This window comes from uncultured Lactobacillus sp., assembly GCF_945290125.1.
In the GTDB taxonomy this organism is placed as follows: Bacteria; Bacillota; Bacilli; order Lactobacillales; family Lactobacillaceae; genus Lactobacillus; species Lactobacillus rizhaonensis.
On the sequence record NZ_CALYQV010000008.1, the window covers coordinates 1 to 48424 of the forward strand.

Here is a 48424-nt window from a genome sequence, read left to right on the forward strand (position 1 = left end):
CAGGAAACAGTTGGTGCTATTGCCATAGTGGACGGACCAGACCATGTTTATGATCATTTGGATGGCAAATGGTTGTCTGATACTAATAAATATGTGGTTATTCACCGCGTGGCAATTCATTCTCAGCATTCTGGTAAAGGCTATGCTACCGAGCTGTTACAGGCTGTTATCAATGATATCAAAAACAACAGGGACGATATTGACTCAATCAGAATTGATACTCACGAAGACAATAAAGCCATGCAACATTTGATTGCAAAGATGGGTTTTTCTAAAGTAGGTTATTTGCATGGCGCTTACCGTCCTAACGAAACCTCATTCGTTTATGAACTAATTAAGTAAAAGAAAAAATTGTTATCAAATATCACAATAGCAATCTATTCTAAAAATAAAAACCTGATAATGGAGTTTTTTCCATCACCAGGTTTTTATTTGCTTTTATTTAATTAGCGATTCTTCATAATTGGTTGGTAAAAGAGATCAATCACTATGGCAGCCACTAGGGCAACAACAAAAGTGAGTAGTAAATTCATCCAGCTAATTTTCGTCATAGCAATACCCAGTAAAGCTAATATTACGGTTAATAAGACATCAGCTAGTTGGGTTAAGCCAACAGCTTTAGAAGGATAATCCTGCCAGAAAAACTTTTTAGTCCTGGTGATTAGGACGATGAACATTGCACTGAGAACTAAATAAACATAAACCATTGTTGATATTGTACCGTGGCTCCAGCCATGAGTATTGAGATAAGCAATACCTGCTATTCCAATTACGGTCCAGCCGAAAGCTAATGAAAAAGCAATTTTAGCCAATTTAGCCATGTTCCAATTTTCAGGTTTATAGGTGATATGAGTTCTGTCAGTACCGATCATCATCGTCACCATATTATTCATAATAGTATAAATAACCATGGCGTTTAGTGCCATCGGAATATAATTGAAGAATAAATAACCAAAGGTCAAGAGCATGGTTAGTTGTGCAGTTCTGGCCAGTTTGGTTAAGGACCAAGTCGTCATTCTTTGATAAACTCTGTGTCCAGCATCAAGTATTTTTACTATCGAAGATAAGCCATCATTTAAAAGAACCATTTTGCCTGATCTTTTTGCGACATCTGCCGCATTCGAAACGGCAATTCCAACCTCTGCTTGTTTTAAGGCGGGCGAGTCATTAACACCGTCACCCGTCATCCCCACAATATAGCCCTGCTTTTGAAAGAATTTAACCATGCGCAATTTATCTTCTGGTAAAACATCTGCAATTCCAGCCAGTTTACTGGTATCAGTTTGATCAGTAAAATCATGAATAGAAATTACTTCACCTTGCAGGTCAACCTGTTTAGCAACTGCAACAGCCGTTTTTTGGTTATCGCCAGTTAACATAATCGGCTTCACGCCACGTTTTTTGAGTTCACCTAAGGCTTCTTTAGAATCAGATCTCACCATATCTTGCAAGATGAAAACACCGGCTAATCTATCATCAATTAATAAAGCGACTGAACGACCGGCACTAAAATCAACTTCCTTAGCTTTTTCGTTCGCATTTCTATCAATTAATGATAGTTGTTTAAAAGAGCCAAGTTTAATATTATGACCGTTGCAATTTGCCATTGAATAGCCAGTACTAGATGTAAAAGGAGTAAAGTCCGAACCTGATTTGACAGTTAGGCCCTGCTTTTTTATGTATTCAGCAATCGCAGTGTCTATTAACTTTTTATTTCTTTGATCTGTAGCAGCCGAAGCTAATTCTAGAGCCTCATTATCACTAAATGAGCTGAAATTTGTCCATTGACCAACCGCTGTTTTATTTTCGGTAATGGTTCCCGTTTTATCCAGCAAAATTAGATTAAGATTTGCGGCATCTTGAATTCCAGTTAAATCTGAAGTTAATACTCCTTCTTTACTAAGACGAGTAGCTTCAAATGAATTAGAAAGTGCAAACGTAGAGGGCATGGCAACAGGAATTGAAGCTATAAACATCATTGCCAAAAACGGCAACATATTAATCAGGTTATTGATATCCCCTCCCTTGAAGAAGGAAGCAACAATAATTATTAAAGTTAAAATCCCATCAAGAATACACAAATAATAAATAATTTTAGTAAGTAATTGTTGCAGATGTCCCGGAGCAGCGGAATTATTAATTAAATTAATTGTTTTACCGGACCGAGAATTGGCTCCGGTAGCTGTAACAACAGCAAGGCCATTGCCTTCCGTAACGGTGGTACCGGCATAGGCTGTATCTTGCGGATCTTTCCGAACGGTTCTGGCTTCACCCGTGATTGAGCTTTCATCGGTAGAAACTTGACCATCCATCAGTTTTACATCTGCCGCCAAAACATCTCCAGCTTGCATACTGATTAAATCTCCTGGGACTAAATATTTAGAGTCAGTATTTTGCCATTGACCATCCCTTTGAACAGAAATAGTAGGAGTCAATTTGTGCGAGATATTATTTAAAACGCGTCTTGACTGCTTTTTCTTGGAAGCTCCGTTCCAAGCAGCGAAAAGAAGCATTAAAAGAACGAATAGAGATTGTATCCATTTGCCCAAAACACATTCCAAAAGTAGGGCAGCTTCGAGAATCCAGGCTGATAAATTCCACAACTTGGATAAAAACTCTTTAAAAAAATTGAACTGGGGTTCCGGTACCTCATTTAAGCCATTTTTTTGCAAAAGTTTATCTGCTTGGGCCTGAGTTAAACCAGTGATTTTTTCCGACATAATTTTACTTCCTTAGTTTTAATACTTTAATTAAAGTAGCATAAAAAGACCGCTTTTGCTATAAATTTATACCCAATTTTGTTTTAAAAAATCCCAAAATAGTGTACACTAGGTATAGTAGCGTATTAGTACACTTCTCTTAAACAATTATAATTATTCCAAAGTCTGTCGGATGTATGCAGTTATACCTAATTTAATCAGGTGAGTCCCATGTCCTTTAAAAAGATACTTTTAGTTTCATTGCTAACAATTACAGCTTTCTTTTGTTTTCCTTTTTTATTCATAATGAAATTTTGGATTACTTTAACCCTGCGCTTCCGGAAACCAAAAGTTATGCTCAAAGTTATGCTCAAAGACCGCAAAATGTTCAACAATATTATAACGTGCAAGCATACGATTCAAACTGGAAGTTAAGCATCCCTATAAAATAACCAGGTTAGGAAGATATAATAATTGATTATAGAGGCCAGTATGTTAAGAAAATTCAATACGTTTCTAAAAAAGAATTTTTAAAAGTTGTAAATAAATAGAAATTCTATCGATTTTAGTGCAGCAGTAAATAAACTTGTTTATATTCAAATATTGAACGAAGAGTATGGGTTTAGGCAGGCAGAAAGGAAATACCATGTTTGAAAAAATGTTAGTACCACTATATGTTTGTTTTTTAATCATCACTAACCAAATTCCTTTAAACCATAATTCATGGACTGATAGAGCAGATCCCTCAATTTACGAAGCTATAAGTTATGCGAAAGTTCCGGGTAATACCCAAGAATATCTAAATGTTCAAGCAATAAATCCAGAGACTGGTAAAAAATTACCATATAAAATCAAGAGAGTGGGCGGTTATGAACCAGGTAGGCAATATATAAGGATTGACCACAAAGGTCAGTATGTCAGAAAGATTGATTATATTTCCAAAACCACTTACCTAAAGGCAATTAAACAAGATAATGAGTAATCACTTTGTTATTAGCTAAAAAAGGCACAAAAAAAGTCTGCAATGATTGCAGACTTTTTTAAATTGATAAATTAATCTTTATCAACGCTGTCTGGGAAGGTAGCTAAACGCTCGCCTTCGCCAAGTTCTTCTTCGATTTCAAGTAAACGGTTGTACTTTTCAACACGCTCTGAACGAGCTGGAGCACCAGTCTTCAATTGACCACCGTTAACGGCAACGGCAAAGTCAGCGATAAATGTATCACCAGTTTCACCAGAACGGTGAGAAATCATGGTGTTGTAACCATTCTTACGTGAAAGACGAATAGTTTCCAAAGTTTCAGTAACAGTACCAATTTGGTTTAACTTAATCAATGAAGCGTTACCGGCACCTTCCTTAATAGCTTTAGTCAAAAGCTTAGGGTTAGTACAAATGAAGTCATCCAAAACAATTTGAATTCTGTCTTTGTGGCTTTGAGTAAATTTAATCATGCCGTTAACATCATTTTCATCGTATGGATCTTCAATTGAGATTAACTCTGGGAATTCGTCAAGTAACTTGTCGTAGTATTGAGCTAACTCTTCATCGTTAAATACTTTACCTTCGAAGTGGTACTTGCCGTCTTCTTTGTTGTAGAAGTAAGAAGCAGCACAGTCACAAGCTATGGCAATGTCTTCACCAGGCTTGTAACCAGCCTTAACGATAGCGTCGTGTAAAGCTTGTAAAGCTTCTTCAGAGTTCTTCATGTTAGGAGCGAAACCACCTTCGTCACCGAGGCCAGTTTCGTAACCCATGTCTTCAAGAACTTTCTTCAAAGTGTGGTAAGTGTTAACAATCTTTTCAAAACCATCACGGAATGAAGTCTTCTTAACTGGGGTAATCATGAATTCTTGTACATCAATACCGTTGTCTGCGTGCTCACCACCGTTAATAACGTTGTGGAAAGTTTGTGGCATTTCAAGGTCAGTACCGCCAAGGTATCTGTACAAAGGTTGGTGACTGTCTTTAGCAGCTGCATCAGCAGTAGCCATTGACACACCTAAAATGGCATTAGCACCAAGTTCAGCCTTGTTTGGTGTACCATCTAATTCGATCATAACACGGTCGATATTAGCTTGGTCGTGTGGGTCTAATCCCTTTAAAGCTTCAGCAATCTTAGTATTAACATTGTTAACTGCTTTAGAAACACCTTTACCACCAACACGGTCGCCGCCATCACGTAATTCAACTGCTTCGTTTTCACCAGTTGAAGCACCTGATGGAACTTCAGCCTTACCTACGACACCGTTTGAAAGAGTAACAAAAGCTTCTACAGTTGGGTTACCACGTGAATCATAGATTTCCAGTGCATGAACATTTTCAATGACTGATTTTAACATCTAAAAACCTCCTAAATAATAAATGCTGTACTATTTTGTGTAAGTACATACATTAGTGGAGCACAAGCTCCATATCTACATCACAAATTTTAGCCTAAGTTTGTGATTATGTAAACATTTGTAAACGATTTCTAATGTTAAAAAATATTAAAAATATTTTTGTCGTTTTTTTTGCAGGTTTGATTTATTATTTAGCTATATATTTTTTAAAAAGGATAGTTTATTTCTATAAGGATATAAGATATGGATAAAGTAAAGTTAATAATCGACTCTGGTTCAAACGATAGAATGAATGATGATTTAACTGTCGTACCCCTAACAATGATCATTGCTGGAAAAGATTTTGTTGATGACGAAAATCTTGACATTGATAGTTTTATTGCTAGTATGGAAAAAAATACCGAAGAAGGTAAGACATCATGTCCTAGTATCAATCAATGGCTAAATGCTTTAAAGGGATCAGATTTAGCGATCATTATGACGATTACTAGCGGTTTAAGCGGAAGCTTTTCATCTGCATTTCAGGCAAAACAAATTTATGAAAAAGATCATCCTGGAAGTCATGTGCTTGTAGTTGATTCCAGAACGGCCGGACCAGAAATTTCTGTTATTTTGCGAGAAATTGAAAGGTTAGTTAATAGTAAGACCCGTTTTGTAGACTTAGAGCAAAAAATTTCAGATTACAAGACGCATACACATTTACTTGTTGTATTAAAGTCGCTCCATAATTTGGCCCTAAATGGTCGAATAAACATGGCTGTTGCCAAAGTAGCAAAAGTTTTAAATATTGATGTGGTTGGCACCGCCAGTGATGAGGGTAAATTAGAGCCATTATCAAAAGTTAGAGGGATAAAGCGTGCTTTTAAAGAAATTCTGAAATTAATGGCTGAAATGAAATACCAAGGAGGCCGTTTGATCATAGATCATTGTAAAAATGAAAAAGATGCCCAAACGTTAAAAGAAAAAATTTTAGCAAGTTACCCCCAAGCAGAAATAGTAATTCGTTCAATGAGAGGACTGTGTACCTTTTATGCCGAAGAGGGAAGCTTAATGATAGGCTTTGATGATTTGTGATTTTTCAATAGAAGAAAGTGTGCCATTTTTTTAAAATTAAATTTTGTGTAATATCGAAATAATTTAACGTATCAAAAAATAGCTCTAACTTTTTAGTTCAGGGCTGTTTTTTAAATGATCATTAGTAATAATTGTTGAGAAATGCTAAAACAGAAAACTGCAAGCGATGTTGCTCCGATAATGTCTGAGGGGAAATGGGCTTTAAGGCTAATACGGGAAATGACCACCATTAGCCAAATTATCAGCAAAATCCAAAGCAGCCTGTTTCCTAGTTGTCCCGCAAAAAGATGCCAGATAATTAAAGCCATGACAGTACTTCCTAAAACATGACCACTAGGGAAACTATAGCCATCTTCTAAATCTGAGTGCAGAATTGGACGTTTTCTGCGCATCCACTTTTTCAAAAAAATCCCAATTAAATCGGTAAAGCCTAATGTAAATAAGGCCCAGAACGCAAGTAAATTTTCATTGTTGCTAATTAAAAAACTTGCCAGAAATACATCCAACACAATCAGCAGTTTTGGGTCGTTAATAAATGCAATTATTTGCCAACCAATGCCATCACGTCTTCTAATCAGTTTGTGATGCAGCCAGTGATCGAATAGATTAAAACGCCGTGAATTTCTGACATTAAAGATAAGTAGTATTAGTATTAGAGCAGATAACGTTGCTAGCCAAAAATTAATATTCAAAACACATCCCTACCTATAACTTATATTCGTTTGTATTTTAACAGCAACAAGGCAAAGGATAAAAATTAAAATCTACTCTTGAGTAAAACTTAATATTTGTAATTTAAAGGAAATTCAGAATCTGAGTTTTTATCAAAACCAGTTTTAGTAAGGTAATTATTTTAAAAGAAAGCTTGACTTTAATTAAAACCAACTTAAAATTATTATCAAGTTAGAGCGTAATTTAGGAGGAAAAAATGAATAATAATCACACTTCTAAGCAAGAGACTGTGGGTAAAGCTATACGTGATATTGCTCACCATGAACATAACTTTGCTTTAGCTGATAATTCTACAAATCATATTGGTGATCTCGTTGTTTATGGCAACCTTTATCTTTTTACAATTTTATTTTCTGTTATTTGGTTTGACTGGCTATTTGTATTGTTAGCTATTGTTGCAATCATTAGCGTAATTCGTTACCAAAACTTCTTGCGACACAAGGTTAATTCCCAAAAAATGACATCGTTTTTCGTAAATACTAGTTTGATATCAACCGGAGTGAGGTCTTTTGTAATAGGGAACGCACCATTACTAGCTCTTAGTATGCATACTAAGGGAAGATTTAACCTCTTTATTTCTTTGCTAGTTGGCTTATTTACGGCTTTGATTGGAATAACTTGTCGGTATCATTACCTGACTAATCATCAAGTCATTGACAGGCAAAAGGAATCACTAAGAAAGACCTGCAAAAATGTTATTCACTTTAGTGTTAATAGTTGCAAAAAGGGTTATGTCAGCCACGGCTTTTTCTTTGATATTGCATGTGGTTTTGCACTTTTGGCAAATTATTTTTCATATAAAGAATTCATCTTAGTTATATTTGAAGCCTGGCAATTTGTTTTAATTACTATTTTAATAATATTGGGTACAGTTCAATTTCAAAGATTTTTACACAATAAAGTTGTTACAAATAATATAAGTAAAGAATTTAAGTGGGGTACTTTATTAATGACGGCTGCCCGCGGCTATCTGATAGCCATTGCACCATGGGTTGCAGTGTGTCTGTTCACGGGCAATTCAATCAATTGGTTAGCAGCAAACTTGTTAGGAGCATTGGTTGCAATATTTGGCCTAGGATTGCAATACAAATATTTACATAAAGTCAGAGTCTTTTAATTATAAGACTAAGTTTGGATAATTTTAACAGTTGTGACGCTGATACAAAGAGAAGCCAGTAAAAGTAATTTCTTTCGCTGGCTTTTTTTTTAATACCGAAAGCAGATTTGGTTATAAAGCTTGATTCTATTCATTTGCTCTTTTTCAGAAGGATTTGAAAAAAGACTTTATTTTTTTAAATTAGAACTTGGACACCTTTGGAATACTTCTTCCGCATAAAAGCCTGTAATAGCAGCAATTACAGAGCAAAATAAAAGGAGAGTACAGGATTTGAACCTGCGCGCCAAGGAAAAACTTGGTTCGCCGGATTTCGAGTCCGGTGCATTACCACTCTGCCAACTCTCCGTAACGAATAACATTATACCTTATCTAAAATTTTTTTCAACTTGTTGTTTATTAATAAAACTGGTTAATAGTCAGTATTCTGCAGTTTTTTAGTTATCGTGCAATGAAAAAGATAATGTTGTAAAAAATAATAATAAATGTTAAGCTACAAATTAATTTAAAATTAACTTATTTAACATTTTATTTAGACAGCTTACAGAAAAGGGTGCAACAATGGATGGTTACCTAACTAAAAAATCAGCATTTAAAGAAGCACTTCCTACTATATTTGGCTACATTGGCATCAGTATAGCTTTCGGAATTATTGGTAAAGCAAGTGGCTTTTCTATAATCGAAGTATCTTTAATGTCTCTTATTATTTACGCTGGTTCGGTTCAGCTTACAACTCTCAATATGCTAGTTGCGGGTAGTCCTATAGTATCAATTGTATTAGCGGCTTTTTTAGTTAATTCACGAGTAATCCTAATGAGCACAACCGTCGCAGGCTACTTAAAACAAGAAAATTTAAAAAGAAATATCCTGATAGGAACTTTTCTCACTGATGAGAGTTTTGCTCTCGGTATGAATAAAATAAATTACACAAATGGTAAGTTAAACTTTACCTGGTTTAATACTGTCAATATTATTTCTTATTTAACTTGGCAAGCTGGAACACTTCTCGGTGCAATATTAGGCGGTTTTATAACAGATCCTAAAAAGTTAGGTCTGGATTTTGCCATTGTAGCAATGTTTATCGGTCTACTTTATTTACAAGTGCTGGGTGACAAAAATCTTAATAAGGTATTACAAATAATTGTTGTATTAATATCTTTTGCGTTGACCTACTTATTGACCATTGTTTTGCCCGCTAATTTAGTAGTAATAGTTGTTACTTTGATCGGCTGCAGTTTAGGAATGGTGCTCAAACATGTCTTCTTCTAAATATATTTTAATAACGATTGTTTTATGTGGAGTGACCACTTTACTTTCAAGAGTGATACCATTTGTTTTATTAAAAAAATTCTCATTGCCGCCAAAGTTGGTCGAATTTTTCTCTTTTGTTCCCATAGTAATTATGGCCGCACTCTGGTTCAGTAATTTAATTATAGCTAGGCCAGGTCATTTGCCTGAATTTAATTGGCAGTATGTTCTAGCATCCCTGCCAACCTTTGTAGCCGCAGTCATTAGTAAGTCTCTATTAGTCATTGTGATATTGGGAATGATTTCCCTAGCGGTTCTGCGTTTAATTTAAAAACAGATTATAGGACGATATGATCCCCGAAAATGAAGTGCAACTAAAAAGTTAGACATTTTATTATTAAGCAAGACCTAACGCACGATTCCGATATTTAATCGGAGTCGTGTATTTTAGTTTGTTTGATCTTCTGATATGGTTGAACCAGTAAACGTAATCGCACAGTACTGCCTGCATTTCTCTAATGCTCATGCCTGTCTTTTTTAAGCATGAGATAAAACTGATCCAAGCTACATCTTTTTCGCTATAAACCCGGCGATTGTTCTCATCTCGCTTTGGGAAAAGTAATTTTTGCCTTTCATAATAGCGTAATGTGTCAATTGGAAAACCACTAAGTTCTGAAAATTGACCAATTGAATACTTCATCGAATTTCCTTTCAGAAATAATTTTGATTGCAGTAAATAGTATATCGTCATATTTTATTACTTCACAATTTTTTGAAAAGTAGTTGACATGGACTATACTCCAGCAATTATTCTGAAACTTGTTAAATATTAAAAAAACAGAATGAAAAGGAGAAAACCATGACAAACGATGAACGCTATCAAAAGGGTCTGGAAAATTTAGAGAAAGTGGACAGGGAAGGAGGCCAGTCAGGTATTGACTCACTTGCTGGCTTATCAGAAGATGTGGGGCGCTACATTATTGAATTTGCTTTCGGTGACATCTATGACCGGAAAGTTTTAGATTTGAAGCAAAGAGAAATGATAACCATCACAACTTTGCTGACGCAGGGTGACACTGAACCCCAATTGAATGTTCATATTAATGGCGCCATTAACGTCGGTTTAACACCAGAAGAGATAATTGAAACCTTTATTCAAACAATTCCGTATGTCGGATTTCCTAAAGTCCTGAATGCGATTAATGTTGCAAAACAAGTTTTTAAAGACCGCGGAATTGATTTCACCAAGTCTCATAAAAGTAAATGAGCCATCATGTCAACTATGTGGTTTGGCAATTTATTCATAGCTCAACTAGTACGATTACCCAAGGTAAACTTTTGTTTTTAATTGCTTCATTACCACCAGAGATAGCGGCAATAATTAGTAAGTCTTTGCTAGTGATGGTAATTGTAGGAGTAATTTCTTTAACAGTCCTACACTTAATTTAGAAAATTTAAGTTAAAAATGGTAGAATATTAATATTATAAATATTTTGGTTGGAGTTTAAGGCTTTCAAGAATTGTTCTTTGGTTTGGGTTGCCAAGGCAATATTTGAAGGCCTTTTTTGCTGGAGAAAGCGGGAATGCAAATGAGATTTTTAGGTATGCTGAGCGTTATTTTATTAGCCACGTTAATTGGAGGACAATTTAGTGCCAGATTAAAATTACCGGCAGTTGTTGGTGAATTGCTGGCTGGAATAATAGTTGGTCCTGCAGTTCTTAATCTTGTGCAACCCACAGGAATCATAAAGGTATTTTCCGATATTGGGGTAATTCTTTTAATGTTTTTAGCTGGTCTTGACAGTGATCTGAAAACTTTAAAAAAGTTACTACGTCCCAGTGTCTTGGTAGCAGGATTCGGTATGATCGTACCAATCATCATTGCATACATGACGGGCATTCTTTTCACATTTTCACAAGCGGAAAGTTTATTTTTAGGCTTAACGTTTTCAGCCACCTCCGTTTCGATTTCAGTTGCGGTTCTGCAGGAAATGGGGCGCTTAGAAGGAAAAGAGGGCATGACAATTCTGGGCGCTGCAGTAGCAGATGATCTGCTCTCAATACTACTATTGAGCATTGTTAGTGGACTGACGGGTGTATCTGAACCCGGCTTAAATAAAGGCACTGATTTAATTATAAGCCTGCTGATCCAAGCAGCATTTCTCATCTTCTTAGTTTTCGTTAGTGTTTATATTTTACCCCGGTTGATCATGTTAAGTCAGCGTCTGACACTGCCGGTCCCAGAGACATTAGTGGCAATGATTATTGTAGTATTGGCTTCTTGGGGAGTTGAGAAGGTAGGTCTTAGTAACGTGATTGGAGCCTTTTTTGCCGGACTGGCATTGAATCGTACTTCAGCGCAAAAAACTCTCAAAAAGAATTTTAGGGTAATTGGCTACAGCAGTTTTATTCCCATCTTTTTTGCTAGTATTGGATTGGACATGAGTATTAAAGGCATTCTAAAGGACTTTATTTTATTTTTCGTCTTGGTAATTGGCAGTGTTTTTTCAAAATTGGTGGGTGCGGGGTTAGGAGCAAAACTAGCTGGTTTCAATAATTCTAGTTCTTTATTAGTTGGAACCGGGATGGTTTCGCGTGGTGAAATGGCTCTTGTGGTTGCGCAAATGGGCTTAACCAACTATTTACTTGCGCCTGCGGCTTATTCTACTGTAATCGGAGCAATCATTATGACCACTGTAGTCTCGCCCTTTCTCTTAAAATGGTCAATAGCAAAAATGACGCAGAAGTAACAAAACCCCAAAATACCAATTATTACGGCTATAATCATTTGCCAGGCCTTCTAGTCAAATCTCTTAAAATTGCTTAAAAGTTATGATAAGATGGAAAACATATTTTTTATTGTTAAATTTAAGCAGAAGGTAGGAAGGTCGAATGAAAGTTCAGCCAGGTGCTGAAATCTTTAAATTAAGATGGTATATTAAGCAAATGCGGGGTTGGAGCTTTAAAACCTATTTATTATTAATGTTGGGAATAGGCATTATCATTGGTGCTACTGTGGCATCGCCCATCAGTCAAATTTCTTTGTTAACGATGATTGCTGCTATTCTGGGCTTTACGTGTACACTTGCTATCACTAACGCTAGGCAAATTAACGGCATCTTGGGTTTAGTTTCTGCTGCAATTTATATTATAATTTCAGTCTATGCAAAAAATTATGCTAACGTGATCTTGCAAACTATTTATATTCTGTTATTGGATCTGCCAGTCTTAATGTTGCCGTCATGGTCTAAAGATACGGAAAAACATATTCATGGTTTAACGCTGAAAAAATGGCTTATGACAATTAGCTTTTTTACTATAGTTTTAGCTTTACTTTATCTGCTGGACACCAAAATATTTATTAGTCCACGTCCTGTAATTGATGCAACCGCGGGTGCAATAGGGATTACCGGTTCGCTTCTTTGCATGTTGCATTTTCGCGAACAGTATTACTTTTGGACTGTTCAAGGAATTTTATCAATTATTTTATGGGGAGTTACTGCCTTTCAAGGTGACGCTAATCTTACATTATTTTTAACGTATATTTTGTATTTAACTAATGATTTACTTGCTTTTACTGATAAGCATGTTCACTGGTTTCATTAACAAAAAAGAAGTTTTGTTTGCACAAGACTTCTTTTATTTTTCCAAGTGGTTTTTCACAGTTTTACTTAAGATTTTGGTTGCACCTTTACCGGCTTTATCATCATAATAGGATTGATAGCGTGTATCATTATCATAGGCATTAACAATAGCCAGGTGAATTTTGGTAGAATAATTTGGCATGATAATCTGCAGCCATTTCTGGTGATTTTTAAAAATAGCAGTACTTAAATCTTTTTCTTGCGTGGGATCTTTAACAACTTCTTGCAAATCTCGTACAAGATTTGCTTCTGTTTCTTTCATTTTATGATATTTTTCTTCAGTTAGTTGATTTTTTTCAGCCATATTTTCCTCCAACGAATTATTCAAATACTTAAATTACTATAGCAACAAAATAAGTAAAAATCACATAAAAATAGGTATAATTTAATTCCAAATAATTGGTAAAGTTAAGCAGATGCTAAGAAATCCGCTAACTAGAGCGCTATAATAAAGAGAGAGGCGAATTAATGATCATTTTTGTTTGGGCAGAAGATCAAAAACACCAAATTGGTATAGATGGACATTTACCTTGGAAACTGCCTGCAGATCTACACCACTTTAAAAAAATCACTTATGGTCATCCAATTATCATGAGTCGTAAAACTTTCATGAGCTTGCCTCATCTTTTGCCCGGGCGCAAACACATAGTTTTGACGACCAGTTTGACGTTAAAAAATAAATATCGTAATAATAAACAGGTTTCAATTATTAAATCAGTCAAAGAATTACAAGACTGGATCAACAAGCATAAACAGCAAAATCTCTGTGTGATAGGTGGTAATTCGGTTTTTAACGCTTTAAAAAATCAGGTAGATTGTTTAGAAAAAACTGAAATAATAGCAACCTTTAAAGCTGATGTCACAATGACAAAAATTAATTATGATGACTTCATTTTAGTAAAAAAAGAATTTCATCAGCCTGATAATCTTAATCTGTATTCATATGAATTTCAGACATTTATGAGAAAGGAGAAATAACATGAAACAAGTTATTACTTCAACGATTGTTTTTATAATCTGCATTATGACCTTGATTAGCAGTTTTTTTCTCGCAGAAAATTTTAATCACAATTATTGGTGGCAAGTAATTGGCATGGCCGTTGTCACTTTTGTTGTTGGACAAGATTTTTTCGCAATAATAAAATCCTACCAAACGACCAAAAATAATTTATTTTTTGGTTGACAGAATATTTTTTCAATGTTAAATTAATAAACAATTAAATAATTAATACATCTTGAAAAGCAGAGTAGCTAAAATCTTGCTAATAAAGAGAGCTGACGTTTGGTGAGAGTCAGTTAGCAAAATTTAGTGAACATGGGCTTGAAATGATGACTGCTGGTGATATTTAGCTAGTGGCGGAATTGCATCCGTTATAATTGCAAGCTATTGTTAGATAGCTGTTGAGGTTTATTACGTGAGTAATAGACAAATTAAAGGTGGTAACGCGAAGCACTCGTCCTTATTTGAGGAAGAGTGCTTTTTTATTGAAAAATTGGGAGGTTTTTCTGATGACAAAAAAGAGTCGCAATATAATTATTGGAGTGATTGCAGCAATTATAATTGTTGCTGTCGGCTGGTTTAGTTTTGGTAAAAAAAGTGGTGACCAAAAGAGTAATCACGTAGTTACTGTAGGTATAGTTAGTGAAACAAAACCAAAACAAATTATTTGGAACAAAGCTGCAAAATTAGCTAAAGAAAAATATGGAGTAACAATCAAGATAAAAAACTTTACTGATTATAATCAGCCTAACAAGGCAGTTAAAAGTGGCGATATCGACCTTAATTCATTTCAACACTATGCATTTTTGAAAGCGTGGAACAAAGCAAATCACGGTGGTGTAGTTGCAATTGGTCGAACTGAAATTAACCCTATTAGACTATATTCTAAGAAGTACCACAAATTGAGTGAAATTCCTAATGGAGCAACTATAGCTGTGCCAAATGATGCAAGTAATGAATCTCGTGCACTCTTTGTTCTCAAAAATGCTGGTCTGATTAAGTTACGTAAAGGAAAAATTTTAGTTTCCGCTGCTGACGTAATTAAAACTTCTAAAAATATTAAAGTTAAAGAAGTTAGTGCCGATCAATGTGGTCGAGTAATTAATTCAGTTGATGCCGCTGTTGTTAATAATGACTTTGCAGGTCCTGCTGGTCTAGGTAAGAAACAGACAATTTTTGTTGAACCTGTTAACAAGGATTCTCTGCAATGGGTAAACATCATTTGTGCAAAGAAAGGCCAGGAAAAGAATAAGGATTACCAGGCAGTTGTAAAGGCATATCAAACAGCTGAAACTAAGCGTCTAGACAAAAAGTTTTATGGTGATATGAGTAAACCTGCTTGGGACGTTAAGTTTTAATGATCGGAGAAGATTGTAAATGGGTATTATTGATTTAGATCACGTTAGTGTGGATTTCCCTAGTAAAGAAGGCAAAATTGTTCAGGCTGTTCATAATGTTAGCTTAACAGTTGAAAAGGGTGATATCTATGGCATTGTAGGCTTTTCCGGTGCAGGTAAGTCTACACTGGTTAGAACAGTCAATCTTTTACAAAAACCAACTGCAGGCAATATTAAGGTTAATGGTACTGACTTTGTCAAAGATGGTAAACAAGTAATTGCTAATAAGGATTTACAACTAGCTCGCAGAAAAATCGGCATGATTTTTCAAAATTTCAACCTATTAAATGAAATTAGCGTAGTTGACAACGTGTCTTTTGCCCTGAAGCATTCCGGATTAAAAGAAAAAGAAATTAAAGAAAAGTCATTAAAATTGTTAGACCTGGTAGATTTAAAAGATAAAGCTAACTTTTACCCAGCTCAACTTTCAGGAGGTCAGCAACAAAGAGTTGCGATTGCCAGGGCTTTAGCAAATGAACCAGATATTTTGATTTCTGATGAAGCTACGAGTGCGCTTGACCCTCAAAATACATTGCAAATTTTAACTTTATTAAAGAAGCTACAAAAAGATCTCAACCTAACTATCGTACTGATCACTCATGAAATGGCTGCAGTCAAAAAAATCTGTAATAAAGTTGCGTTGATGCAATCTGGTCAGGTGATCGAAAATGGCAATCTCCGCGAAGTAGTCTTGCATCCGAAAAAAGATTTGACTAAGAGTTTTGTTGGTGGTTCGTTGGAAGTTATTAATACTCTGAGGTCTCTTAAAATCAACAAATTAGATGACGATAATGAAGCTATTTATCAACTTGTTTATAGTATGGCTAACGTTACTAAAACTATCATTATTGATTTATACCGTAAAGTTGGGGTTGAAGCTAGTATGCTATATGGTAACGTAGAACTGCTTGATGATGAGCCAATCGGAACTCTGCTTGTTCAAGTTAAAGGTGATAAGACTAAACAGCAAGAAACAGTAGATTATTTAAAAAAAGAAAAAGTCGCTGTTACTCGTTTGAACGAAAAGGGGGATCTTTATGAGTAGTTGGTTTAGCAGAGTTTTTCCCAATGTTGTGCAACTGGGCTGGCTAGGTGATACTGGTTGGGGAACCAGCATTTTTCAAACATTATATATGACTTTTTGGTCTGGAATATTTGGGGGAATTTTAGGTTTAATATTCGGTGTAATTTTAGTTCTGACCAAAAGTGATGGAATTAGGCCTAATAAATTCTGGTTCAATGTTTGCGATAAAATTGTCTCAATTTTTCGTGCTATTCCGTTTATAATCTTACTAGCATTTATAGCACCCGTTACTCAAAAAATTGTCGGAACTCAGATTGGTATAAAAGCGGCTCTGGTTCCATTAACATTGGGCGTTTTTCCTTTTTATGCCCGTCAAGTTCAAGTGGCTTTAGAAAGCGTTGATCATGGTAAAATTGAAGCAGCACAGAGCTTGGGCGCTACGATTTGGGATATTATTTTTAGTGTTTATTTAAATGAAGCGAGATCAGAACTTGCTCGTGTTTCTACCGTTACAATTATTAGTTTAATTGGTTTGACAGCAATGGCTGGAGCCATTGGTGCAGGTGGCTTGGGTAATACAGCAATTTCATATGGATATAATCGCTTTAACAACGATGTAACACTCGTTGCAACGGTACTAGTTATCATTTTGATATTTATCGTTCAAGTGATCGGTGACTTTTTCGCTAAGCAATTAAATCATCAAAGTCGCTAATAAATAAAAAAATAAAAACAACGAGGCGAACTCGTTGTTTTTTTCGTACTTAACTATAGAACTATTTAACTGCGTCTTTCAAAGCTTTACCAGGTTTAAACGCAGGAACCTTAGTTGCAGGAATGGTTAAAGTTTCGCCAGTTTGTGGGTTTCTACCTTTTCTAGCTGCACGATTACGTACTTCAAAAGAACCAAAACCTATAATTTGTACTTTTTCACCTTTAGCCAAGTTATCCTTGATTGATCCGATTAAAGCATCGATGACTTTTTCAGCCACGTTTTGCTTAAGTTCTGCTTTTGCTGCAACCTCTTTTGTAAGTTCAGATTTGTTAATTGAAGCCATAATTCTTCTCTTTTCTATAAAAATTATACATATTCAATGCTGTTAAATAGTTCGTATTTTTTCTATACTAATCCACCTAAAGCATTGTGTCGCTTGATATCCGGCAACTTTTATTATTTTAGCACAGATAATGCTACCTTCAATAGTAAAAAGCTAAATGTTAACTTAATTTTTGCTGTTCTAACAAGCGGTTGACCATTTGCAGATAGTTCAAATAGAGAGGCTTGAAGCGAGAATGTTTTTCTTTTTGCCAAGGCTTGGGTTTACCACAAAAATGTAGAATTGAAGTATTTTTCATGACCCATTCTGTGTTAATTTCACCAGTACTTCTGGTCAAGTAAACTGAAAAAGCTCTTGCATCATAGTTCCAACGTGTTTCAGGAATTTTGAGTATCTCCTCGCCATATAAGTAGTTTAGAATATCTTGATCAGGCAAAATCAAAGTATCATGATGTTGTTCAATTGCCTGAGTAATATCTTCAATTTTGATCTTTTTTCTCATTTGGTCCAAATCCATTAGCATTATTCCAGAGTTAAAGTATCCAGTTGAGGTCCCAAGTCTGATATTATTGATTGAACTCATAATATCTGTTAGACCCTCGTGAACCGAGGCAGCAAACATTTTACCTTTAAGATCTAATTGCCATAATGGCACTACTGAGTTTATAACTAATATGTCTGGATCGAGGTAAATAATTCTATGTAAGTCTGAAGGTAAAATTCTGCTTGAAAGTAGTCTAAAGTACATTTCCTTGGGGTAATCATGCAAATTTAACAATGAATTCGGGAATTTGATCTTTTTATTCATAGTTAAGGTTGATACTTTAATTCTGATTTTTGTGCCAAACTTTTTAAGTTTATTTAGAGCATGTTGATCAATATTGTCATAAATTAACCATACGTGGAACTCCTCAGTCATATTGTTCAGTCTGAGGGAATACATCATCACTTCAAGTGGCTTGATGTAGTTTTGATCAATAGTAACCAATATTTCGATCGGTTCTTTTAGAGGATTATTCATAAAGTCTTCCTTTACCAGTTTCTTGTTTATTTTCACTATTTATTAGTATAAAGCAAAACATGTTAAGATACCTCATAATATAAGTTGTAAAAATAACTTAGTGTGAAAACCTCATAACAATATTACTTCTCTTAGATTTTGCAAAAGAAATTATTTATTCAAAGTAGTAGAATGTATATAAATAAAGTTTTAACAAAGAGGTGTTAACATGAAGAAAAAATTATTGCTAAGTTTAACTGGAATTACTGCTTTAGTATTAGGACTATCCGTCAGTAAACCAGTCGTAGCTGCAACTTCGTCAATTCAAGGACAAAATCCTTCTACAACTAAAGAAACAAATACTGCAAATCAAAGTGACAGTAATAAGGAGCAAACTAGCTCAAACGATACATCTGCAGCTGGTAGTTCCTTCAAAAATACTAATAATTTAAGTAAAGTTTTAAAGTATTTGCAAAAAAGCGTCATATTAAAAAAGCCAGCATATATTTATGATAATAAAGGCAAAAAGATAAAAAATAAAAAACTGAAAAAAGGAACAATTGTATATGTTTCTGGCCTTAATACTGCTAAAAGACGCAGCTTTTTACAAATAAGTACTAAAGGTAAGAAAAAACAATATATTAAACCAGGAAATGTTAAGATCCTTAAAATTAAAGTTTATAAAGTTAAGACAAACGCCAAAGTTTACGACAAAAAGGGTAGACTAGTGGTCAAAGGAAATAAATATGCGTTTGTTAAAAAAGGAGTAAAGATTCCCGTCTATTACCTGAAGAAAATTAACGGACAAAAATTTGCTGGAATTTCTAAAACTCAATTTCTAAGATGGTCTGATTTAGTTCATTAAACTAAGTAAAAATTGCTTTATAATAGTGGTAGTCAGAGAATTGATAGTAAGAGGTACTAAAAAATGACTGATGCAGTTTTAAAAAGAGTAGCTATTAGGAAATATACGGCTGAAAAAGTCTCTGAAGAAGACATAAAAACATTAATTGCAGCGTTTCAAGCTTCTCCTTGTGGTATGCACCAAGCTGATGTAATGCAGATGACAGTGGTGGAAGATGAGAACTTATTATCTGAAGTAGAACAAGTGACAGACAATGCCTGTTACAATGCACCTTTATTGTTTATTATTAATGTTAAAAAAGGTAATGAATTTGGTGAAAGAGACGCTTCAGTTGCAGCAGAAAATTTGATGGTAGAGGCAGCAGAACTCAATTTGGGTTCGGTTTATCTAATGAACGCAGCTAGTGTGCTTAATTCTGCTGAAGATTTAGAAAAGAAATTGGAAGTTCCTGAGAATTTTGAGACCAGTGTCATTGTAGCCTGTGGCCATGCTGCAGAGCAGCCAAATGATGACAGATCAAATAGATATAAAGTTATTAGAAAATAACTGCTTTGAAGACTTAATATTAAAAGCTGTAGTCCAAATTTTAAATAATGTGGCTGCAGTTTTTTTGACAAAAATTAAATTTATTAAAGCCAGAATGGTTTATGGCTATCTTACTTGATATAATAAATTATGTAAGCGTTACATTTTTTTACTTAAGGAGCAAGTATCATGAAAAAGATTATTAATGATCCAGCAAATGTTGTACCAGAAATGGTTGAAGGAATGGTCAGATCATATCCCCAATATATTGTCAGGGTTAAGGATACTGAAGCTGTTATGAGAGCAGATAAAGATTCTATGGCGGGCAAAGTCGGGATTGTAAGTGGGGGAGGTTCAGGACATGAACCTACTCACGCTGGCTTTGTGGGCAAGGGAATACTAAGTGCAGCTGTTTGCGGACAAGTATTTACTTCCCCAACTCCAGATCAAATATATGAGGCCATTAAAGCTGTTAATCAAGGTCAGGGAGTTTTTTTAGTTATTAAAAATTATTCAGGCGATGTGATGAATTTTGATATGGCAAAAGATATGGCTGATATGGACGACATTAAGGTCAAGTCAATTGTGGTAGATGATGATATTGCCGTTGAAAATAGTACATTTACACAAGGAAGACGGGGAGTAGCAGGAACATTGTTTATGCACAAGATTTTAGGGGCAATGGCTCAAAATGGTGCCAGTCTAGACGAAATTGATGCAACAGCGAAAAAGGTATTGCCTAATATTAAAACAATTGCGGTTGCTTTGTCTGCTGCTACCAACCCTGAAACAGGCAAACCCGGTTTTGTTCTCAAAGATAATGAAATCGAATATGGAGTTGGTATCCACTCAGAGCCTGGATACCGGCGTGAACAGATTAAACCTGCTAAAGATTTAGTAACTGAGTTAGTGGGTAAATTAAATGATGAAATGCATTTAGATCAAGATAAGAAATATGCCGTTCTGGTAAATGGTATGGGCGCCACACCATTAATGGAACAATATATTTTTAGTAATGATTTGCTAAATAAACTAGCTGAGTTCAATGTCAAACCAGCTTTCATGAAAGTAGGTAATTACATGACCTCACTTGATATGGCTGGTATTTCACTCACAATATTTGAATTAGCAGATGATAAGTGGCTTGAGTATCTTAATCAGCCAGTTGAAACAATTGCTTGGTAAAGGAGAAATTAATATGAGCTTAACAGTTAAAAATGTGATTGAATGGATGAATAACTTTTCTTCCAAAATTGAGCAAAATAAGCAATTTTTAAGTGATCTGGATACTGCGATTGGTGATGGTGACCATGGCTTTAATATGAGCCGTGGTATGACTGCGGTTAGTCAAAAATTGAGTACCGAGCCTAAAACGATTACTGATGCTTTTAAGCAAATCGCTATGACTCTCATTTCTACAGTTGGTGGTGCTTCAGGTCCACTTTATGGAACTGCCTTCTTAGAAATGGCAAAGAAGAGCAGCACAAGTTCAGATATAGGAGATTTACTTGATGCTGCGTTAACAGGTATTAAAAAGCGTGGCGGTGCTGAGCCCGGAGATAAAACCATGGTTGATGTATGGACTGTATTAGTGTCAGAGGTTAAAACTAATACATTAACTCAAGAAAAAATTGATTCAGCTGTAGCGGCGACCAAAGATTTAGTTGCTAAGAAAGGTCGTGCCTCTTATTTAGGCGAAAGATCAAAAGGCCATGTGGATCCCGGCTCACAATCTAGTGGATACCTTTTTAAAGCGTTACTTGAAACAGAAGGTATCTTATGAGTTTAGGTATTACTTTAGTCTCTCATGTTCAAGAGATCATTACCGGTTTGTCTGCGCTCTTGGAACAGGTCGCAAAAGACGTGTCGATCACTACTGCTGGTGGAACTAACGACGAAGATATTGGAACCTGTATGGACAAAATTTTGCAGGCTTTTTCTGAAAATAAAGCTGATGAAATATTAGCATTTTATGATTTGGGCAGTGCTAAAATGAATCTTGAATTGGCGACAGAAATGACTTCTAAAAAAATTCATTTATATGATGTTGCCTTTATTGAAGGAGCATATACTGCTGCCACCTTAATTGAGGCAGGGGTTAAGTTAACCGAAATTGAAGGACAGCTTGAGCCATTAACATTAAAGAAGTAGGATAAATATCAGTTTTATATTGGAAAAATAACGCTAGACGTATCTTAACTTGATTTTAAACGAAAAATTCAGAAATTCTTTTAAATCTTAGATTATAAAATAACAACAAAAAAAGATTTTTAGAAAAATATTTTTATTTAAAGAAAGGGTTTACATAAGTAGAACTTTATAATATATTGAATCTGGGAGTAATTTACTACTTAACATTATTTTGGGTTTCAAAAGGAAGCCCAATAATCGAAGTAGGAGATTAAAAATGAATAATAGCTTAACAATGCAAGTAGTGGGAGAGTTCCTTGGAACTATTATCTTGGTGTTGCTTGGGGATGGCGTTTGTGCCGGTGTCAATTTGAATAAGTCGAAGTCAAAAGGCAGTGGCTGGATCGTTATTTCTTTTGGTTGGGGCTTTGCCGTGACATTTGGTGTATTTTGTGTTAGCTGGCTTTGTCCGGGTCACTTTAATCCTGCAGTGTCACTAGGTATGGCAATTGCCAATAAGTTGCCATGGTCTTCTGTTTTGCCATATATGCTGGCCCAAACAGCTGGAGGCTTTATCGGTGGTATCTTAGTATGGCTAACCTATTTTCCTCACTGGCAAGAAACAACTGATCAAGATGGAATTTTAGGATCGTTTGCTACGACACCAGCTATAAGAAATTACGGTTGGAATTTCTTTACTGAGACGATTGCTACATTTGTTTTGGTATTTGGCTTGTTGGGATTGACTAATACAAAATTAGCTCCAGGATTTAATCCATTGTTAGCTGGATTTTTGATTACAGCGATTTGTTTGTCTTTAGGAGGACCGACCGGAATCGCGATTAATCCAGCCCGTGACTTGGGACCAAGACTGGCTCACCAATTTATGCCGATTGCCAACAAAGGTGGTTCAGATTGGGCTTATAGCTGGGTTCCGATCTTTGGCCCACTTTTAGGCGGAGTAATTGCTGCATTATTGTTCAAAGTTATTGTATAAAAAAAGCATAAGCTTTTAATAACACCTTCAAATTTCTAAAATTTGGAGGTGTTTTTTGTATCTAATCCGTTTTTCCTATTTGGTCTGATTTTACTGAAAAATAAATCTTTAAGTTTTTTAAAAATTTAAATTTAATTCTTGGACTAAGGCTATATTAGTCAATTAGAATATTCGAGTTGAGATATTTTAAAGATCCGATTGATAAAAAAGACCCTCCTCATAGTAAAAGTAGGAAAGGGTCACTAATTAAAAATTTATCGGTTGCATTTGCTTTAATTGACGTATTTAAATCACTTTGATATTTGAGTTTTTGATCTATCGGTAGTCATCAGGCTTAAAATGACGCAAAATGTTGATTCCCTTTTGCTGGTATTTATTGGGAATAAAACTTTTTCTCATTGCGATTTGCATGTAGGCCCAAAGCCTTTGACCTGGTTTTAAATGAATAACATGAATACCTGAAACATCTTTGAGACTGCTCTCCATTGCCAGAGCAATCCCCACATTACGTTTTACTAAATCAATTAGGAGCTTCATTGTTGTTGCAGTATAAGCAATTTGGGGTGTGAAATCACCTAAATTTGCCACTTGCTCTAAACATTCCCGGGTCAGATACCCCCTTTTACGAGCAATAAATTTACGGTTGCGTAAATCAGCTGCACTTACTTCATGAACATCATGCCATTTATCAGTTTTACTAGTAATAGCTACTAATTCAGTTCTCTGCAAATTATGAATATAATATTCTGGATCGTTAATTGGAACCATCCAGGAATAAATAGCTACATCAACTCTGCCGTTTGTTAAGTCGGAAAAAGCATTAGCTGAACGTTCAATTTTGGAATCAATTAAATTTGCAATCCCCGCTTCATAAAACTGTTGAATAATATCGGCAATATACAAGCTTCCGGCTTCGCCAGAAAATGCCAAACGGATTTTTTTATCACTGGCGTGCATAACATCATAATTAATACTAGCAATGTCCTGTAACAAAATTTTTGCTTTGCGATATAGTAACTCACCTGCATCAGTTAATGAGATCTTACTCTTACGATTTTTTTGCAAAATTAAAGGATCTTTGAATTTATCCGCTAAACGTTTAATGGCCATTGAGATGGTAGGCTGCGTTACGTCAAAAAAGTTAGCAGTTATAGTATAATTGCCAGTTTCAACTAGTTTACAAAAATATAAGAGATCTTTTTCATTCATTTTAACTTCCTATATAAATATATCTTTTTTAATTATATTAAATTCAACTATAATATACAAGAATGAGTTGCAATATAAAGCATTTTTGAGTCTAAAATATAGTATTAAATTTAAAATCGGTGAAATTTTATTAAAAGACGTTTCTAACTTGCATATAAAAACAAAGTGGCAATAAAAATTAGATTTCAAGTTAACTTTCTAAAATTTTAATGCTCACTTACTAAACATTTTTTTGTTCTGTTGAGCTTAATCTTGTAACGTTATTTAAAGTAATTTGTTATAAAAAAATAGTTTATCACCAACAATTTTCACTAGAACAGGTTATATTCTACTTTAAAATTGTTTTAGGCGCTTGTTTTTTGCTGCTTTAGTTTAGTATTATTAAAACTATATTGAATTAAAAAAGGCGGTTTAAATGAATAATTGGGCTGTAATATCAACTTGGAGTATGTCGTATGACGGATTGGTAAAAGCGGCAGAACTGTTGAAAAACGATGCAAGTGCTGGGGATGCTGTTGAAAATTTGATAAAAAAAGTTGAATCATATCCCCTTTATAAATCCGTAGGATATGGTGGACTTCCTAACGAAGATGGTGTTGTCCAAATGGATGCTGCATTCATGGACGGTGACACCTTGGCACAAGGTTCTGTAGCTGCGATTGAGAATGTAAAACATGCTGTTTCAGTTGCTCGAAGACTAAGCTTAAATAAGACTAACAGCTTTTTAGTCGGAGAAGGAGCGACTAAATACGCAATGCAAAATGGCTTTGAAATGACCAATATGTTGACTGAAAGAGCCAAAACTATCTGGCAGAACAAAGTAAAACAGCAACTTCAATCAGGCCTGCATCCTTATGATGGTCATGATACTGTAGGAGCATTAACTCTTGATCAAAATAGTTCGCTGGCAGCTGCTACATCAACTTCAGGATTATTTATGAAGAAAAATGGTAGAATTGGCGATTCACCATTATCTGGATCTGGATTTTATGCAGATAGTCACATTGGAGCTGTTGCTGCAACTGGACTAGGAGAAGACATCATGAAAGGCTGCCTTTCATATGAAATTGTCCGTAAAATGGCAGAAGGAAAGTCTCCCCAGGAAGCCTGTGATGCTACAGTTTACTCATTTTGCAATGATTTAAAAAAGCGTTATAGTCAGGTAGGGGAAATTTCCCTCATTGCTTTGAATAAAAAAGGCGAGTGGGGCGTAGCGACCAATGTTGAGTTTCCTTTTTGTATTGCTGATAAAAAGCGAAAACCTCAGATATTAATGGCAAATCCCAACCTTCACAATAAAACCAAAATTGAACCAATTTCTCAAACCTGGTTAGATGACTATCAAAAGAAAATTAATGCTCCTGTAAAGTAATCATTGCTAAGAAGAAAGTGAAGTTAAATGTTAAAAGAAGCATGTGTAGAAAATTTTGCTAAAGTTCCTTATGTAATTAATAAAGGTGCTGACAGAATTGAACTAAATAATAATTTAGCATTAGGTGGCACCACGCCTTCTTATGGGGTAATCGAAAAAGCAGTTACTTATGCCTCTAATTTTCAAATACCTGTTATTGTGATGATTAGGCCAAGGGGTGGAAATTTTTGTTACAGTGAAAGTGAAATAGAAATTATGGCCAGTGATTTAGAAATAGCAGCTAAATTAGGTGCTCAAGGAGTTGCCTTTGGCTGTTTAACCGCTCAAAATCATTTGGATAAAGCAAAAATGGAGCGTCTTATTTCACTAGCCAGATCTTTAAATATTGATGTTGTCATGCACATGGCTTATGACGCAATACCTTTAACTGAGCAAGAAGAAGAACTAAACTGGTTAGTGAGTAAAGGTATCAAGAGAATTTTGACACATGGTGGTGATTTATCAACTCCTATTTTAAAAACTGTTTCTCATTTAAAAGAAATTATTAACTGGGCAAACGGCAAGATAGAAATATTACCAGGTGGCGGCATTACCGCCAAAAATAGAAGTCTAATTGCTGAAAGATTGCATGTAGACCAGTTACATGGTACAAAAATTGTGGAATGAAATTAATTTTGTTTTTAACACAGGTAAAAATTTGATTACTGAAAAATAATTGCACATCAAAATATACAGCCATTGAAAGCAATAAAGCATTAGTTTTATTTGTTTACAGAAGCTAAAATAAAAGCATTAGGTATTGACTTAATCATTTCACTAAAAATTTAGTTGACAGGAAATAAGTCATTGATTAAAATATCTTTAATATTGATAAAGCGATGAAAAGATAAGTAAGTTTGCAAGTAACGTTTTAGAGAGTCCTGTTGCTGAAAAGGGACCGTGATGGTAAGCTGAAAGTAACTTTGAGCTATATGGTGAATGTTAGTAGCTATTATTGGGTACACCCATTAACGTGTTAGCGTATCGCAGTATGCCGTACGTGAAGTGACTGTGTATTTTATCGTCTTTTAGTGATAATTATTGCAGTAATTTAGGTGGTACCGTGCTTAAGCACCCTTGATTTTCAAATCAAGGGTGCTTTTTTATTTTCTAAATAAAATTTATCAAGGCCCTTTATCTATATTAAGCGTTTATATTTATCAGGAGGAACTGTAATGGAAGAAATTGAAAGAGATGTTAATACCAAGCCTTTATCTTGGAAACAATATTTAGTAGTTGCATCATTGCTATTCGGTCTATTTTTTGGTGCAGGTAATCTGATTTTCCCAATTCATTTAGGCCAGCTTTCAGGAGCAAATTGGGGAATGGCCACTTTTGGCTTTTTAGTAACGGCTGTGCTTTTGCCACTATTAGCTGTTTTAGCTATTAGTGCCAGTCATGCTAAGGGGGTTTATGATATTGGTAAACCTTTGGGAAATAGTTTTGCTCTTGCGTTTATGGTTTTAATCCACTTGACACTAGGACCATTATTTGCCACACCACGGACCGCGAGTATTTCCTTTTCAGTTGGCTTGCAACCGGTATTGCCGAAATCGGCAACTAAGCCAGCACTTTTAATATTCTCGGCAATATTTTTCATTTTGGCTTTTATTATTTCTTATAAGCAATCTACGATTTTGACTAGTATTGGTAAAATTTTAAATCCTTTGTTTTTATTACTGTTATTTTCAGTTTTTTTATTAGCTGCAATTTCACCAATGGGTGCTGCCAGAAATCAAAATGTTACCGCGGCTTATCAAAGTGCGCCTTTCTTTAATGGCTTTTTAGAAGGATATAACACTATGGATGCACTGGCTGGTTTGGCTTTCGGCTATACAATAGTTTCAGCCGTAAGACAACTTGGTAAAACTTCTGCGAAAAGTAACGCAAAAGTGACTGCCAGAGCTGGTGTGATTGCTACAGGTGCAATTGGCATCATTTACGTTGGTTTAATTTGGGTTGGAGCAACGACATTAAATCAATTTAAAATTTCTGCTGAAGGAGGAACTGTCTTTAACCAAATTGTTACATATTATCTGGGTGACTTTGGTCATGCTTTACTTGCTACGTTAGTTACATTAACCTGTTTAACTACTGCAGTCGGTTTAATTGCCGCATTCGCGCAAGACTTTCACCGCAGTTTTAGTAAAATTAGTTACCATGGTTGGCTGACAATTATGACTATTGTTTCCTTCATTACTGCTAATTTTGGTTTAGACACAATTATTTCCTGGTCAACACCAATGTTAATGTTTTTATATCCAATCGCTATGGTATTGATTATATTGTCAATTTGTGGTTCCTTATTTGACCATGATCCAGTTGTTTACTTTTGGGGTATCGCCTTTACTTTTATTCCGGCCGTTTTCGATATGATTGCGTCTTTTCCTGCGCTAGTTAGCAAACAAGCCTGGGCACTACAATTAAGAGCATTCCAATTACAATTTCTTCCTTTTGCGGACATAGGTATGGATTGGGTTATTCCAGCGGTTATCGGTTTAGCAATCGGTTTAATCATCCATTTTTATCATAAGCAAAAAAGTAATTAATTGTGTAAATATTGTTCGATTTCTCAAGCGCATCTTTTGACAACAACTGTTTATAAAAGTAGATTAAAGAAAAAGCAATCTGTTTAATATAAAAGGTAGGATTGAGTAATTTGAATAATATGAACATGAATCATAGTGAAAATATGAATCATTCAATGAACGCTGATTCTTCAATGAAAATGGGAAATCAGGACATGATGATGCATGGCGGTCATATGATGCATATGGGTAATTTGAAAAGAAAGTTTTGGCTTTCATTAATATTATCTTTGCCAATTATCTTTTTGTCGCCTGCAATGGGAGTTCATTTGCCATTTCAATTTTCATTTCCAGGTTCTGAATGGGTTGTAGCCATTTTTGCCACAATTCTTTACTTCTATGGCGGTGAGCCCTTCTTATCAGGTGCATTTTATGAAATAAAAGCAAAAAAGCCAGAAATGATGACTTTGATTTCTTTAGGGATTACTACTGCTTATATTTATAGTATTTATGCTTTCGTTGAAAACAATTTACTAAACAGCAAAGTTCATGTAATGGATTTCTTTTGGGAATTGGCAACTTTAATTTTAATTATGCTTTTAGGACATTGGATTGAAATGAAGTCCGTAATGAATGCGAATAGCTCAGTTCATGATTTGGCAAAACTTCTGCCAGATAAAGTTCACGTTCAAAATAATGGCCGAACTGAAGACGTAGCAATTAATGCTGTCCAAAAAAATGCTGTTATATTAGTCAAAGCCGGTGAAAGTATCCCACTTGATGGCGTGGTATTAAATGGTTCAAGTCAAGTAAATGAATCGCTCGTCACTGGAGAATCGAGTGCAGTTACGCGCAAAGAAAATGACAAGGTAATTGGTGGCTCAATAAATGGCTCTGGTACTTTAACTGTCAAAGTTACTAGCTCCGCAAATTCAGGCTTCTTGGCCAATGTTAATAAGTTAGTGCAATCTTCTCAAATGAATAAATCGCGGTTGCAAAACTTAGCCGATCGGGTTTCCCGCTGGTTATTTTATGCTGCTCTTATTTTTGGTATTATAGCTTTAATTGTTTGGACTAGCTTACGCGGAATTTCTGGTGGTCTTGAACGGATGGTAACTGTGTTAGTTATTGCTTGTCCTCATGCACTCGGTTTGGCTATTCCTTTAGTAAATGCTAAGAGTACCTCAATCGGTGCTAAAAATGGCTTATTGATCAGAAATCGCAACGTGATCAGCGTCAGCTCTAAAATTAATTATTTGCTTTTAGATAAAACTGGCACTCTGACGGAAGGCAAGTTTCAAGTGCGCAAATGTGACAGCTTGAATAAGTCGTACAGTGCAGATGAAGTAATTAAACTGATCGCTTCACTTGAGCAAGATTCTAATCACCCGATTGCGCAAAGCATTTTACAGTTTGCTAAGGAAAAAAATATTGAGCTCTATCCATTGTCAAATAGTAAGTCTTTGGATGGTAAAGGAGTCTCTGGAACTTTAAATGGAAAGGAATATCAACTTGTAAAAGAAAAAGCTGCTAGAAGTTTGGTGGGTCATTTCCCGGAAATTGATGCTTTAAACTACACTTCCAGCTATTTAGTTGCAGGAAATGAGCTTATAGGTTATGTAGCAGTTGGTGATGAAATAAAGAAAAATGCAGCAGCTTTAATTAAGCAAATTAAAGATCTTAACATTACACCGGTGATACTAACTGGTGATAATGAAAAAGTTGCTCAGAGTATTGCGCAGAAACTTAAAATTTCTGAGGTTCACTCAGGCTTAATGCCAGATGACAAGCAAAAAATTGTCGCACAGCTTCAAGAAAAAGGAAACAAAGTCATGATGGTGGGAGATGGGATAAATGATGCTCCTAGCTTAGCTAAAGCTGACATTGGTGTCGCTATAGGAGCAGGAACTGATGTTGCCGTGGACTCAGCTGATGTTGTTTTAGTGAACAGTGAACCATTTGATATTATCAGTTTCCTCAACCTTGCACAGCATACTCAAAGAAAAACCATTGAAAACTTATGGTGGGGAGCAGGCTACAATATCATAGCTTTACCACTGGCAGCAGGTATACTTGCACCTTGGGAAATTTTGCTATCGCCGGCTGTTGGAGCGATTTTTATGTCATTGTCAACGGTCATCGTAGCTATTAATGCTGAAACACTAAAAATATAAAATTCTAATTAAGGCACTTAATAAGAGTGCTTTTTTGATAAAATAAAATTAATTTTAAAATTTCAAAATGATACCCCTTTTATTTTAAAATATTGAAAATAAGACTAAAAACTTGTATTATGAGTGCATGAGAATATTACTGCTTTTAATGGCTAAAATACTAACATTTGAAAAAGGAGATTTAGTATGAGTAAAGAAGAATACCGTGTTGAAAGTGATACAATTGGCCCCGTTAAAATTCCTAAAGATGCATTGTGGGGTCCTCAAACTGAAAGAAGTCGTAACAATTTTCCCAGTGGTGAATTAATGCCGCTTGCAATTATTCGTGCTTTTTTACATTTAAAAAAAGCTGCAGCTGAATCGAATGTAGAAGTTGGCGCTGAACCAGCAGAAAAAGGGCAGGCTATTGAGGAAGCAATAGATCAACTATTAAAATTAGATGATCATGAATTGCGTCAAGATTTTCCTTTACACGTATTACAAACCGGTTCTGGTACTCAGAGCAATATGAACGTTAACGAAGTAGTAGCAAATCTAGCTAACAAGATGTACCCAAATTTGGATATTTTACCCAATGATGACGTTAACAGAGGGCAATCTTCAAACGATACTTATCCAACAGCAATGAATATTGTGGCAGTTGAAGCTTTAGATAAGCTTGAACCTGCCGTGCAACATTTAATTGACGAACTCAAAATTAAGCAGACCAAATATTGGCAAACCGTCAAAGTTGGCCGTACTCACTTGCAAGATGCTACTCCGATAACTTTTGGGCAGGAGATTTCAGGTTATATTTCAGCTTTAAAACATGATTTATCTTATATCCAAGAGCTTAAGCCTACATTATATGAACTGGCAATCGGTGGTACTGCTGTTGGAACAGGCCTTAATGCTGCACCTGGAATGACTGTCAAAATTGCTGACAAACTATCTCAAGTTTACGGCCATGATTTTAAAGTTAATACCAATAAATTTTGGGGTTTAGCTCATCATTCTGGCATAGATGTTGTCCATGGTGCTTTAAAAACTTTGGCTGCCGACATGTTTAAGATAGCCCAAGATATAAGATTCTTGGCATCAGGTCCAAGGGCAGGCTATCATGAACTTAATATTCCGGCCAATGAACCGGGTTCTTCGATTATGCCTGGCAAAGTTAATCCTACACAAGCTGAGGCCGTGACTATGGCAGCTGCAAAAGTTTTTGGCAATGATACTACTATCACTTTTGCTTGTTCTCAGGGTAATTTTGAAATGAATGTTTATAAAACTGTCATGATCACAGCTTTTCTGGATTCTTGTGACATTTTAACCGGTACCATTAAAGGTTTTGCTGATAAAATGATTGCCGGCTTAACAGTAAATGCTGCAAAAATGGACAATTTACTTGAAAGTTCTTTGATGACAGTGACGGCTTTGTCACCTCATATTGGCTATCATGCAGCTGCTAAGATTGCACAGACTGCGGATAAAGAAGGAACAACGCTTAAAGAAGCAGCCCTTAAAAGTGGCAAATTAACCAAAAAGGAATATGATGAATGGATGGATTATATGGAGATGACCAATATATCTCAGACTAATCCTGAAAAATAAATCTTTTAAATTTCTGTAGAGGAGAAATCAATGGGTAAATTTGTTTTTACGCCTAATAAGGCTTCTGAAATACAAGAAAGTTACGACGCAATTATAATCGGTGCAGGTGGTGCCGGCTTAACTGCAGCGATTCAGGCTCATGAATTAGGACTGAATGTTGCTGTCTTTGAAAAGAATTCTGATTTAGGTGGGAATACAAACAGGGCTTCTTCTGGAATGAATGCTTCTGAAAGTCTTGTTCAAATAAAACAAGGAATCATAGATGATAAAGAAGATTTTTACCGTGAAACTCTCAAAGGCGGAGGAATGATGAATGACCGCGAACTTTTACGCTATTTTGTCGATCATTCTGCTCTTGCCATAGATTGGCTAAAAGATCACGGTATAGAGCTAACTAATTTAACTATTACAGGTGGGATGAGCAAAAAGAGAGCTCACCGTCCTGCTTCAATGGCACCGGTAGGCAATTATTTAGTAACTGGAGCTTTAAAGCAAATACAAAAAGATAAAATACCAGTTTTTAATAATGTAAAAGTAACTAAGCTTTTACAAGATAACAAACAGCAAGTAACTGGTGTTCAGGTTGATACTCTGAATGGACAAGTAAAAGTGAGTGCAAACGCTATTCTTTTAGCTTCTGGTGGCTTTGGTTCATCTAAAGAATTAATTAAAAAATATCGTCCTGACCTTGTAAATTATCAGACTACGAATCAGCCTGGTGCTACTGGCGATGGCTTAAAGCTTGCTAGTCAAATTGACGCTCAGTTAGAGCAAATGGACTTTATTCAAGTGCATCCAACTGCTCAAACTGATACTGACCACGTCTACTTGATAGGAGAAGGCTTAAGAGGAGAAGGAGCTATCCTCGTTAACAAATCTGGTAAAAGATTCGTCAACGAGTTAAGTACACGTAAAATTGTTTCTGACGCAATTAGCAACTTAGACGAAAACGGTGCTTTTTTGGTTTTCGATCAAGGTATTAGGAATAACTTTACTGCCGTTGAATTTTATGACCACGTAGGATTGGTTAGTCATGGGGAATCAATTTCTGATCTAGCTCAAAATATTGGTGTCACAGCTTCGAACTTGAACGAGACTATTACTAATTGGAATGAGTCAGTCAGAAATAAAACAGATAAAGAATTTGGCAGAACAACGGGAATGGAGCATAAAATTGCGCAGGGACCATTCTTTGCAATTCATATTAACCCGGCTATTCACTATACTATGGGTGGTATCCATATAAATCCCCAAACTGAAGTTTATGATACCGATGGCAATATAATTAAAGGCCTCTATGCTGCGGGAGAAGTTTCAGGCGGGTTACACGGAAATAATCGAATTGGTGGCAACTCAATTGCTGAAACAGTCATTTTTGGTAGGCAGGCAGGAATACAAATGAGCAAGTTTGTCAAAAATCAATAACTATAATCAACTAAACTAACGCTTAAAAAGTAACTGTCAGCTGGTGGCAATCTTGATAGTTTTTTCAGATTCCACGTTTTGTAAGTCGTGGTTTTGCAACTGATTTGTCTATTAAAATTATAGCTTTACATAAACAAAATTATGTTTAATAAATTTCTAGCTCTTTGTCGTTTAGCAGCGGCGAAGGGTTTTTTGTTTTTGGTTTTAAAAAAACGCTATGTCAAAAATATTAATTTTTACCTTATTAACGAACCGAATTTTAAATATGTAAGACTTTTTTTATTTTTAAAAAATAAATTATTTATTTTAAATATTGCAAATATCAGAAATACAATTTATAATGTGGATGTAAAGGATTACATTTTTAGAAAATTCGAAAGGAAATGACTTAATGAATAAGAAAGTATTATTGGTTGGAGACGGAGCTGTAGGTTCAACTTTTGCAAATGATTTGCTGCAGCATACTAGCGTTGACGAGTTAGTAATCTGTGATGTGGTCAAGAAACGTCCGGTTGGAGACTCACTGGATTTGGAAGATATACTGCCTTTTACAGGTGAGTGTAATATTCATTCTGGTGAATACTCCGATGCAAAAGACGCTGCTGTGGTTGTTATTACAGCAGGTGTTCCCCGCAAGCCAGGAGAGAGTCGGCTTGATCTTGTGAATAAAAATGTTAGCATCTTGAAAAGTATCATTCAACCAGTAGTCGAATCGGGTTTTGATGGTATTTTCCTAGTTTCTGCTAATCCAGTTGATATATTGACAACTTTAACTCAAAAACTATCTGGCTTTCCTAAAAATAAAGTAATAGGGACGGGGACTTCGCTTGACACTGCTCGTTTAAAAGTAGATTTAGCTAGGAGATTAAATGTTCCTGTAGCTGAAATTAATTCTATGGTGTTGGGCGAACATGGTGATACATCATTTGAAAACTTTGACGAGTCAACTGTTAGCGGTAAATCACTAAAAGAATTTGCTAATATTGATAATGATATTTTGAACCAAGTGGAACTGAATATTCGTCAAAAAGGTGGAAATATAATTGAAAATAAAGGTGCAACATTTTATGGCATCGCGATGATGTTAACGCAAATTGTTACTGCAATATTGACTAATCGTTCACTTGCTTTGCCTTTATCTGCACCGATTAATGGTGAGTATGGTATTAAAAGCAATCTTTATTTAGGCACTCCTGCAGTAATCGACGGATCTGGAATCAGTCAGGTAATTGAGACTGAACTTTCAGAGCCTGAAAAGGCAAAGATGGTGGACTCAGCTGCCAAAATGCAGGAAGTACTGAATAATATTGCTTTAGATTAATTAAAAAGAAGGCAAGAATAATGCAGGTTGGAAAGAGAATTTTTTTACAAAGAAAGCTTCCTCCAAAAGAAGTAATCTCTGCATATAAAAAGCTGCCATCATCAAATGTAGCTGACTGTATGAATAGGACAGGTGCAATGTCGCCCAGAATCAGACTGATGTCACACCCACATGAAGAAATGTGTGGTCCAGCTTTTACAGTCCATAACCGCCCAGGTGATAATTTAACTATTTATGCAGCCTTAAAATATTGCCAAGTAGGTGATGTGGTTGTCATTGATAATGAAGATGATAATACCAGGGCAGTCATTGGTGAAGTAATGATGACATGGCTGCGTGATCAAAGACATGTGGCTGGTGTAGTAGTTGATGGGCCAATAAGAGATATTGATAGTTTAAGCAACTGGGATTTGCCTATTTATGCTGTAAGTACCACTCCAGATGGCCCTTATAAAGAAGGGCCAGGAGAATTAAATGTACCGGTTTCTTGTGGTAACGTTAGTGTTAACCCCGGTGACGTCATTTTAGGTGACGCTGATGGTGTTATTAAAATTGCTCTGGAAGAAGCAACTGAGTTGTTGCCGGTTGTTCAGGATTTTCATGAAAAAGATGAAGTAAAAGCTGCTAGTTTTCATGATGGTTCAGGAAATATAGATTGGCTTGATGATGAATTAAAGAATAAGAATTATGAAATTATCGACGATTTTTATCGCCCGCAAAATTATAGGTAATTACTATGAAAACACTTGAAAAAGTTAATTATAAGGGCTTCGTTTTACCTTTAGTGATTGGCGTTATCCTATGGTGCATCACACCGTTAAGACCTAGCGGCTTGTCTGCTCCAGCATGGGAGATGTTTGCCATTTTTGTAGCAACTATTGTTGGCTGTATTACAAAGCCTTTGCCAATAGGTGGCACTACTTTAATTGGACTGATAGTCACAGTTTTAGTTGGTTTGGCTCCAATCAAAGATGTTGTAGATCCAAAAACTGGTAAAGTAACTTCTGGTATTCTCAGCGCCTTTAGTAATTCTGCTTCTTGGCTAATTGCTATGGCTTTTATCATGGCATATGGTATTAGCAAAACCGGTTTAGGTAATCGAATCGCGTATTGGATGATTAAAAAATTTGGTAAAAAGTCCATTGGTATTGGCTATGCTATTACCGGTTTGGAATTAGTTTTAGGAGCTTTAATACCATCAAATAGTGCACGTACAGGTGGTGTAGTTTGGCCGGTGACTGAATCAATCTCTAAAGATTATGACTCTCTTCCTAACGACCATTCAAGAAAGAAAATTGGAGCTTATCTTAGTTTTACCGCCTTCCATGCAAACATTCTGTCAACTGCTCTATTTATTACGGGTGCTGCTCCTAATATGGTGGCATCCCAAATGGCAGCACAGAAAAATTATAATATGACTTGGATCAGTTGGTTTACGGCAGCAATAGTTCCTGTTCTAGTTGCAACTATTATTATTCCAATTGTGATTTATAAGATTTTTCCTCCAGAAATTAAAGAAACTCCCAATGCTAAAAAGTGGGCCAGTGACCGTTTAGCAAAAATGGGACCAGTGACAAAACCTGAAATGATTATGTCAATAGTATTTTTGCTGGCTATAATTTTATGGGTTTTATCCGGAATCTTCAAAATACCTCAATTAGATTCTACTTTTGTAGCCTTTTTGGCTGTTGGCTTGTTGCTGCTAACAGGCGTCTTAACTATGAAAGATGCTTTAAACCAAACTGGAGCTTGGAACATTCTAATTTGGCTGTCAATTTTAATATTTATGGCAAGTAAACTTATTTCCTTTGGCTTCATTGATTGGTTCTCCAAGACTATTCAGACTGGTCTTCACGGAATAAGCTGGCAAATAGTATTAGCTGTTTTAGTGATATTGATGTTTTACACCCACTACTTCTTTGCCAGTGGTACTGCACATATGACAGCATTATACCTGCCATTCTTATCTGTTGCTGTTGCTACAGGAGCTCCATTAGGATTATCAGCTATGCTCTTGGCGTTTACCGGAGCAATTAATGCTTCAACCACTCATTATGCTAATGGACCGGCTTCTATATTAGCTACAACAGGTTACATTAAGCAGAGTGAATGGTGGAAATATAACTTTATCTTAGGAATTCTTTATTTACTGATTTTCGGTGTGATAGGTACTTTATGGATGAAAGTTATTGGAATTTGGTAAATGCTTAAGGCAAATAACTTTATAACTAATGATGGTATTCGAATATCTTATTACGATACATTAAAAAGTGGTCAACCTATTTTAGCGGTTCCTGGCATAGGTAGTTCTGCAATATTATGGCAAGAGGCTGTAAGTCTTTTTGCAGAAGATTACCGCTTTATAATAATTGATCCTCGAAATCAGGGACGTTCTCAAAGAACGTTTAAGGGGCAGCGTATTAGTCGCCATGCAGCTGATCTAGCTGAGCTCATTAGCAGATTGGATTTAAAAAATATTATTGCTGTTGGTAATTCCATGGGAGCCGCAAACATTTGGGCTTATGTTTCACTATTTGGCTCGCAAAGATTGCAGGCAATTGTTGACTTAGATCAACCTCCAAAAATGGTTCAAGACAGCACTTGGCACTATGGATTTAAAGATCTAACTTGGAAAAATTATCCGGTTTATTTAAAGGCAGATCTTGGCAACGGTATTTTTGCTCATATCAATGATGAGATGTTTAAAAAGGCTAAAATTGAAGCTCAAAAATATCCGTATAATGCCGAAGAAAATTATCTTTGTCGAATAGATCATGCTGAGCAGGATTGGCGGGACGTTTTAATTAGCTTGAAAGTTCCTATGCTAGTTTTAGCAGGACAAAATTCACCCTTTTTTGATTATCATTTTGCCTATGCTATGAGGGAATTAAATCCTAAAATTTCCACAGGAATAATAGCAAACTGTGGTCACTTAATTCAGGCGGAACAGCCTCTGAAAATGTATAAAGAAATTATGAAATTTTTGCAAGAATTTTAGCTAAAGTGAGAACCAAATAAATGGATAAAACTATAGACCTTAATTTAACTTTCCCAGACACGAAAGCAAGATGGGAAAATTTCTTAATTAATCATGGTATTAAAGATTTCAGCTCCCGCGAAGTTGACGTTCTCGATCATACTATTGGCTTAATAGATGAAGATGGCCATTTGGTTGGAACTGGTAGTATTGCTGGCAAAGTTCTGAAATACATAGCTGTGTCAAATGATGATTCTGTTCACGGGGCACGCTTTAATCAAATAGTTTCGGCTCTACAAGAATACCTTTTTGGTCAGAAAATTTATCATTCATTCGTATTTACCAAAGCCAAATATTCGTCTAGTTTCACCCATTTAGGTTTTAATGAATTGGCTCATACTGATACTGCGGCTTTTTTAGAAAGTGGAACACCAAGTACTCAAGACTTTTTAGCCAAAATACCTAGAATTAAAAACCTAAATCAAAAAAAAGTTGCAGCAATTGTTATGAATGCTAATCCCTTTACTTTGGGCCACCAAAAGTTAGTAAAACTGGCAAGTAGTGAAAATGATTTGGTTTATGTTTTTGTAGTGGCTACAGATGCTTCTCTATTTAAAACATCTGAAAGAATGGATTTGGTAAAAAAAGGAACTGCCAACTTTAAAAACGTGGAGGTAGTTAGTGGTGGAGATTACCTGGTTTCACGCTCGACATTTCCGGCTTATTTTTTAAAGTCACCTGATGAACTAATTACAACGCAAACCGAGATTGATGCTTTAATTTTTAAAAATATTATTGCACCAAAATTGACAATTAAGAAACGATATCTAGGTACTGAGCCATTTTCAAGGACAACTAATTTCTATAATCAAAGTTTAGAAAAAATACTTAGTCCTAGTATTGCCGTTAAAATCGTGCAACGTTTCCGTGACAACGAAAAAATAATTACGGCAACTAGTGTGCGCCAATTGATCAAAAATAGTGATTTAAAAGATATTTCCACTCTAGTTCCACCAACTACAATGAATTTTATAAATGAAAATTATCAAATTTTACAAGAAAGAATCAAGAAAGGAATGAACATTGATGGAAATTAAAACTGTTGGAGTAGCAGGAACATTAGAATCTTCAGATATTCAGATAATGATCTCTGCTGGTCAAAATGGGATTGAAGTTGATCTGGATTCAGAGGTAGCTAAATCATACGGTGATCAAATTAAAAAGGTAATAACAGAAACACTTAATAAATTTGGTATTACTAACGCAAAAGTTAAGGCTACTGACAAAGGAGCTCTTGACTGCGTGATTGCTGCAAGAACATTAGCAGCTGCTCAAAGAGCAACTGAAACTAATGACGAACCAAGATTGGAGGTATTGCAATAAATGACTTATGTTAAAAATCGTTTGCGTCGAACAATGATGTTTGTACCAGGTAATAATCCTGCAATGGTTAAAGACGCTGGCATTTATGGAGCGGACTCTATTATGCTGGATTTAGAAGATGCAGTTTCGTTAACTGAAAAAGACGCAGCCAGAATGTTAGTATTTAATGCTATTAAAACAGTTGATTTTGGTGGTGCTGAAATAGTTGTTAGAATTAATGGTCAAGACACACCTTTTTATGACGAGGATGTCAAAGCCATGGTTCGCGCTGGAGTAGATGTTATTCGTCTTCCTAAAACTGAATCGGCCGCTATGATTAAAAAATTAGTGGCGGATATGGAAAATGCTGAAGAACAGTATGGCGTTGAAAAGGGCTCAATTGGTGTTATGGCAGCGATTGAGAGTGCAAAAGGTGTTCTCAATGCTCCTGAAATTGCAACTGCAACCCCATTAATGATGGGCTTAGCTGTTTCAGGTGAAGACTATACTGCTGATATGCACACACACCGTTATCCGGATGGACGAGAACTTGAATTTGCCCGCAACTTGGTTTTGCAAGCTGCCAGAGCAGCCGATGTTTATGCCTTTGACACTGTATTTTCTAATATGAATGATACAGAAGGATTTTACCGCGAAACAAAATACATCTATGAACTAGGTTATGATGGTAAGTCTTTAGTTAATCCAAGACAAATACCTATGGTTAACAAGGTATTTAACCCTACTAAGGAAGAAATTGAAAATGCTCTTTCTGTCCAAAATGCTATTCAAGAAGCAAAGGCAAAAGGCTCAGGCGTTATTTCAATGAACGGTAAAATGGTCGACAAACCAGTTGTTGAGAAGGCTAATCGTGTTATTGAAACTGCTAAAGCATCGAATTTAATTGATGAGGAGGGTAATTACATTGGAGAATAAAGTAAAACGCAATTTGCCAGATGATTTAATGACTAAGATGAATCTTAAACCGTTTGAATCTGTGGAAATAGGTAACCCTGAAGTAAAGAGAGTGGCTCCTAAAGTGCAAGTTACCACGGGCGAATCAAAAGTGGTAGATTCTTTAGAAGATGTAATTAAGAAGACTCTAAAAGACGGTATGACTATTTCTTTCCACCATCATTTTAGAAATGGTGATTTTGCTTTTAATAAAGTAATGAATTTAATTATTAAAATGGGTTATCAAAACTTGACATTGGCTCCATCTTCCTTAACTGGTGTTATGAATGACACGGTAATTGAAGCAATAAAAAAGGGCGTTATCACAAATATCACCTCATCTGGAATGAGAGGTAGTTTAGGTGATTTTGTTTCCCACGGTGGCTTGAAAAATCCAGTAGTTTTCCGTTCTCATGGCAATAGGGCCCGTTCTATTGAAGAAGGGGAAATCAAAATTGACGTGGCATTTTTAGGAGTTCCAAATGCTGATCCTGCCGGTAACGCCAATGGTCAAGAAGGGGATGCAGTTTTTGGATCCTTGGGCTATGCTTTGATTGATGCGCAATTTGCGGATAAAGTGGTTTTACTCACAGATAATATTGTTGATTATCCAAATACACCTGCCTCAATTAAACAAACTCAAGTCGATTATGTTGTGAAGGTTGATCAAATTGGTGATGCTGATAAGATTGGTTCAGGAGCAACTCGTTTCACTAAAGATCCTAAAGAACTGAAAATTGCACAAACTGTTAATCAGGTGATTACAAATTCACCATATTATAAACAAGGATTTTCATTCCAGACTGGATCTGGTGGAGCTGCATTGGCAGTGACCAGATACTTAAGAGAATCTATGCTAAAGGATGGGATTAAGGCATCATTCGCGCTCGGCGGTATCACTAAGCCTACGACTGATCTCCTTGAGGAAGGCCTGGTCAAGAAAATTATGGATGTTCAGGACTTTGACAAGGGTGCTGCAGCTTCAATGGCCCAGAATAAAAACCAACAGGAAATTGATGCTTCCTGGTACGCTGATCCTCATAATAAGGGAGCTGTAGTAAATAACTTAGATGTGGCCATTCTCTCAGCTTTGCAAATCGATACTAATTTTAACGTTAACGTAATGACAGGTTCCGATGGTGTTATTCGTGGTGCCATAGGTGGTCACCAGGATGCGGCTGCAGCGAAAATGACTATTATCACTGCTCCGTTAGTACGTGGCCGCAACGCTACAGTAGTTCCAGAAGTAGAAACAGTCGTTACACCAGGAGATTCAATTGATGTTTTAGTGACCGAAAGAGGAGTTGCGATTAATCCCCGCCGTAAAGACTTAATAGCTGCTTTTGCTAAAGTTCCCGAGCTCAATATTGTTGACATCAAAGAACTGCAAGAAATGGCGCAAAAACAGGTTGGAACTCCAAAGCCTATAGAATATACTGATCGTGTTGTTGCCTTAGTTCAGTATCGAGATGGCACTATTATTGATACAATTAAGCAAGTAAAAGATTAACTAATTATTTTGATAAAGTGTGAGAATGAGGGTAAGACTTGTTCTCACGCTTTTTAGTTATAATATAAAAATAGAAAGAAGATGAAAAAATGGTAAAAACAATATTTACTGAAGGGGAACCACAGAGTATTACAGAGGTATTAGCAAATAAAGATGAAAGGGTACAGTTGCAACAAACAATTTTTCAGAAGTTTCCTGAATGTACACTTCTGGATGTTAAACTAAACATTCCCGGTCCTATTAAAAACAATCGCTATTTAAAAGAAATTTTTGCTTCAGGTATTCTGAATTTGACAGAAATTTTGCAAAATGGCCAATTACCTTTTACTTTATATGAACATTGGGAAAGAGCAGCAGGTTCAGAAAACTTTTATCTCGTTAATGCTAATTATCGTTCAGTTAAAAAAAGGGCAGTTGAATTTGAAAATAAGCAAAAAATTAATCGACTATTTGATGCCGATGTCTTAATTAGAAAACAAAAACAGGCAATATCCCGCAAAGATTTGGACTTGCCTGTGCGTAAATGCTTTCTATGTTCCAAACCAGCTAAAGAATGCGCCCGTTCAAGAACACACTCAGTTGCAGATCTGCAAAATTATATTACTAGCCTATATAATGAAGAATTCTGTAAAAAATCTGCAAATTAAAGTGCCTCATTTTTGCGTAAAACTCTTTCAGCTATACCCGAAGTGGTTATTAAATGCGTTATAATGCCAGATCTGAGAGCCCCCAAAAGCGCATCTTCTTTAAACCGGTTTTTAACAATTATAAACCGATCAGGAACTGCTAAAATGTCTGAAAGACTGATGCCAGATATATGAGGCTCAATCGGACTATAAAAGCGACCTTTAATATCATAAGGTCTGCCAAAAATAATTCCTGCTAACTGATTTTTTTCAGTCCCTGTAAACAGTTTATTGGCGTAATAATCCATAAAAAATTGTCCTGATTCCAGTGATTGCATGGTACCAATGCTTGCAAATATCAGATCAAGTTGTGAAAAATATTTTTCAATATGCTGATAGTAGGGTTCCTGCTGAATTTTTTTGACCAGTCCCGGATCAATTGCATAAAGAGGAGCGGGAAAAGTTAGACTTTTTGCATTAAATTTGTCAGCAGCATGTTGAATAAGCGGCTGTTTTCGTTTACTAGAATTTACTACTTGACCTAATAGTTGAACAAATGTCAGGTCAGCGCGAGTTTCAGCTGAAAAGTCATCAATAATGTCTCTTAAAAGTGTTCCCCATGTTAATCCCACGACGTGAGCAGAATTAATATAATTTTGAATTTGTTTGGCGGCAAAATTGACAATCATTTCATTGTCTTGATTTTTAGTTTCTTTATCTTCTAAGATATAAACTTCTTTTAGATCGAAAAGTTTTTGAAACTCCCGTTCAAAATTTTGCGCTCTTTTGGGACTTTGATAAATACTAATTTTTACAATGCCCTTGTCTTCCGCTTCGTCTATTGCCTTTGCAATAAGATAACGAGAGAGATTGTATTTCTTAGAAATCTCAGCAATATTTAACTTACTTAAAAAATAGTCATGTGCAATATTTGCAATTTGCTCATCTGTTAACAATGTCATTTGGTTATTCCTATTCTTCATACTCTACATTTCTTTTAATTATATTAGAAAAAGCGCTTTAATACTATAACCTAAATAACTTTTTAAAATAAAATATTTTTCAGAAATTAAGAAAAATATATTTATTTGTTTTTACTCTAATAAGTCGCAAAACTTCGCATGTGTAATTTTTTGCAAATCTTGCGGTTTTAAAAAAACGCTGCGGCCAATTTTACCACTTGAAACTGCTATCTCACTTTCGTTTGACATGCTTTTATCAAGAAAAATGGGAAAATGGTGTTTGAAATAAATACCAATAGGCGTGTTAGCACCATGAGCATAGCCTGTAGTTTTTTCCAAATCTTTTAAAGGCAGCATTTCACATTTTTTGTTTCCGGAATTTTGCGCTAATTTTTTCATGCTTAAATGTTCTGTTACTGGTACAACCCCTACCAGAACTTTAGTATTATTTCCAGAACAAACGAGAGTTTTATAGACCAAATGTTCCTTCTCGTTTAAAATGGATGTATCCATTTGTGCTATGCCACCTGAATCCTCGTGGGTGGCGAATTCTGCTTGACGATATGGAATCTTATTCTTGTCTAAAATTTTTTCGACAAGTGTTTTTTCAATATTATTTTTCTTTTTTGACATATTGATCACCCTTTTCATGATAGCATTACAAAAAGGGAAAATAAAAAGGAAGTTTAGAAAATAATGAAATTACTGATTATTAAAATTGAAACCAGTCACGAAGTTGAAGATGCCTTAAACATATTTAGTAATGATGTCTTGCATTGTTTAGGCACTGAGGCCCGAAAGAGGTCTGACTTTGAACATGCTGGCTGGGAATCTGACTCAACAATGATTAAGCTTGATGAAATAAATGATTTACCTGAAGATTTACAATTTTTAGCTTATTTTGATAGTGATCAAGATAAGGAGAAATTAATTGAAGAATATAAGCAAAAGTTATCTGAATTAAAAAGCTATGGTTTACAAATAGGCAAAGCAGAAATAAGTGCATCCTATATTAAAGATGAGGACTGGAATACTGTTTGGCAAAAGTTTTATCACCCAATTGATTTTTCTCACCATTTGGCAATAGTACCTGAATGGGAAGAATATCAGCCGGTTTTTCAAGATCAAAAGGTGATAAAATTAGATCCTGGTTTGGCTTTTGGCACCGGTTCTCATGAAACAACGCAGCTAGCCCTGATTGGACTTGAACAAACGCTTATAAGACCCAAAAAAGTTTGTGATGTTGGCACCGGTTCAGGAATTTTAGCTATTGCTTCTTCTTTTTTGGGAGCCCGTTCTGTTCTGGCAACTGATATTTCAGACGAAGCAATTACTGCTGCTAATGAAAATATTTCTTTGAACAATTTAACTAATATTAAACTTAAAAAAACCAGCTTGTTAGATAATGTTCAGGGTAAATATGATATTATAGTTGCTAACATTTTGGCTGAAATACTCCTTGATTTGATTCCGCAGTTAAATAATCATCTCAATGAGGGCGGACAGGTCATTTTTTCAGGAATAGATTGCTCGCAGTTAGCAAAAATAAAAAAAGCATTAACTGAAAATGGCTTCAAGGTAGTCCTATCAATGCAAAGTGGCCGCTGGATAGGATTAATTATTGAAAGAAAAGATAACTAAAATGAGTTATAATAGATAATTAAATTAGTAAGGAACTAGCAAGTTGATTGACAAAATAAAAAATATACCTGTAATTAAAAAGTTAAATAGTTATGAGGTGACACCAGTAATTTGCTGGAGCATTTTAGTCATGATCCTGCCGTTATTATTTAGCCTTTTTTCAATAGGAACTATTTGGCGCGTGAGTTTATTATTTATATTAGGTAACAGCTTTATCAGTTACCATCTTGGTAAACTAATCAAAAAGCGCAATCTCAAACATTATTGGCTGTTATTAATGCCGGGGTGTTTTTGTTTAATCGTTTTAATTAAATATGCCAATTACAACTTTCTGTTTGGGTTAATCTACCTCATTTTAGAAATTTTTGGTGTAATGGATAACCAAATTTATGCATAGTTTTAGAAGGGGCGATTTATATGTCTAAGTACATTGAAATGACACATGAGCAGGTGATAGATACCTGTAAAAAATATATGAATGATGATCAAATTGCATTTGTCGAAAAAGCTTATGAATTTGCTGCAAACGCACATAAAGACCAAAAAAGAGCTTCAGGGCAACCCTATATTGTTCATCCTACTCAGGTGGCTGGTACGCTTGCTAATTTAAGTCTTGACCCTGACACTGTCGCTGCAGGCTTTTTGCACGATACTGTAGAAGATACACCAGTTACAAATGATGATATAAAAGAAAAATTTGGTAAAGATGTTGCTTTTATTGTTGATGGTGTCACTAAGCTGAATAAATACCAGTATAAATCACACCAGGAATTTTTAGCTGAAAACCACAGGAAAATGCTAATAGCAATGGCTAAAGATATCCGTGTAATTATGGTTAAACTGGCTGATAGACTTCATAATATGCATACTTTAGAGCATCTGCGTCCCGATAAGCAACGCCGAATTGCTTCAGAAACAATGGATATTTATGCACCATTAGCAGATCGTCTGGGTATTGGGACAGTTAAATGGGAACTTGAAGATATGAGTTTTCATTACTTGAATCCTAAAGCATATTATCGCATTGTCAATTTAATGAGTCTCAAGCGTAGTCAAAGAGAAAAATACATTCAAGATGCCATCAAGACACTTAAGGAAAGCTTGGATAGTCTGGGAATTAAATATGAGATATATGGCAGACCTAAGCACATCTATTCTATTTATAAAAAGATGGTTAACAAACATAAGGATTTTAATGAAATCTATGATTTGTTAGCTGTACGGGTTATCGTTAAAACGGTTAAGGACTGTTACGCAGTGCTAGGAGCTGTTCATACGAAATGGAAACCAATGCCTGGCCGTTTCAAAGACTACATTGCTGTTCCCAAAGTAAATGGTTATCAGTCTCTTCATACGACTATTATTGGTCCTGGCGGCCGCCCACTTGAGATACAAATTAGAACTGAACAAATGCATGAAATTGCCGAATATGGTGTTGCCGCCCACTGGGCTTATAAAAGAGGTAATTTTAAGGGTGTAGAACAAACCAGTTCAAATGAAAAATTGGATATGGTGCGCGAAATTTTAGAATTAAAAGATGAAACTCAGGATGCTGATGAATTTATGAAAAGCGTTAAGAGTGAAATCTTTTCTGATCGTGTTTATGTTTTTACTCCCAAAGGTGAAGTTTATGAACTGCCAAAAGGGTCAGTAACCTTGGACTTTGCTTATGAAATTCATACTCAGGTTGGCAGTCATGCAGTAGGAGCTAAAGTTAACGGTAAATTGGTGCCTTTAGACTATAAGCTGAAAAACGGCGATGTCATTGAAATTATGACACAATCTAATGCGACGCCATCTCGTGATTGGGTTGATTTGGTTAAGACTTCCCGTGCTCGTAATAAAATTAGGCGATATTTTAGAAACCTTGACCGGGACCACAGCATCGAGCAGGGTCAGCAAATGGTTGCCGATAAATTGCGTGATCAGGGACTTTCACCAAAAGAATTTATGTCTAAAGATCATATCGAGCCACTTTTGGAACAAATTAATTATCATACTGCTGACGAGATGTATGCCTCAATCGGCTTTGGTGATCTTTCCGCTATTGGTGTAGTTAATAGGCTGACAGCTGATATACGTCGTGAAAACGAGAAAAAGAAACAAAAGCAGCTAGAAGAAGAAATTCTTAACTCTGGACAAAAATCTGCCTCGCAAACTACAGCAACTAAAAAAGATTCTAAAGCAATGAAGATCAAGCATAAAAATGGTGTCATGATTCAAGGAATTAGTGACTTGATGCTTCATCTAGCTAAGTGTTGTAATCCCGTCCCGGGAGATGAAATTGTTGGCTATGTTACTAAGGGCCGTGGTGTAACTATTCATAGAACAGATTGCCGCAATATTGTTAATAATGATGATAGCCAGGGCAGATTGATTGAAGTGCAATGGGAAAATGTTGAAGAAAACAGTGCTCAAGCATTTAATGCCAATATTGAAGTTTTTGGTTACAATCGCGGAAAGCTGCTTACTGATGTCATTACCAAATTAAATACACTGACCCCAAATATTAATAATATTTCAGGTAAAGTAAATGAAGATAACATTGCTCATATCTATGCGACAGTTGCAGTTAACAATTCTGCACAATTAGATGGAATTTTATCAAAATTAAGAGATATTCCTGATGTTTACCAAACAAGGAGAGCTGATAATTAATGCGAGTTGTCGTCCAAAGAGTAAATAATGCCAGTGTCAAAATTGCAGGCAATACGATTGGAAAAATTAATAAAGGATTGTTATTGCTAGTTGGTTTAAGAGAAGGCGATGGGGTAGAGCAAATTAAAAAGGCCGCTGCTAAAATAGCCAAAATGCGAATTTTTGAAGATGAAAATGGTAAAACCAATCTGGCAATTAAAGATGTAGGTGGACAAATCTTAAGCGTGAGCCAATTTACTCTATTAGCTGACACTAAAAAAGGTAATCGACCAAGTTTCATCAAAGCTATGAAACCACCAAAATCCGCGAAATTATGGGAGCAGTTTAATGAAGAGCTCAAAAAGCAGGGCTTAACTGTTGAAACCGGAGAATTTGGCGCAGATATGCAGGTTGATTTACAAAATGATGGTCCTTTCACTATTGTGCTGGACCTATAAAAACTAGGCTTAACAGCTGTACAGGTTGACTTTTTGCCTGGAAAACTATAAGCTAAAAAAGAATTATCAATGACAAAGACTGAAGTGTAGTTTTTAAAATTCAGAGACCGTCTGTTTTGCTGAGAAGACGGAAAATAAACTAACTGTGACCCCTTTACCAGATAATAATCGCATCGCGAGCGTTATTCGCAGCAGGTAAAAGGTGGTACCGTGCTAATTCAGAGCGCCCTTGATTTATTCAAGGACGTTTTTTTATTAAAAGGATGATTAAATGAGAGTTCAAAGACCTAAAGGGACAGTTGATATTTTGCCAGACGAATCTGGTTCGTGGGAAAAAGTTGAACAAATATTGCGAGAATTTTTTAAACAAGCAAATTACCGGGAAATTAGGACACCGAGTTTTGAAAATTATGGCGTTTTTGCTCGTTCAAGTGGTGAAACTTCCGATGTCGTTGAAAAAGAAATGTATGACTTTAATGATAAAGGCGGCAGGCATATTGCTTTACGTCCCGAAGGAACTGCTGGTGTAGTTCGTGCTTATGTTGAAGACAAGCTCTATGCTCCAGAGGTAGCCAAGCCGCTAAATGTTTATTACATTGAGTCAACATTCCGGTATGAAAGGCCTCAGGCAGGTCGTCAGCGTGAGTTCCATCAAATTGGTATAGAAAGTTTTGGTTCGGATAATCCCTTAGCTGATGTAGAAACAATCGTTTTGGCACATGATTTATTAGCCAAACTGGGTGTCAAAAATTACGAATTGCATATTAATACCTTAGGAAACGCCAAGGTTCG

General features: G+C 35.6%; 50 protein-coding genes, 1 tRNA gene and 2 other annotated features. Of the genes, 40 read left to right on the forward strand and 11 right to left on the reverse strand.

What is annotated here, in order from left to right; all coding sequences use genetic code 11:
* On the forward strand, positions 1-342 hold a 342-nt coding region (locus Q0K80_RS02370; RefSeq protein ID WP_294602605.1), incomplete at its 5' end, for a GNAT family N-acetyltransferase.
* 104 nt (positions 343-446) lie between these two features.
* On the opposite strand, the gene Q0K80_RS02375 is transcribed toward Q0K80_RS02370, so the two are convergent.
* Entirely contained in the window at positions 447-2720 is a 2274-nt protein-coding gene (locus Q0K80_RS02375; protein ID WP_294602608.1) for an HAD-IC family P-type ATPase, read from the reverse strand.
* A 595-nt stretch (positions 2721-3315) separates the two neighbouring features.
* On the opposite strand from Q0K80_RS02375, the gene Q0K80_RS02380 reads away from it, so the two are divergent.
* Positions 3316-3681: a hypothetical protein gene (locus Q0K80_RS02380; RefSeq protein ID WP_294602611.1), complete on the forward strand. Its 366-nt coding sequence runs from the start codon at positions 3316-3318 to the stop codon at positions 3679-3681.
* A 71-nt stretch (positions 3682-3752) separates the two neighbouring features.
* Here the strand turns inward: Q0K80_RS02380 and eno are convergent, their stop codons facing one another.
* The gene (gene eno, locus Q0K80_RS02385; RefSeq protein ID WP_294602616.1) at positions 3753-5039 is read right to left on the reverse strand and encodes a phosphopyruvate hydratase; all 1287 of its coding nucleotides are present in this window, start codon (positions 5037-5039) and stop codon (positions 3753-3755) included.
* A gap of 243 nt (positions 5040-5282) precedes the next feature.
* On the opposite strand from eno, the gene Q0K80_RS02390 reads away from it, so the two are divergent.
* Positions 5283-6113 carry a DegV family protein gene (locus Q0K80_RS02390; protein ID WP_294602619.1) on the forward strand — a complete coding sequence of 277 codons (831 nt, stop codon included), beginning with the start codon at positions 5283-5285 and terminating at the stop codon, positions 6111-6113.
* A gap of 110 nt (positions 6114-6223) precedes the next feature.
* Here Q0K80_RS02390 and Q0K80_RS02395 read toward each other — a convergent pair whose 3' ends face one another.
* On the reverse strand, positions 6224-6805 hold the full coding sequence (locus Q0K80_RS02395) for a phosphatase PAP2 family protein (protein WP_294602620.1): 582 nt from the start codon (positions 6803-6805) through the stop codon (positions 6224-6226).
* A 236-nt stretch (positions 6806-7041) separates the two neighbouring features.
* Between Q0K80_RS02395 and Q0K80_RS02400 the strand changes: the two genes are divergently transcribed.
* Positions 7042-7962, forward strand: a complete 921-nt coding sequence (locus Q0K80_RS02400) for a hypothetical protein (RefSeq protein ID WP_294602622.1) — start codon at positions 7042-7044, stop codon at positions 7960-7962.
* A 255-nt stretch (positions 7963-8217) separates the two neighbouring features.
* On the opposite strand, the gene Q0K80_RS02405 is transcribed toward Q0K80_RS02400, so the two are convergent.
* Positions 8218-8307 (reverse strand) — tRNA-Ser (locus Q0K80_RS02405).
* A gap of 213 nt (positions 8308-8520) precedes the next feature.
* Between Q0K80_RS02405 and Q0K80_RS02410 the strand changes: the two genes are divergently transcribed.
* Complete coding sequence (locus Q0K80_RS02410; RefSeq protein ID WP_294602623.1) at positions 8521-9228, forward strand: AzlC family ABC transporter permease; 708 nt, start codon at positions 8521-8523, stop codon at positions 9226-9228.
* The gene (locus tag Q0K80_RS02415; RefSeq protein ID WP_294602624.1) at positions 9215-9538 is read left to right on the forward strand and encodes an AzlD domain-containing protein; all 324 of its coding nucleotides are present in this window, start codon (positions 9215-9217) and stop codon (positions 9536-9538) included. The genes Q0K80_RS02410 and Q0K80_RS02415 overlap by 14 nt, the downstream gene beginning before the upstream one ends.
* 66 nt (positions 9539-9604) lie before the next feature.
* On the opposite strand, the gene Q0K80_RS02420 is transcribed toward Q0K80_RS02415, so the two are convergent.
* Positions 9605-9958, reverse strand: a complete 354-nt coding sequence (locus Q0K80_RS02420) for a MerR family transcriptional regulator (protein WP_365934858.1) — start codon at positions 9956-9958, stop codon at positions 9605-9607.
* A gap of 108 nt (positions 9959-10066) precedes the next feature.
* Here Q0K80_RS02420 and Q0K80_RS02425 point away from each other — a divergent pair, with 108 nt between their 5' ends.
* From Q0K80_RS02425 to pnuC, 3 genes are all read left to right on the forward strand, one after another.
* Entirely contained in the window at positions 10067-10474 is a 408-nt protein-coding gene (locus tag Q0K80_RS02425) for a carboxymuconolactone decarboxylase family protein (RefSeq protein WP_294602626.1), read from the forward strand.
* A 316-nt stretch (positions 10475-10790) separates the two neighbouring features.
* Positions 10791-11957 carry a cation:proton antiporter gene (locus tag Q0K80_RS02430; protein WP_294602628.1) on the forward strand — a complete coding sequence of 389 codons (1167 nt, stop codon included), beginning with the start codon at positions 10791-10793 and terminating at the stop codon, positions 11955-11957.
* Between the two features lie 142 nt (positions 11958-12099).
* Complete coding sequence (gene pnuC / locus Q0K80_RS02435; RefSeq protein ID WP_294602630.1) at positions 12100-12813, forward strand: nicotinamide riboside transporter PnuC; 714 nt, start codon at positions 12100-12102, stop codon at positions 12811-12813.
* Positions 12814-12846: 33 nt separating this feature from the next.
* Here pnuC and Q0K80_RS02440 read toward each other — a convergent pair whose 3' ends face one another.
* Positions 12847-13179, reverse strand: coding sequence for a TipAS antibiotic-recognition domain-containing protein (locus tag Q0K80_RS02440; RefSeq protein ID WP_365934862.1), 333 nt, complete (start codon positions 13177-13179; stop codon positions 12847-12849).
* 140 nt (positions 13180-13319) lie between these two features.
* Here Q0K80_RS02440 and Q0K80_RS02445 point away from each other — a divergent pair, with 140 nt between their 5' ends.
* The 5 genes from Q0K80_RS02445 to Q0K80_RS02465 all read left to right on the forward strand — a co-directional run bounded on the left by Q0K80_RS02445 (position 13320) and on the right by Q0K80_RS02465 (position 16987).
* Positions 13320-13829: a dihydrofolate reductase gene (locus tag Q0K80_RS02445; RefSeq protein WP_294602633.1), complete on the forward strand. Its 510-nt coding sequence runs from the start codon at positions 13320-13322 to the stop codon at positions 13827-13829.
* A gap of 1 nt (position 13830) precedes the next feature.
* Positions 13831-14034 (forward strand): hypothetical protein, encoded by a 204-nt coding sequence (locus Q0K80_RS02450; protein WP_294602635.1) that lies wholly within the window; start codon positions 13831-13833, stop codon positions 14032-14034.
* Positions 14035-14077: 43 nt separating this feature from the next.
* Positions 14078-14316, forward strand: a binding site (T-box leader).
* A 41-nt stretch (positions 14317-14357) separates the two neighbouring features.
* A complete protein-coding gene (locus Q0K80_RS02455; RefSeq protein WP_294602725.1) occupies positions 14358-15209 on the forward strand; it encodes a MetQ/NlpA family ABC transporter substrate-binding protein in 852 nt (283 codons plus the stop codon).
* Between the two features lie 19 nt (positions 15210-15228).
* The gene (locus Q0K80_RS02460; protein ID WP_294602636.1) at positions 15229-16293 is read left to right on the forward strand and encodes a methionine ABC transporter ATP-binding protein; all 1065 of its coding nucleotides are present in this window, start codon (positions 15229-15231) and stop codon (positions 16291-16293) included.
* Entirely contained in the window at positions 16286-16987 is a 702-nt protein-coding gene (locus Q0K80_RS02465; RefSeq protein WP_294602637.1) for a methionine ABC transporter permease, read from the forward strand. Before Q0K80_RS02460 ends, Q0K80_RS02465 begins: the two co-directional genes overlap by 8 nt.
* A 61-nt stretch (positions 16988-17048) precedes the next feature.
* Here Q0K80_RS02465 and Q0K80_RS02470 read toward each other — a convergent pair whose 3' ends face one another.
* Complete coding sequence (locus tag Q0K80_RS02470; RefSeq protein ID WP_122026131.1) at positions 17049-17330, reverse strand: HU family DNA-binding protein; 282 nt, start codon at positions 17328-17330, stop codon at positions 17049-17051.
* A 160-nt stretch (positions 17331-17490) separates the two neighbouring features.
* Positions 17491-18351, reverse strand: coding sequence for a glycosyltransferase family 8 protein (locus Q0K80_RS02475; protein ID WP_294602639.1), 861 nt, complete (start codon positions 18349-18351; stop codon positions 17491-17493).
* A gap of 208 nt (positions 18352-18559) precedes the next feature.
* Here Q0K80_RS02475 and Q0K80_RS02480 point away from each other — a divergent pair, with 208 nt between their 5' ends.
* The 6 genes from Q0K80_RS02480 to Q0K80_RS02505 all read left to right on the forward strand — a co-directional run bounded on the left by Q0K80_RS02480 (position 18560) and on the right by Q0K80_RS02505 (position 22847).
* Positions 18560-19195, forward strand: coding sequence for an SLAP domain-containing protein (locus Q0K80_RS02480; RefSeq protein WP_294602641.1), 636 nt, complete (start codon positions 18560-18562; stop codon positions 19193-19195).
* Positions 19196-19258: 63 nt separating this feature from the next.
* Positions 19259-19741 (forward strand): nitroreductase family protein, encoded by a 483-nt coding sequence (locus Q0K80_RS02485; protein WP_294602643.1) that lies wholly within the window; start codon positions 19259-19261, stop codon positions 19739-19741.
* Positions 19742-19909: 168 nt separating this feature from the next.
* Positions 19910-20905, forward strand: coding sequence for a dihydroxyacetone kinase subunit DhaK (dhaK, locus tag Q0K80_RS02490; protein WP_294602644.1), 996 nt, complete (start codon positions 19910-19912; stop codon positions 20903-20905).
* A gap of 13 nt (positions 20906-20918) precedes the next feature.
* Complete coding sequence (gene dhaL / locus Q0K80_RS02495) at positions 20919-21503, forward strand: dihydroxyacetone kinase subunit DhaL (RefSeq protein WP_294602648.1); 585 nt, start codon at positions 20919-20921, stop codon at positions 21501-21503.
* Complete coding sequence (dhaM, locus tag Q0K80_RS02500; RefSeq protein WP_294602650.1) at positions 21500-21871, forward strand: dihydroxyacetone kinase phosphoryl donor subunit DhaM; 372 nt, start codon at positions 21500-21502, stop codon at positions 21869-21871. Before dhaL ends, dhaM begins: the two co-directional genes overlap by 4 nt.
* A 256-nt stretch (positions 21872-22127) precedes the next feature.
* Positions 22128-22847 carry an MIP/aquaporin family protein gene (locus Q0K80_RS02505; RefSeq protein ID WP_046324915.1) on the forward strand — a complete coding sequence of 240 codons (720 nt, stop codon included), beginning with the start codon at positions 22128-22130 and terminating at the stop codon, positions 22845-22847.
* A gap of 315 nt (positions 22848-23162) precedes the next feature.
* On the opposite strand, the gene Q0K80_RS02510 is transcribed toward Q0K80_RS02505, so the two are convergent.
* Positions 23163-24056: a LysR family transcriptional regulator gene (locus tag Q0K80_RS02510; RefSeq protein ID WP_294602657.1), complete on the reverse strand. Its 894-nt coding sequence runs from the start codon at positions 24054-24056 to the stop codon at positions 23163-23165.
* 415 nt (positions 24057-24471) lie between these two features.
* On the opposite strand from Q0K80_RS02510, the gene Q0K80_RS02515 reads away from it, so the two are divergent.
* The 15 genes from Q0K80_RS02515 (at position 24472) to citX (ending at position 41955) form a co-directional block, all read left to right on the forward strand.
* Positions 24472-25428, forward strand: coding sequence for a N(4)-(beta-N-acetylglucosaminyl)-L-asparaginase (locus Q0K80_RS02515; protein WP_294602660.1), 957 nt, complete (start codon positions 24472-24474; stop codon positions 25426-25428).
* Between the two features lie 27 nt (positions 25429-25455).
* Positions 25456-26094, forward strand: coding sequence for a copper homeostasis protein CutC (locus tag Q0K80_RS02520; RefSeq protein WP_294602662.1), 639 nt, complete (start codon positions 25456-25458; stop codon positions 26092-26094).
* A gap of 203 nt (positions 26095-26297) precedes the next feature.
* Positions 26298-26549: a binding site (T-box leader), on the forward strand.
* 93 nt (positions 26550-26642) lie between these two features.
* Positions 26643-28016 carry a branched-chain amino acid transport system II carrier protein gene (gene brnQ / locus Q0K80_RS02525; protein ID WP_294602664.1) on the forward strand — a complete coding sequence of 458 codons (1374 nt, stop codon included), beginning with the start codon at positions 26643-26645 and terminating at the stop codon, positions 28014-28016.
* 101 nt (positions 28017-28117) lie between these two features.
* On the forward strand, positions 28118-30169 hold the full coding sequence (locus Q0K80_RS02530) for a copper-translocating P-type ATPase (RefSeq protein WP_294602667.1): 2052 nt from the start codon (positions 28118-28120) through the stop codon (positions 30167-30169).
* A 186-nt stretch (positions 30170-30355) separates the two neighbouring features.
* Positions 30356-31759 (forward strand): class II fumarate hydratase, encoded by a 1404-nt coding sequence (locus tag Q0K80_RS02535; protein WP_294602673.1) that lies wholly within the window; start codon positions 30356-30358, stop codon positions 31757-31759.
* A gap of 30 nt (positions 31760-31789) precedes the next feature.
* Positions 31790-33184 (forward strand): flavocytochrome c, encoded by a 1395-nt coding sequence (locus Q0K80_RS02540; protein WP_294602676.1) that lies wholly within the window; start codon positions 31790-31792, stop codon positions 33182-33184.
* 391 nt (positions 33185-33575) lie between these two features.
* The gene (locus tag Q0K80_RS02545) at positions 33576-34505 is read left to right on the forward strand and encodes an L-lactate dehydrogenase (protein WP_294602679.1); all 930 of its coding nucleotides are present in this window, start codon (positions 33576-33578) and stop codon (positions 34503-34505) included.
* 20 nt (positions 34506-34525) lie between these two features.
* Positions 34526-35236, forward strand: a complete 711-nt coding sequence (locus tag Q0K80_RS02550) for an RraA family protein (protein WP_294602682.1) — start codon at positions 34526-34528, stop codon at positions 35234-35236.
* Between the two features lie 5 nt (positions 35237-35241).
* A complete protein-coding gene (locus tag Q0K80_RS02555) occupies positions 35242-36708 on the forward strand; it encodes a DASS family sodium-coupled anion symporter (RefSeq protein WP_294602685.1) in 1467 nt (488 codons plus the stop codon).
* Positions 36709-37503 (forward strand): alpha/beta hydrolase, encoded by a 795-nt coding sequence (locus tag Q0K80_RS02560; RefSeq protein WP_294602688.1) that lies wholly within the window; start codon positions 36709-36711, stop codon positions 37501-37503.
* 20 nt (positions 37504-37523) lie between these two features.
* Entirely contained in the window at positions 37524-38579 is a 1056-nt protein-coding gene (citC, locus tag Q0K80_RS02565) for a [citrate (pro-3S)-lyase] ligase (protein ID WP_294602691.1), read from the forward strand.
* The gene (citD, locus tag Q0K80_RS02570; protein ID WP_294602694.1) at positions 38569-38865 is read left to right on the forward strand and encodes a citrate lyase acyl carrier protein; all 297 of its coding nucleotides are present in this window, start codon (positions 38569-38571) and stop codon (positions 38863-38865) included. Before citC ends, citD begins: the two co-directional genes overlap by 11 nt.
* Positions 38866-39780 (forward strand): aldolase/citrate lyase family protein, encoded by a 915-nt coding sequence (locus tag Q0K80_RS02575; RefSeq protein ID WP_294602696.1) that lies wholly within the window; start codon positions 38866-38868, stop codon positions 39778-39780.
* A complete protein-coding gene (gene citF, locus Q0K80_RS02580; protein WP_294602699.1) occupies positions 39770-41308 on the forward strand; it encodes a citrate lyase subunit alpha in 1539 nt (512 codons plus the stop codon). The genes Q0K80_RS02575 and citF overlap by 11 nt, the downstream gene beginning before the upstream one ends.
* An 89-nt stretch (positions 41309-41397) precedes the next feature.
* A complete protein-coding gene (gene citX / locus Q0K80_RS02585; protein ID WP_294602701.1) occupies positions 41398-41955 on the forward strand; it encodes a citrate lyase holo-[acyl-carrier protein] synthase in 558 nt (185 codons plus the stop codon).
* On the opposite strand, the gene Q0K80_RS02590 is transcribed toward citX, so the two are convergent.
* Together Q0K80_RS02590 and ybaK are read right to left on the reverse strand one after the other, a co-directional pair.
* Positions 41952-42896 carry a sugar-binding domain-containing protein gene (locus Q0K80_RS02590; RefSeq protein ID WP_294602704.1) on the reverse strand — a complete coding sequence of 315 codons (945 nt, stop codon included), beginning with the start codon at positions 42894-42896 and terminating at the stop codon, positions 41952-41954. The genes citX and Q0K80_RS02590 overlap by 4 nt on opposite strands.
* 132 nt (positions 42897-43028) lie before the next feature.
* The gene (gene ybaK / locus Q0K80_RS02595; protein ID WP_294602706.1) at positions 43029-43529 is read right to left on the reverse strand and encodes a Cys-tRNA(Pro) deacylase; all 501 of its coding nucleotides are present in this window, start codon (positions 43527-43529) and stop codon (positions 43029-43031) included.
* Between the two features lie 63 nt (positions 43530-43592).
* Here ybaK and prmA point away from each other — a divergent pair, with 63 nt between their 5' ends.
* The 5 genes from prmA to Q0K80_RS02620 all read left to right on the forward strand — a co-directional run.
* The gene (prmA, locus tag Q0K80_RS02600; protein WP_294602709.1) at positions 43593-44537 is read left to right on the forward strand and encodes a 50S ribosomal protein L11 methyltransferase; all 945 of its coding nucleotides are present in this window, start codon (positions 43593-43595) and stop codon (positions 44535-44537) included.
* A 43-nt stretch (positions 44538-44580) separates the two neighbouring features.
* Entirely contained in the window at positions 44581-44934 is a 354-nt protein-coding gene (locus Q0K80_RS02605) for a hypothetical protein (RefSeq protein ID WP_294602712.1), read from the forward strand.
* Between the two features lie 20 nt (positions 44935-44954).
* Positions 44955-47195: a bifunctional (p)ppGpp synthetase/guanosine-3',5'-bis(diphosphate) 3'-pyrophosphohydrolase gene (locus Q0K80_RS02610; RefSeq protein ID WP_294602714.1), complete on the forward strand. Its 2241-nt coding sequence runs from the start codon at positions 44955-44957 to the stop codon at positions 47193-47195.
* Entirely contained in the window at positions 47195-47632 is a 438-nt protein-coding gene (gene dtd / locus Q0K80_RS02615; RefSeq protein ID WP_294602717.1) for a D-aminoacyl-tRNA deacylase, read from the forward strand. The genes Q0K80_RS02610 and dtd overlap by 1 nt, the downstream gene beginning before the upstream one ends.
* 271 nt (positions 47633-47903) lie before the next feature.
* A partial coding sequence (locus Q0K80_RS02620) for an ATP phosphoribosyltransferase regulatory subunit (RefSeq protein WP_294602720.1) occupies positions 47904-48424 on the forward strand: 521 nt, incomplete at its 3' end.

Bases quoted from the DNA above. Each gene is read 5' to 3' on its own strand.
- Q0K80_RS02375 (WP_294602608.1), bottom strand. From the start codon at position 2,720: ATGTCGGAAAAAATCACTGGTTTAACTCAGGCCCAAGCAGATAAACTT.
- Q0K80_RS02380 (WP_294602611.1), top strand. From the start codon at position 3,316: ATGGGTTTAGGCAGGCAGAAAGGAAATACCATGTTTGAAAAAATGTTA.
- eno (WP_294602616.1), bottom strand. From the start codon at position 5,039: ATGTTAAAATCAGTCATTGAAAATGTTCATGCACTGGAAATCTATGAT.
- Q0K80_RS02390 (WP_294602619.1), top strand. From the start codon at position 5,283: ATGGATAAAGTAAAGTTAATAATCGACTCTGGTTCAAACGATAGAATG.
- Q0K80_RS02400 (WP_294602622.1), top strand. From the start codon at position 7,042: ATGAATAATAATCACACTTCTAAGCAAGAGACTGTGGGTAAAGCTATA.
- Q0K80_RS02410 (WP_294602623.1), top strand. From the start codon at position 8,521: ATGGATGGTTACCTAACTAAAAAATCAGCATTTAAAGAAGCACTTCCT.
- Q0K80_RS02415 (WP_294602624.1), top strand. From the start codon at position 9,215: ATGTCTTCTTCTAAATATATTTTAATAACGATTGTTTTATGTGGAGTG.
- Q0K80_RS02420 (WP_365934858.1), bottom strand. From the start codon at position 9,958: ATGACGATATACTATTTACTGCAATCAAAATTATTTCTGAAAGGAAAT.
- Q0K80_RS02425 (WP_294602626.1), top strand. From the start codon at position 10,067: ATGACAAACGATGAACGCTATCAAAAGGGTCTGGAAAATTTAGAGAAA.
- Q0K80_RS02430 (WP_294602628.1), top strand. From the start codon at position 10,791: ATGCAAATGAGATTTTTAGGTATGCTGAGCGTTATTTTATTAGCCACG.
- pnuC (WP_294602630.1), top strand. From the start codon at position 12,100: ATGAAAGTTCAGCCAGGTGCTGAAATCTTTAAATTAAGATGGTATATT.
- Q0K80_RS02445 (WP_294602633.1), top strand. From the start codon at position 13,320: ATGATCATTTTTGTTTGGGCAGAAGATCAAAAACACCAAATTGGTATA.
- Q0K80_RS02450 (WP_294602635.1), top strand. From the start codon at position 13,831: ATGAAACAAGTTATTACTTCAACGATTGTTTTTATAATCTGCATTATG.
- Q0K80_RS02460 (WP_294602636.1), top strand. From the start codon at position 15,229: ATGGGTATTATTGATTTAGATCACGTTAGTGTGGATTTCCCTAGTAAA.
- Q0K80_RS02465 (WP_294602637.1), top strand. From the start codon at position 16,286: ATGAGTAGTTGGTTTAGCAGAGTTTTTCCCAATGTTGTGCAACTGGGC.
- Q0K80_RS02470 (WP_122026131.1), bottom strand. From the start codon at position 17,330: ATGGCTTCAATTAACAAATCTGAACTTACAAAAGAGGTTGCAGCAAAA.
- Q0K80_RS02475 (WP_294602639.1), bottom strand. From the start codon at position 18,351: ATGAATAATCCTCTAAAAGAACCGATCGAAATATTGGTTACTATTGAT.
- Q0K80_RS02480 (WP_294602641.1), top strand. From the start codon at position 18,560: ATGAAGAAAAAATTATTGCTAAGTTTAACTGGAATTACTGCTTTAGTA.
- Q0K80_RS02485 (WP_294602643.1), top strand. From the start codon at position 19,259: ATGACTGATGCAGTTTTAAAAAGAGTAGCTATTAGGAAATATACGGCT.
- dhaK (WP_294602644.1), top strand. From the start codon at position 19,910: ATGAAAAAGATTATTAATGATCCAGCAAATGTTGTACCAGAAATGGTT.
- dhaL (WP_294602648.1), top strand. From the start codon at position 20,919: ATGAGCTTAACAGTTAAAAATGTGATTGAATGGATGAATAACTTTTCT.
- dhaM (WP_294602650.1), top strand. From the start codon at position 21,500: ATGAGTTTAGGTATTACTTTAGTCTCTCATGTTCAAGAGATCATTACC.
- Q0K80_RS02505 (WP_046324915.1), top strand. From the start codon at position 22,128: ATGAATAATAGCTTAACAATGCAAGTAGTGGGAGAGTTCCTTGGAACT.
- Q0K80_RS02510 (WP_294602657.1), bottom strand. From the start codon at position 24,056: ATGAATGAAAAAGATCTCTTATATTTTTGTAAACTAGTTGAAACTGGC.
- Q0K80_RS02515 (WP_294602660.1), top strand. From the start codon at position 24,472: ATGAATAATTGGGCTGTAATATCAACTTGGAGTATGTCGTATGACGGA.
- Q0K80_RS02520 (WP_294602662.1), top strand. From the start codon at position 25,456: ATGTTAAAAGAAGCATGTGTAGAAAATTTTGCTAAAGTTCCTTATGTA.
- brnQ (WP_294602664.1), top strand. From the start codon at position 26,643: ATGGAAGAAATTGAAAGAGATGTTAATACCAAGCCTTTATCTTGGAAA.
- Q0K80_RS02535 (WP_294602673.1), top strand. From the start codon at position 30,356: ATGAGTAAAGAAGAATACCGTGTTGAAAGTGATACAATTGGCCCCGTT.
- Q0K80_RS02540 (WP_294602676.1), top strand. From the start codon at position 31,790: ATGGGTAAATTTGTTTTTACGCCTAATAAGGCTTCTGAAATACAAGAA.
- Q0K80_RS02545 (WP_294602679.1), top strand. From the start codon at position 33,576: ATGAATAAGAAAGTATTATTGGTTGGAGACGGAGCTGTAGGTTCAACT.
- Q0K80_RS02550 (WP_294602682.1), top strand. From the start codon at position 34,526: ATGCAGGTTGGAAAGAGAATTTTTTTACAAAGAAAGCTTCCTCCAAAA.
- Q0K80_RS02555 (WP_294602685.1), top strand. From the start codon at position 35,242: ATGAAAACACTTGAAAAAGTTAATTATAAGGGCTTCGTTTTACCTTTA.
- Q0K80_RS02560 (WP_294602688.1), top strand. From the start codon at position 36,709: ATGCTTAAGGCAAATAACTTTATAACTAATGATGGTATTCGAATATCT.
- citC (WP_294602691.1), top strand. From the start codon at position 37,524: ATGGATAAAACTATAGACCTTAATTTAACTTTCCCAGACACGAAAGCA.
- citD (WP_294602694.1), top strand. From the start codon at position 38,569: ATGGAAATTAAAACTGTTGGAGTAGCAGGAACATTAGAATCTTCAGAT.
- Q0K80_RS02575 (WP_294602696.1), top strand. From the start codon at position 38,866: ATGACTTATGTTAAAAATCGTTTGCGTCGAACAATGATGTTTGTACCA.
- citX (WP_294602701.1), top strand. From the start codon at position 41,398: ATGGTAAAAACAATATTTACTGAAGGGGAACCACAGAGTATTACAGAG.
- Q0K80_RS02590 (WP_294602704.1), bottom strand. From the start codon at position 42,896: ATGACATTGTTAACAGATGAGCAAATTGCAAATATTGCACATGACTAT.
- ybaK (WP_294602706.1), bottom strand. From the start codon at position 43,529: ATGTCAAAAAAGAAAAATAATATTGAAAAAACACTTGTCGAAAAAATT.
- prmA (WP_294602709.1), top strand. From the start codon at position 43,593: ATGAAATTACTGATTATTAAAATTGAAACCAGTCACGAAGTTGAAGAT.
- Q0K80_RS02610 (WP_294602714.1), top strand. From the start codon at position 44,955: ATGTCTAAGTACATTGAAATGACACATGAGCAGGTGATAGATACCTGT.
- dtd (WP_294602717.1), top strand. From the start codon at position 47,195: ATGCGAGTTGTCGTCCAAAGAGTAAATAATGCCAGTGTCAAAATTGCA.